This is a genomic window from Rubellimicrobium aerolatum, from assembly GCF_017872975.1.
Taxonomy (GTDB): Bacteria; Pseudomonadota; Alphaproteobacteria; order Rhodobacterales; family Rhodobacteraceae; genus Rubellimicrobium; species Rubellimicrobium aerolatum.
The window spans coordinates 57672-114229 of the sequence record NZ_JAGGJP010000002.1; the positions used below are offsets into that span (position 1 = coordinate 57672).

Sequence of the window (56558 nt, forward strand, 5' to 3'; positions counted from 1 at the left end):
AGGCGTCGTGCGGCGCGCGTCGGACCAGCGACCGCGCCTCGCGCCAGCCCTGAAGCCGCTCCTGCACCGCCCCCCGCAGGAACAGCGCCGCGTCGCGGTTGTCGTGGGTCCAGGACCCCTGCGCGATCTGCTCGGCCGTGAGCCCCACGAGGCTGTCCCCCGCCTTGATGGCGTGGTCAAGGAAGGTGAACTCGTGCTCCGCCGCCAGCGTGGCGAGCCAGAGCGAGAGCTTGGCAAGGTCTGCCGCCATGGGGTTGCGGTCCACGCCATAGAGGCAGCGCTGCGCCACGAGGCGGCGGGCGTGGGTGGCCTCGTCCTCGTCGGGCGGGATCGCGGGCTTGAGGTAGTCGTGCTTGCCCCAGGCCCTTTCGAGCCGCTCCCCGATCTGCCGGCAGGCCTCCACAAGGAAGGCCCCTGACCCGCAGGCCGGATCGCAGACCTTGAGGTCGAGCACATCATCAGGCCGCGCGTCATCGCCCAGCCGCTCGAAGGCGGGTGCGAGGGCATGCGCCACGATGGGCGCGGTGAGGGAGCGGGGCGTGTAGTGGCTCCCCGAACGCCGGCGTTCCGCGGTCGGCTGGAGGATTGGGTGCCCTGGCGGGATGGGTGACCTCTCAGGTGAGCCGCGGGGATCCGCGACAGCGCCGAGGGCGGCCAGGAGGTCCGCCTCGGTCGTGGCCTTGAGTGCGGCCTCCCAGGCCTTGCCCTTGGCATCGACGCCCTGCTCCTTGAGCCATTTCTGGCGCGCGGCAGGCTTGAGTCGAAGAAGCGTGTCGACGCCAATGAAGGTCGGCAGGCGCTTCTCGTCCCGAACGCATATCATGCGCTCGGGCGCGGCCTCGGCGGTGAAGCCCATGACAGTCTCGTAGACCGACCCAATCTGCTCCACGTCGAGCGCGCGATAGGAGACCCGCTCCCGCGCCCCGTCGGCCGTTCGGGCAGGCAGCGTCATCAGCCCGCGCAGGATGCGATGGACGCAGCCGTCGGAGACGCGGAGGACCGCCTCCGACCCGCCGGGCACGCCGCCCTCAAGGAACGGGAATACCTTAGGGTCGAAGAGCTTGCCGCCTCGCCCTTTGATCCAGTGCGGATGCCCCTCGTGGACGAGACGGAACACCGACAGGATCTGCCCCCAGCCGCCATAGCGGTCGTCCATGGTGTCGGGGTTCGTGGCTTGGTCATCCTCAAGCCGCGCGAAGAGTGTGGCGACCGAATAGCCCGACTGCCAGAGATTCCGCGCCCGGGGCTCGCGCGAGGTGGGCAGGAGATCCCGGTCCTCCGCGTAGAGGAGGAAGACAAGGCGCATGAGGGCCGTGAGCAGCCCCTCGTAGAGATGCTGCGGCCGTTTCCGGGCCAGGGCCCCGATGGCGTCGGGGTCGGCGCGGTGAAGCCCGCGAAGGAGCTCGTGCAGCGCGCCCAGGACCTGCTCCGAGAGCTTCTCGGAGACGTCGTTCTGCGACTCGCGGGAGGCCTTCATAAGGGGCTGGAGCCGGTTCTCCGGCGGGCCTGTGAAGAGCCGCTGGTTTCCCAAGGCGACCTTCAGGCCGCTGAGCAGCGCCCGCCCCTCGGTCCGCGCCAGCGCCGCGAGCGGCCAGGTCATCCATCCCGCCGTCTCGCCTCGCGGCGCGTAGATCAGCCGAAGCGCGTTGCGGGCCACGAGCACGCCAGCCTCGACGCCGGTCTCGCGGACCATGCGCTCGAGCCGTTGATGGGGTGATGCCGGCCACCCCTCCTCCTGTCCTCGCTCGTCCGCATCGAGGTCCGGCCGGATCAGGACGAGGAGCTGCGCGGGAGGCAGGCCTTCGGTCGGGCGTGGCCAGAGCACTGCCCAGTCGGGGAACACATGCGTCTCGTACTCGGGGACCGCGACGGCCAGCCCTCCAGGTAACTCCGGCCCCCCCGGCGCGCCGGCCACGAATCCAGCCGGCCATCTCAGGACTCCGCCAAAGAAGGACCAGGGATCGCGAAGCGCGAATTGAGCATCGTCGGATCGCCGATCCTCCCGCGGGTCGAGCCCGAGCGCTTCGGCGGTCTCCTCCGAGTCCGCCGCACGCTGCCGATCGGGCTCGAGGCCCCGTTCCCGAAGCACGTTGGCCCCAAGCACCAGTCCTTGCGGCCTGATCTCGCCCAGCCACAGGTCCGTCGCGTCCGCCGGCCGATCCCCCCTCATGTCTGCCCCTCCGGCCAAAGATAGACGATTCCGACCGGTTCCACCTGCCGCGCGGCGATCCGGTAGCCCTCGCGCACCCGCGCCGGCTCGGCTTCGATATCGCGCTCGAGGCGCGCCACCTTGTCGTCCCAGGACTTCCGGTCGGCCTCCTTCTGGCGCCTCTCGCGGTCGGCCTGCGCGCGCTCCTCGTCGCTCCGCAGATCCAGCACACCCTGCGCCGGCGGAACCCATTCAGCGCGAGCCGCAGCCACGCGGGCGAGCTGCCGGCGGATCAGGTCGGCGATGGCGGAAGCCTCGCGTTCGCCATTCTCCTGAAGCTGGCCGCGCGCCACCTCCTCGGCGGCTCGCGCCCGCTCCTCGGCATGAAGGCGAAGGTCCGTGACGTCCCGGGCCACCCAGGCTGCGACCCGTTCCGCGATCTCCGGGCGGACAGAGCCGCCGGCCCGCAGCGCCTCATGCAGTTGGGCCAGGGTGGCGGCCTCTCCCTGCTCGCCAAACGGGCTCAGCGGACGCACCTCGCGGTCCGCCTCACGCCAGCGTGCGGTTACGGGGATGATCTCTTCGTGGAGCCTCTGGCCGGCTGGCCCAAAGAGCGCCAGACGGGAGATCAGCACCACCCGGGCCTGAGGTCCGCCTGCCGGCACGATCGCCACGCGATCGAGGGCGTCGGCGAAGCCCCTCGCTCGGAATCGCGACACGAGCCGCTTCACGAGGCGATGCTCCAGATGCAGCTGGATCACGTCCTGCGGCTCCGGCTCCCCCGGGCGGAGCGCCGGCGGCGAGAAGACGAGCCCGCGCGGCGGGTTCTTCGCCCGCCAGCGCGCCAACTCGCGCGGACCCGGTGGCCGGCCAGGGCGCAACTCATCGAGGAGCGACTGCCAGCTCGGATCACCGGCAAAGGCCGGATCATCAGGGCTGAGATGGAGGGCTTCCGGAACGCTGAAATCTCCAGGGCGCAGGGCCGTCCCCCGCCCTACAAGCCCGAGCGCCTGGTCCACGACAACCATGAGATCGCGGGGATCTACGCCGATCCGCCTTCGCGCGCGTTCTTGGATCGCGGCGAGCTTGTCGTTTTCTTGCCTGAGGCGATCGAGCCGCGCCGTGCCCTCGTCCCCCATCTCGCGCCGAGCCGCCTCGACTCCCTTCGGCGTGTCAGCCGACAGCACCCGGGCGAGCTCCCGGGCTTCGCCGCGCCCGATCCCCGCCCGCAGCCGACCCTCGATGTCCTCGCGGATCACCTGCCCCGCGGCGCCGAGCTCGCGCCGGATGCGCTCCGTCTTGGCGACCAGCGCGTCCAGAACGCGATCCTCCTCGCGCTGCGCATAGGAGAAGTAGCGGCAGGTCACGACAGCGGAGGGCTGGAGCTTGCGGTCGACCCGCCCGTTGCGCTGCTCCAGGCGCGACGGGTTCCAGGGCAGGTCGAAGTGAAATAGGTCGTGGCAGCGCGCCTGGAGATTGATCCCCTCCCGGGCAGCATCGGTGCAGACGAGGATCCTCACCCGGGTCTTCTCGAAGGGGGCGTTGAACTCGATCTTGATGCGGTCGCGCGTGTCCTGATCCGCCCGGCCGGTGAAGCGCAGGATGCGCCCATCGACATCGACGCCCAAGCCGTCGAGCGCCTCCTCAACTCTCGCCACGAGCCACCGATGGGTGTCCTCCCATTCGGTGAATATGATAAGCCGCCGGTCCCGCCATACCGTGCCGTCGAGCATCTCGGCCCGGATCCACTCCATGATCCGCTCGATCCGCGCGTCGGGCCGGTGCCGATGCGCGTCGGCCAGCGCCAGCATTTCGTCGATCCGGGTCAGGGCCAGCGGTTTGCCCCTGCCCGCCAGTCTCCGGGTCTCGATCGCGATGCGGTCATCATCCTCCGGCTCGTCGCTCTCGGCGAGGGCCCTGCGCTCGAGAGTGCGGCGGTGGGTGGAAAGGCTGCGGTGGAAGGCGGCGAGGGACGAGAACAGGCGTTGCTGGAACAGCGCCAGGAGAAAGCGCGTAGACTGCGACCCCGCCGCGCCGGCCACCATGTCGGCCAGCATCTCGGCGAGGCGCAGCTCCGGGGCGTCCTCGGGCAGGCCGCTGATGACGACGGGTTCCACGCGGCGCTCGGGGAAGGGCTCGCCGAGTTGGCGCAGGTCCTCCTTGAGCCGCCGCACCATAACAGGCTCGAGATCCTGGGGTTCGACCGGGATGCCGCGGGTGAAGCGCTGCGGGTCGAGGATCTCGAGCAGCGTCGAGAAGGCATTGGAATGCCCGTTGTGTGGTGTGGCCGACAGGAACAGGCGGTGCTCGAAGCGCCCGGCAAGATCCCGGACCGCTCGCGTCATCTGACTTTCCGTGGCGTAAGCGCCGCTGCTGGACGGAGCAGCATGGTGCGCCTCGTCGAGAATCAGAAGGGAGCCCGGCCGGAAGGCGCCAAGGCTGTCGCGGAGCGGACCGGCATAGGCGTCCTCGGACAGGACGGCGTGGGACAAGGCGAAGAAGGATCCGAGCGCCCAGGGGTTCGCTCCGAACCCGCGCATCCGACGCGTCCATGCCAGATGCTCCGCGTCCACGACCGTCAGGTCGAGACCGAACTTCTGCGCCATCTCGTCCTGCCATTGCAGGATCATCGACGCGGGCGCGGCGACCACGACGAAGTCGATGCGCCGTCGCAGAAGAAGTTCGCGAACGATGAGGCCGGCCTCGACGGTCTTGCCCAGGCCCACATCATCCGCGATCAGGAGATTCGCTCGCGGAAGCTCCAACGCTTTGTGAAGCGGCAGGAGCTGGTAGGGGTCAAGGCGGATGCCTGACCGGAACGGCGCCTGGAACAGCGACCGATCGGCCGCTGAGGCAGTCCCCCATTCGGTGACCTTCAGGTGTGCGCCGAGATCCTTGGCTTCCGCCGGCTGTGCCGAGGCGAGGCTGGACCATTCATCCGAGAGCCCCCGCCATGTCCGCTCCGCGGCGAGGCAGAGGTCGAGCGTCTCGCCCTGGGCGTCATCGTCGATGCAGACCAGTCTGTGAGCAGCAGGCCGTCCCTCACCGATTGACTGGACCAGCCATCGCCGGCCTCTAGCCTCCACAAGTTCACCAATTACAACCTCGGTCACCACTCATCCTCCCCCACCCGCGAGAGGTAATGAGCCGAGGATTTCTGCCGAAGGCAAGTTCTCCCAGTGGAGGCGGCATCCAGAGCTGCCGATCGAATCGGTAGAGCAAGGATTTAATATGACACCCACCGCGACGTCTCAGTCCAAAGCGGCGGCCCGCCTGCGTGTTGGCCGTTCCTCAGCCGTTTGCCGGACCGTTGCGGAGCATGTGCTCCCGCAGCTTGTCACAGGCGGGTCCCATGAGCCGATCGTTCTCCCCGCCCTTTTCGAAGCGATAGGGAATCGTGGTGATCCCTAGTAGGTCGCTCGGCAGCTTCAGATCGACACCCCGAGGCTCCATCAGCAGCGCCCTGGATCGGCCGAGGCGCCCCATGGCCAGACCCAACTCGAGCACGACGTTGTCGCGCGGTGCTGGCCATCTCTCATCCCGGCTCTCGGTCACATCGTCGGCATGCGCCACGGCCACAGCGAAGTCCGCGCGGTCGAGGGCTTCCTCGAGGTCTTGGAGGGTGTAGTTCATGGCTCTAAAGCACCCCTGGGTCCAGAGCTCAACGTCAATGGGATCGTGTTCGAACTGGTTCTGGATCATCCGGGCTACTGCCAGGGCCTCCCTCGAACTGATTACGAACAGCCTGATGCGCTCGCGATAGGCACCGATGGTCTTGTTGCGTTCCAGCAGGCGTTTGGAGAGTTCCTGAGCGATTGCGCGATAGATGGACGGGTGGCGGCTGGCCAGGTCCGAGAAGGCCTCCTCCGACAGCCGCAGCACCACCGCCTTTTCTCCGGCCCGGACGGTCGCGGACCGGGGCTGGGTCGGCTGCACGGCGGCCATCTCGCCGACATGCTCTCCGGGGCCACGCTTCGCGATGGTCCTTCCGTTCACCATCACATCGCAGACGCCAGCGATGATCAGGAAGACGTCGTTGGTATCGGCCCCCTGCTCGATTAGGATCTCGTTCGCCTGCATCTCCCGTAGGTCACCCCGCTCGGCCACCGCCTCCGGCAGACCGGCCGCCCCTTGCAGCATCTTCTGGTTGCCGAGCACTTCGACGAGAAGGCGTCGCCCCTTGTCACCTTGGAACCGTTCGATCATTCCGATCTCCCATTCGAGCCTGAGGACAGCGGGCAGCCATCCATCGTTCCACAACAGGTCGTGCCCTTGAGCTGCGCCCAGAAGTCCTGCTCGGCGATGTCGCGATCACGGAGCGCGAAGGCGAGCTCGACGGCGGCATCCGCATGATCGCCGCAGCCTCGAAGAACTGCCGGGGAACTTCCCGTACCCAACGCACACAGGCAGCGCTGCCGAAGATTCACGGCCCGTCGCGCACCTTCCCAGACAGAGTAGAGCCTTCGGCCGTCGCGTTGGACGCGGAGTCCGTGGCCTCCAGCGCCCCGCCCTTTGCGGATGACCTCCAGCCGCTCCTGGGCCAGATCTTCGGTAAACGGGGAGCCGAGCCTGTGCGCCGCCATCTCGGCGCGAAGCTGGTGGCGCGCGGCATCCCCGTGAGGCCACGCCCGCCGATCCGGCCACCGACGACGCCTTGCGGCTCGCTCTTGGAGGGACAGGAACTTGAAGAGACGCCTCCACCAGGCTCGTGCCGTCTCTTCGTCGCGAACCGCCAGATCGTCGGCTCCGTCCCACCCGAGGCAGAATGAGCCGTCCCGATTGATGTGGCGCTCGGGGCAGAAGGCGGGCAGACGGACCGGCTCGGCCTCCCGCGCGGCGACCACGTCGCCTCGGATCTCCGCGATGATGTTATACACGGGCGCGGTGCCACCTGGGCGAGGAACGGGAAGGATGAACTCCAGGCTGGTCGACCGCACGGCCGTCATCGTGGCCCCGAACTCGGCAGCCCACCGCAACAGAAGGTCGATCGGAGTCTGGGTCACCGCCAGCGAGTATAGGGTCGCAGCAGCGTGCCGGAGGCGCCCTTGACCTCGGGGGCCGCAACAGCCAGCGCGACATCCCGCGCGGCCTTGGCCGTGGTGTCGCCCTGGTCCGCCAGCGCGTCCACCGCCTCGTCGTAGTCGATTTTCGCGGCCTTGCGCTTCTGCCCGAACAGGTTCTTCACACCTTGGCTTCCGGCCTTGTAAGCCGCTTCGCCAATGGCCGTCTCCGTGCCATCGCAGCGCCGCTGCTCATCTTCCGAGGCCAGAACGCCGCGGCTGACCGAGCAGCGAACCCGTTGCTCGCCCTTGAGGCCCAGACGCGTGATCGTCATGGGCCCGAGCTCGAACCCGATCGCGAGGCCCAACCCCTCGACATCCACACCGGCGTCGTCGAGCTTCTCAAGCGCGAGCTCGAAGCTGGACCGGAGCGCCCCGGCGCAGAGCGTGGCTGTGCTCACCGTGGCCTCCTCGTCGGTGGTCCGCGCGGTGCCTTCGCAGACCAGACCGTGCAGGCAGTCCCCGATGAAGCGGATCCGGCGGCCGGCGAAGTCTCGTGACAGCACCCGCTCCATCTCCGACCGCAGCACGTGAAGCGCCCTGACGACGTCCTCGGGGCTGTCCTCGATGTTCCGGCCTACGTAGGCGGTGAAGTTGTCGATGTCCGCGTAGATCGAGACCGCTTCCTGGCGCTTCGAATTCTTGGGCGTCAGGACCGAGATGTCGAGGTGGCACAACGGTGGCGTCTGGCGGCTGAAGTCGATGCTGCCGATCGGGTTCTTCTCAAGGTCGTCCCGCCACTCCTTCACGATCTCTTCGACGGTGACCCCGAGGTCCGCAGCCGTCTGGCAGGCCTCGATCTCGCTCGCGGAGAGGGGCGCGTTGGCGGACTTGTCGACCTTCTTGAGGCCGATCGCCTCGCGGGCCCTGTTCGTCAGGAAAATGCCTTCGGCGCGGCCGGCGCCCGAGAGCTTGGCTGCATGGTTGGCGGGTTCTCCCAGGAAGAGCGGCTCGCGGTTGCCCCGGCGGCCGTTGTTCACCGCCAAGGCTTGACCGGTGTCGATGCCGACCCGCATCCGCGCATTCGGGATCTTGTCGTCATCGTCCCCGGTCTCGCGCAGGACGTCGATGACCAGCTGCGCGATCGCGACCGCCCGCTCGACCCGACGACGCTCCGCCCCCGTCTCGGAGTTGTAGGGCTTGTAGACCACCGCGTGGAGGCGCTGGTTGTGGAAGTCCACCCTTCGGGCGTCCACGCGGGAGAGGATGCGGTCCACCGCCCGGTAGTGGAGATTGAGGAAGCGAAGGGTCCGGCGATGGCAGGTCACGCCCTCCTCGCCCGTCACGCCCAGCATCTCCGAGATGTTAAGAATGTCAGCGTAGAGGTGGACCGCGTCCATCCTGTAGGCCTTGGTGACCGGAATGCTCTCGAGCGACATGTCCCGGGCGAAGTCGACGACCGTGACGGTCTCGACCTCCTTGAGCCGCTTGTCGATCTGCTCCGCGGCGCGCGAGCGCTTCCACGTCTTCGCCATCGTCCTGCTCTCTTTTACCTCTTCGCCGACCGTTCGTGTGGTCAGCGTTTGCCTGGGTCGGGGAGTTGACCCATCTCGAAAGTAGATGGATATAGTTTTAACGCCCGTCAAGGCACTTGAAAGGGGACATTATGGAGGAGCAGGATCGGCGCCGTTGGGGTCAGAGCCGGCGCTTCGAGTTCATGGAGTGGAAGCTCTTCTGGGAGGGCACCCTGAACCGGGGCGATCTCGAGGACACCTTCGGCATCTCAACGCCTCAGGCATCGCTCGACCTGCGCATGTACCGGGAGGTGACGGGAGAGAACACCGTCTATGACTCGTCCGAGAAGGCCTATGTCCCGAGCCCGCAGATCGCGCCACGATTCCTTCGGGTTTCGGCGGACCGTCTCCTCCTTCAGCTGAGGGCCTGGCTCACGGGGGCCCTCCGACGCGAGGATCTTTGGTTCAGATCGATGCCGCCCGTCGATATCACCCCGGACATCACGCGCAACGTGGACGCCAGTTGTCTACGGCGAATTCTCGAGGCCATGCGGTCCCGTAAAGGGCTCGAAGTCCAGTATCAGTCGCTCACCAACACACGCTGGCGGATCATTGCCCCGCACGCGCTGGCTTTCGACGGGTTCCGATGGCACGTCCGGGCCTGGGCCTGCGACCGCGGGGAGTTCCGGGATTTCGTGATCAGCCGGATCGACCAGATCGGCGAAGCGCGCGAAGTCGATTACGATGCGCGGGATGATCTCGAGTGGAGCACCAAGGTAACCCTGAAGCTCCGTCCTCACCCGCGCCTCGGCGACGCCCAGAGACACGCGATAGAGCGGGATTACGCGATGATCGATGGGTATCGCGAGATAGAAGCCCGACTGTCCATGGCCTACTACTTCATCCGTAGAATGAACCTCGATCTCGTGGATCTCCCGCCGGAGCGCCTTCAATTGTCGCTGGAGAACCTTTCGGAAGTTCAGAATGCCATGCAGTCTGCCAAGAGTGAAAGCAAAGCGCGGATTGGAGGCCGTCAACGGCGGTCATCCTTGCCTCAAGCTTCCGATTAGTTACAGCCGTCGAGACTGCCGGACCGGGTTCCCGGCCTAGGGTTGTTATGGGGAAGTCGAAGTCACCGGCATAGGATCGAGGTTTCGACACGATGGTGGCGCCGACAACCCAAGTTCTCAGGAAGCCCCGCGACCCTGAGGTTTAGCTCTTGGCGATTATATACATTGCAAACACGGCGGACTTGCCCTAACTCAAGGGCAAGGAGATACCGCCATGTCCATGCTGTCCCGCCCCTACTTCCACGACGAAGCCGCAGCGTTTGCGCACGTCGAGGCGGTGCTGTGGCCTGCGGGAGCGGTTTGCCCCCATTGCGGCTGCACGGGCCGCATTACGAAGGTGAAGCCGAACCTTGAGAAGCGCGTCCGCATGGGCCTGCACCGCTGCGGCGATTGCAAGAAGCAGTTCACCGTCACGGTCGGCACCGTGTTTGAGGCGTCCAAGGTGCCGCTGCACAAGTGGCTGCAAGCGGTCTACCTGATGACGTCCAGCAAGAAGGGCGTCAGCTCCCATCAACTGCACCGCGCCTTGGAGGTCACCTACAAGACCGCTTGGTTCATGTCCCATCGCATCCGCGAAGCCATGCGCGACGGCAACCTTGCCCCGTTCGGCGGCAACGGTGGCGCCGTGGAGGCGGACGAGACGTTCATCGGCCGCGAGCCCGGCAAGCCGGTCCAGCGCGCCTACCATCACAAGATAAAGGTTCTGAGCCTCGTTGACCGTGAGACGGGCCGCGCCCGTTCCATGGTCGTGGACAACCTGCACCCTAAGACTATCGCCCCGATCCTGCGCGAGAACATCGCCAAGGAAGCCCGCTTGATGACGGACGAGGCCGGTCACTACCTCCACGTCGGCAAGGAGCTCTCCGAGCATGGCGTCGTGAAGCACGGCCAAGGCGAATACGGTCGCGGCGACACCTACACCAACACGGTCGAGAGCTACTTCTCCATCTTCAAGCGCGGGATGAAGGGCATTTATCAGCACTGCGGCAAGCAGCATCTGCACCGTTATTTGGCAGAGTTCGATTTCCGCTGTAATAATCGGCAGGCCAATGGCTTTGACGATTTCGCTCGCATGACGCAAGAAATGAGTGGTATTGTGGGCAAGCGTCCGACCTACCGGCAGTCATCTTACCACGGGGCACAAGCGTCAAATGGATGAGAACCGAGTTCGGCTAACAATTATCCCCTCCGGGGAGGATCGTGATGCCTTGTCTGCTGGTGACTTCATTAAGCAGGTGGATGCCCTGCGCAAACTCGTTGCCCTTGCTCCTGGAGGTCGTGAGGCGGAAACGCGTGTTGTCCGCCTATCTATGAATAGCCCCGCTACGATTGAACTGGAGGCACTGCCGTCCAAGGCGGGAAGTCGTGCCGAACTTACGCCATTTTTCCGGGATGTGTCCGATGTGGCTCAAAAGGCCGTCGCTCCTAATCGGTTGAGCCGGGAAGTATTCGATGCACTCCGTGAAATGGCGAGTGTGGTCGGAAAGGGCGTTGCCAAGGCCATCATTCAAACAAGGGAAGGTGATATCGTCATCGATGTCCCTGCGAGGCTTCGGATAGAGGCTGCATTCGGGCAGGACTACACGCGCGAAGGGACGATCGACGGTATGCTTGAAGCCGTTAACATCCACGGCAAAGCCAACAACTGCGCGCTTTACCCAGCCGTAGGACCTAGCCGTATCACCTGTCAGTTCGACGATGCGCTGTTCAAGGAGGTCAAGCCTGCTCTCGGCAAGTATGTTCTAGTGGAAGGCATCCTGAAATATAGATGGCGCGAGCGCCATCCGTTTGAAGCCCATATAACGAGGTTAGAGATCCTACCAGGCCTGGAAGAACAGCCAAAGTTCGCAGACATTTTTGGTTTTGCTCCAGATGCAACTGGCGGCACGCCCTCGGAGGAATTCGTGGGGGCCCTGCGGCATGGCTGGTAAGCCCCCGGTCATCTATCTGGACGCCTGCATCTTTATCTCGATGGCCACTAGGGAAGAGAGGCCCGGCGATGAGTCCGCCCAAGTCGCCGGGCTTGTGGGCGCCCTAGATCGGCAGCAGATCATTCCTGTTACTTCAGCTCTGACAAGGACGGAAGTTCTGCAGTGCACACTTGACGAACAGCAGAAACACTTACTGAAGAAGTTGCTAAGTCCTCCGAAGGTGCAAGTGAAGGAAATAAGCTCTCCAATCTTAGACTTGGCGGGCGAGATCAGGGAATATTATCAAGAACAAAAGATTGTAGGCAGGTCTAATCTGCCAACACTGGAAACTCCTGACGCCATTCACGTAGCGACTGCAATTCAGTTCGACTGTGAGATGATGTTCACGTTCGACGAGAAGGATCGCGCAACAGGCAAGCTCCCGAAGCGCGGCCTGATACCTCTTAGCGGCATGATCGCGGGTCGATATCCGCTCGTCATACGCAAGCCTTTCGTCGCCCAACTAGGATTCCCGGTATGAGCAAGAAGGTGAATGGAAGCAGACCAATCGACTCCACAGCGGCTGGCTCCCAAGCCGAGAAGTTCGCCGCTCTCGCCCGGGAGGTCGAAGCGGAAGAGGACGAGCAGAAGTTCGATGAGGCGTTGAGGCGCATGACAGAGAAGCCGACCGCCAAGGTTTGCCCCGAATGTGGTCACGTGTTCCGTGGCAACGGTTGGGATGGGATAGATGCGCACTGGAAGTCGAAGCACGAGGCGGTCATGCCTTACGAGGAGGCATGGCCCCTGCTCAAAGCGGGGACCTACAAGTGAGCAAGTATGATCCGCTGTCCGCGTATCTAAGCGGCCCAGGTCCGTCTAGTCGGCGACTGAGCTTCACCGAGATCGAGGAGATACTCGGCTTCGCCCTGCCACCTAGCGCGCGGGAGCATGGCCCTTGGTGGGCAAACGACCGGACGCATACGCAAGCCAAGGCTTGGCTGTCAATTGGCTGGGAAACCGCCGAATGGGACATCACGAGCGAGAGAGTCACGTTCCGACGCGCGGACTAAGGTCCAGCCTCAGTCTTGGGTCCGAGCCGCGTTTCGGGCTCGGTTTGCAAAGTATATAATTGCCTAGCTCTTGGCCTCAAGAAGCCGCTTTGAGCTTCTTGCTGAGCATTTCGGCAAGAAGAGGCGCCTGATGATTTGAGATGCTCTGCACTTCAGCCTCCCAGACCGCTTCCACAAGCTTCCCGATCCGTTTGGTCGCGAGTTCCCCAGCGCCGAATTGGTGTGCAACGTGACCGGCGGTCCTGGCGTGGGTCATCTGAGAAAAGGGGTACTCGCGAGATGGCTCACGGACCGGAATGTGGAAAGGCTCCGAGGAATAGAACCGCCGAGCTTTGTCAAACCGGCCTGGCGGATGGGTCCGGCGCGTCTTGCGCGAGGCGTACTCGACTCCGGCGGCGATGTCCGCCTCGCTATAACCCTTTGCCAAAGCGACCAGACGAATAATACAAAGGATGCTGTTGAGACCCATGGTCTTCTCCTCACAATCGAAGCGAACACCGTGTTCGCCACGCGAGGAAGATTGGTCCGTGCGGATCCCCACCAAAGCTGATTGCCGCACTTCAGTCGTTTTTCCCGCGCTCTGGCAGCTTGGGCCGGCCAACGGACGGATCCGATCTCGGCCGGCCACGCCACCGTCTAACCTGATCTTGGTGATCTTCGGTCAGTCAGTTTAGTCGGTAAGTCACAGAATCAGCAGCCCATGTCAGTAAGTCGAGCGCCGAACCACCTGACCCGATCGTGCATACTTGCCCGGCAAGACCTCTCGCGATCGGCCTTGTCGAGCCGCTCGAAGCTCGCCTCGGAGAGAAGGTCGCGGATCCGGCCCAGCAGATCGAGGACATGATCGGAGTTGGGCCAAGGCGTCGAAAGCACGCCCACAAGGTCCTCCAGGAGATTGGTGCCGGTCTCACCTGCTGCCGCATCGAGGGTGTCGTAGAGAGCGACGGCGTGGCGGTCGATGAAGGACCGGATTCCATGAATTTGGATTTCAGACCGCTCATTGGGGGCAGCCGCAAGGTGATCAGCGGATGCGGACAGGATCGAATTTGTTGAGGTGGTGCTCATCTGAGCCTCCCGACCTTTCCAGCCTTGGCGTGGGCCAAGGAGCGCACTGGCGGTCAAGCACCGTCCCGATGCGGGACGATGTAAGGGTCTAAGCCCCTGGTCGATCAGGCGGCACGGGGCGGCGCGTTCCGAAGCTTCGACCAGAGGTAATCACCCGCCCCGGCAACGGCATCGCGCAGACCGTCGGCGAGTAGACAGAGGTCTGCGACGTCCGGGTGATCGGGCGGGATAAGCGCGAAGCAGCCCGCCTCAGGGCTGTTCAGGTCGGAGACCAGCTCGAGCGAGAGCAGCTGCAGGAGCCGGTCCACGCGCCGGCAGGCCTGACGGCTCAGGCCGGGCTGCCGGATCAGTAGATCGACAAGCTCGTCGACGGACCGCGCGTGGTCCTCTCCGCCCAGGAGTTCGGCGGCATGGCGAAGGCCGTCGGCGTGGTCTTCGATGAAGCGGCGCAGCGCATCGACGCCGTTGAGGCGCTGAGGTGTTGTGACAGTATGGATGACTGATGAGAGTTGGTTCATGGGGCTCCTTGACCGGTGTTGGCCGCAGGGGATCCCGCGGCAGTCAAGAGTTCGTCCTCGGTCGCGTGAGCCTGCCCGTCCGCCTGCGGCCCGGGTCTCGCCCCGAGGACCCGGCCGCAGGCGGCACGGCGGGCGTTGTCTGCTCCATCCTATGGTGATGGCGTCCCCTCAGGACGCTCATGCGACGGCCTCGGGGCTGAACCGGTTGCACATGAACGACTTGGGAGAGGTCGAGGAGAGGGCCGCCGCCTCTCCTCGCCGCCGGAGGCGCCGGGGGTCCAGGGGGAGCGGCGAGCGGATCCCTGGCCCGGCAGGAGGCCGCCCTCCGGCGAGGAGCGGGTCCAGGGCGGAGCCTTGGCGAATGGGCAGGTGCAGCAATCCGCGCAGCGGTTGCAGCACCTGCTTAATGAGTACGTCTATGCCGCAAAGCGGCGTCGACCCTGTCCGACCGCGCGGTTCGTCTGCCCCCGAACTCTGATCAGCTTCGCCCCCGACCTGCCCCGAATGCACGCCGATACTGCTTTCGCGAGCGATCCTGAACCTTGGGCCCGACCTCCCTTCCATCGGCACCGATGGAGGCCTTCATGTCCGACGATCCGTACAAGGTGGTTCTTCGCTTCGCGGCGTTCTTTCCCGGAGTCCTGTCCCGGATCGAGATGCACGCCCTCCGCTCGGGCGGAGACCTGGACCATGTGGATCTGGGGCTCACGTCTCGCAACCGCGCCCATGTCGGCGCGACCTTCGCCGCCCCGATCAGGACCGAGATCAAGGGTATGATGAGGCAGAACCGGGCGGAAGAAGTCACGGCACTCAGGAAAGCCCGGCAGAAGACCCTGGCGGACCAGCGGGAGGAGGACGGCTTCCTTCGGCCGTACAAGGAGAGCGCCAATGGGCCGCTTCGGGAGATCGTTCTCACGGCCAACAAGGCGTACTTCGCCGCGCCGCCCGACGCACCCGAAGAGGATGTCCTGATCACCTATAGTCGCGACAAGGATGGCCATCCCATCGAGAACCGGCTTTGTAAGGCCAAGATCGCGGCTTTCGAGCAGCGGGGCCTCGAGTTCTTCAAGACCTACTTCCCTGACTCGGTTCGGCATCTGAGGCTCGATCTCGACGAGGAAGCGCCCCATTTCCACGCGATCATCATGCCGGTGGTGGAAAAGACCTCGAAGCGGCGCGGCCGCCAGCTCATGATCGAGCCCGGGTCCAATCCCCTGATCCGTGACTATGAGCATGCCCAGGACGTCGCGGGTGAGTTCTTCGGATGCTTGGGGCTTGTTCGAGGCGAGCGCAGGGCCGAGCAGCGCCGCGAGGCGCTTGAAGCGGACCTGCCGCTGCCTGACGTCCTGAAGAGCAAGGCCCCACGGGACTGGCGGGCGGAACGGGCCAAGAAGCTCTTGGATCGCGAGACGCAGGCAGATCAGAGAACAGCCGAAGCCGATCAGAAGATCGCCCATGCCGACCTCGCGGCCGCCCTCGCTCGCGACGAGCGGGAGGAGGCAAGACGCCGGCAACAGCTGGCCGAGGAGCGGCAGAAGGAGGCGGAGCAGGCCATAGGTGCCGCGCAGACACATGCGGCCACTGCACGAGCCAGCAAAGAGGCGGTCATGGTAGGGCTCGATGCCATCCTGAAGCAGGAATTGACGTACCTGCCGGCCACTGATCAGCGACGCGATGGACTGACCTTTGGACCTGCAGCGCCCGAGAGCCGGACGACGCGCGATCGGCTGATCGACCGCATCCGCCCGGCATCGAGATGGCTGACCGACATCGCTGCCTGGGTCGCTCGCCTCTTGCAACGCGAGAAGGACCTCCACCGCCAGGAGGCGGAGATTACCCGGCGGGCGGCGATCCTGGCCAAGGCCGAAGCGGCTCAAGGCCGGTCGGTGCCCGGAGACATCGCCGAGATCGCAGCCAGCCGGATGCCGGTCACCTATACGGCAAGCTCCTTTCCCGACGCCTGGCATATTGGACCGAACGCGGACAAAGTTCACGTCCAGCGACAGCTCGATGCCATGGAGAACAAGGCTCTCAGCGCCTGCCATCGCGCGACACGGGATGCCTTGCTCCTTTGCGAGGAGCCGAGCGAGCTTCGGACCGGCTTCAGCCGCGGGTTGGGCGCGCTGGAGGTCGGTGCAAACCAGAGGGGATACGATCTCGCGACCGGCAAGCACGATCCGCATCGCGCGGCGGACCCCGGTCGGGCCCTCCTGCACACAGACCAGGAAGCCTTGCCGATCCGGGTCTGGCGGCAAGGAGCGGAGGAGTTGGGGGCTCGCTGAGACCTTGACCTACAAGATGCAGGTCAGCGAGAGCGCTTCGAGCTTCTTGGCGGTTGCCAGGGACGGCCTGGGCTTGGCCCAGGGTCGAGTTTGAGCAAAGTCGATATCAGATCTTACGGCGTTTGATTACGGACGCGCGGTGACGTCGCCCCATGGCTCATAACCCGTCATCATGGCGTCGAACCCATGATAGCCTGAACGCCGCGATTGTCTTCAGCCTCGTTCAAGAGGCTCGAACTGATGCCACCAAGCTGGGCGGCACTGCGTCACTTGAGTGCTCCTTCTTTCATCCGTCTTTGCATCGGTTCCGTCTTCGGTCGCCCTCCCAGCGATCGCATCCCATTTTTGGGCTCGGCGGCCGCGGGCGCCGGGGGTGGCCAAAGAAGGGGTGTGGCCTATCGGCCTTCGCCTTCGGCTGGGCTACGCCCCCCTGTTGCGGACACGCACCTGTCTCAAGGGTGCATGTCCCTGTGCCAGGGCCGCTTGGCCGTGATCCAGGGCACGATCATAGGACCCCTTCATGAACGCCTTGAGGAGGCGGCCGCACAGGATTAGGGCCGGGAGCCCCGCGGCAGCGTCTCGATCCGCTGATGGGCTTCCCTGCAAGCGTGTGCCGATGGCGGGGGTACCAACTGAAGCATCGACTGGGACACCAACCCTTAACCCATTGATACTTTCAGGCAGATTCCGACAGTTCAAGGGACACCCGACCTGATACAATACAGTAACTTAGCCGACTTCTGCCAGCCCCCTACGGGCTGCCAGGGCTCCCCCTGCCTTTCCGCATCGACGCCCCCTGGGGGACCGCTCGCGCGACGACGCGCGGGGCGCACGCGCCCCCTTGCCCCCGGCGCGCGCCTTGTCTAGGAAGCGCCCACCTGCCGCGGCCCGTTCGTCTATCGGTTAGGACACCAGGTTTTCAACCTGGGAAGAGGGGTTCGACTCCCCTACGGGCTGCCAGGGCTCCCTCGATCCCCGATCAGGCCAACGGATGGCAATAGGCCAGCCGCCCGCCATGGACGCTGGTCAGCGACCGCGCCGCCGCCGCGCATTCGGGGCCGGTCTCGGCCCGCAGGACGAAGGTCGGCACCTGCGTCGTCGCCGACAGCACCACGAGGACGTGCGGCCCCGGCCGCATCTCGGCCTCGGCGAAGTTCGACAGGCCCCCCTGCGCGTCCAGCACCCAGATGCGCGCCGCCACGAGGTCCTGGGGCGCGATGCCGCGCCCGGGCGTGTCGCCGAGCAGGCGGTCCAGCACCCCCTGCGCCGGAAGCGGCCCCGCCGCCAGGGCCAGGCCGAGCGAGAGGACGAGGCGGGTCGGACGGCGAAGGCGGGTCATGCGGCTCCTCGGGGCGGGGGATCGGTCACGGCATCCCGGGGGAATCCGGGCTCCCGGGACAAGCCCCGGCCTGCCCGCCGGGTTCCCCGGCCCCGCCGCCCGACCCGCCGCTCGCTCGAATTGTCGGGGCTTCGCGCTTGGATCGGCGGCCGGCCCCGTGCTTCCTTCCCGCCGTCGGACGCGCGAACGGAAGGGGCGGACAATGACCAAGGTGACCATCGGCGACGCCCTGGGGACGGGCTTCGACATCGACGGCGGCTCGCTCGGGCCCTGGGACGGGGACGCGGAGCTGGCGGTCGCGGGCACGGCCCGGCTGGGGGACGGCATGACCCGCGTCACCTACGGCATCGAGGGGACGGGCTATGCCCTCCTCGCCGACATGGACCTCGCCGCCGCGCCGGCCGTGGCGCTGCGGTTCCGCGTCGTCGATTCCGCCGCGCGCGAGATCCTGTCCGTCACCGGCCTCCGCGCCAGCGCCGACGCGCTGTCGGGCGGCCTCGACGACCTGCTCGGCGGCCGCGACACGCTGACGGGGAACCGCTTCGACGACGTGCTGCGCGGCTATGGGGACGACGACACGCTCCTGGGCGGGGCCGGGCGGGACACGCTCGTCGGTGGCGGGGGCGCCGACCGGCTGGAGGGCGGGGCCGGCGCCGACCGCCTGCTGGGCGACGCCGGGGCCGACCGGCTCTGGGGGGGGCTGGCGGCCGACCGGCTCGACCCCGGGCGGGACGCGGCCGCCGACGTGCTGGTGTTCCGCGCCGCCGCCGAGAGCGGGCCCCGCGCCCGCGACACCGTGGTCCGGTTCGACCGGGGCGAGGACCGGATCGACCTGCGCGCGCTGGACGCGCACCCGGACCGGGGCGACGACGCCTTCGGCTGGGGCGGCCGGACCCGGGGCGACGGCGATGTCTGGTGGGCGCGCGGCGACGGCGGCGTGATCCTGCGCGCCGACCTCGCGGGGGACGGCGACACCGCCCCGGACCTGGAGATCCTGCTGACGGGCCTCACCTCGCTGGGCCGCGGCGACCTGTGGCTCTGAGGCCGGGGCGTCCCGCGCGATTAACCACCATTCATCCACAATTAACCCTTCGTTCAGGATTCTGTTGCCACAATGGAGGATCGGGGCGATGAGGAACCCGTCGTAACGAGGGTAATCGCATGAAATTCCTGTCCATCCTGGCCCTGGTGCTCGCCGCGGGCACCGCGCAGGCCGCCACCATCACCGCCTCCTCCACCGCCCCGGCCCCCGGCACCCGGATCGAGCTTCGGGCCCAGGACTTCGCCGCCTCGGGCCGCTGCGGCAGCGGCGGCTCGGTCGTGGCGGGCGGCTGCTCGGTGGCGCTGGTCTCGGGCGGGCGGCCCGCCGCCTACGACCGCTTCGCCCCCCTGGGCGGCGACTGGATCGACAGCCAGGACCTCGCCGACGTGACCTGGACCCTGTCCCAGCCCCGCGCCTTCACGCAGCTCACCTTCGCGCTGACCGACGCCTTCGACCAGCTTCCCGACCGCAAGCTCGGCGCCAGCCGCTTCGCCCTGACCGTCGAGGGCGCGGTCTGGACGATCCCCCGGCGCCAGGCCAGCGGCACGCTCCACTGGCTCACGGTCACCTTCGACCGGCCGACGACCACCGCCTCGCTGCACTTCGCGACACGGCGGAACGACGGCTGGGGCCTGTCCAGCGCCAGCGTACTGCCCGCCACCCTGCCCGCCATCCCGCTGCCCGCCGGGGGCTGGCTCCTGCCGGCGGCGCTGGGGATGCTGGGCCTCGTCGCGCGCCGCCGCCGCCGCGCCTAGGTCCGCGCCGGCGGTTCGGGGGGGCCCTCGCCCGTTCCCTCCCCGGGGAGGAGCGGGCGGCGCGCGTAAAGCTCGTCCAGCAGCCCCTCGAAGACCCGGGCCCGCCGCGCGAGGGCCCGCTGCCGCTGCCAGAGCGCGGCCAGCAGGGCCAGCAGCGCGGGAAGGACGATCAGGGACAGGCCGTGGCGCAGCGTCATGATCCCTCCCATGGACCGGCCCGGGACGGGCCCCGCCGCCACCAGAGCGCGCAATTCGGTCAGCATTGGCGCGGCATTAAGGAATCCTCGGAGCCGCCCCGCCTGCCGTGGCGTCACTGACGCCGCCCCTTCGGGGGCCTGGGTCGGGCCCCTGGATCGGAACCCGGGGAGTCCTCGGCGCGGACCCGCCACCCCCGGCTGGACCCCGCGCCCCTGCCCGTCTCCCTCCCCTCCGGCAAGGCCCGGGACCGACCGCGCGTCGAGCCTCGGTGCAAGCCGGGCCCGGATCGGAGGCCGCCCAAGTCCCCGCGCCCGCGCGGTGCCGGCGTCGCCCCGTCCCGGCGCGGTCCCAGCTAGATCCGGGAACGTCGGGCCGACGACCCGGGCCGCATCCGGCCCGGCGATCCCTCCGCTCGCGGGTCGGCCTCGCCCGCCCCGCGCTCCAGCCCCTCTGGTCTTCCGCGCCGGCCGGTGTATCCTTCCCCGCAGGAGGGTCCGCCATGCCGAAGCTCGTCCGCCTCTACATCTCCAGCGTCCTGTGCGGCTTCGCGCTCGCCGCCGTCTTCGTGGCGCTGCTCCTCGCCCTCGACGTGGCCGGCCTGCGCCATCTGGTGCTCGACACCCGCTCGGGGTGGCTCGGGGGCCTGCTGCTCGTCGTCTTCAACGGCATCGTGTTCGCGGGGGTGCAGTTCGGCATCCGCATCATGCGGATGGCCGAGCCGGAGGACGAGCCGCCCAGCGGCCGCCGCCTCCGCGCCGCGCCGCTCCTCCAGCCGGTGCCGGTCCCCGTCCGCCAGCCCCGGCGCTGACCCGGCCCGACGCCGAGGGGCGGCCTTGCAGGACCGCCCCACCGTGCCTCCGCCTCACATCGCGGCGGCGAACAGCGCCTCGGTGTTCTCCTGGGTCATCTCCACCGGGTTCCCCCCCGCGCTCGGGTCCTCGACGGCCTGCGCGGCGAGGTCCGGAATCCGCGCCTCCTTCACGCCCATCGCCCGCAGCCCCTCGGGGAAGCCGAACATCGCGTTCAGCTCCTCGACGCGGCCCAGGAACCCGTCGAAGCCGCCCGCGATCCCGAGGTAGGCCGCCGCCCGCCCCAGCCGCTCCTCTACCGCCGGGCGGTTGAAGCGCAGCACGGCGGGCATCACCACCGCGTTCGTCGTCCCGTGGTGGGTGCCATAGGTCGCCCCCACCGGATGCGACAGCGCGTGGATCGCCCCCAGCCCCTTCTGGAAGGCCACCGCCCCCATCGACCCCGCCGCCAGCATCTGCGCCCGCGCCTCCAGGTCCGCGCCGTCCTTGAATGCCCTTGGCAGATAGTCGTTCACCAGCCGCATCCCCTCCAGCGCGATGCCCGCGCTCATGGGGTGGAAGAACGGCGAGCAATAGGCCTCCAGGCAATGCGCGAAGGCGTCCATCCCCGTCCCCGCCGTGATCGCGGGCGGCAGGCCCAGCGTCAGCTCGGGGTCGCTGACGACGACACGCGGCAGCACCTTGGGGTGAAAGATGATCTTCTTCACGTGGCTCTGCGAGTTGGTGATGACGGAGGCCCGCCCCACCTCGGACCCCGTCCCCGCCGTGGTCGGCACCGCGACGATGGGCGCGATGGCGTCGGCGTCGGCGCGAGTCCACCAGTCGCCCACGTCCTCGAAGTCCCAGACGGGCCGCGTCTGCCCGGCCATGAAGGCGACCATCTTGCCCAGGTCGATCCCCGAGCCGCCGCCGAAGGCCACCACCCCATCATGCCCGCCCTCGCGATAGGCCCGCAGCCCGTCGCTCAGGTTCCGGTCCGTCGGGTTCGGGTCCACGTCCGCGAACACCGCGCGCCCGAGCCCCGCCTGCTCCAGCAGGTCCAGCGCCGCCGCCGTGATGCCTAGGTCGCGCAAGCCCCGGTCGGTGACGAGGAGGGGCCGCGTGATGCCCGCCTCCGCGCAGGCGGCGGGCAGCTCCGCGATGCGGCCCGCGCCAAAGAGGACGCGCGTCGGATAGGACCAGTTCGCCGTGGGGGTCATGCCTTCACCTTGCGGAAGTGATACGAACGCGGGCGCGTCACCGAATGATACCCCAGCACCGACAGCGCCGCCCCGCGCCCGGTGTCCTTGGTCCCCGTCCAGCAGAGCGCCGGGTCGAGGTAGTCGGCACGGTTCATGTAGACCGACCCGGTGTCGAGCACCCGGCCGAGCCGTGCGGCGCGTTCGGGATCGGAGGTCCAGAGCGAGGCCGTCAGCCCATAGGGCGAATCGTCCATCAGCCGCAGCGCCTCGTCGTCGCCCGAGACGGGCATGATGCCCACCACGGGGCCAAAGCTCTCCTCGCGCATCACCCGCATGGAGTGGTCCACGTCCACGAGGATCTGCGGCCCGAGATAGGTCCCCCCGTCGTCCTCGGGGAAGACCTCCCGGCCGATCAGCGGCCGCGCGCCCGCCGCCACCGCCTCGGCCGTCTGCGCCCGCACCGTGTCGGCGAAGCGCCGGTTCGCCATCGGCCCGAGGGAGGTGGACAGGTCCAGCGGGTTCCCCAGCTTCAACTGCTTGGTCCAGGCGACCGCCCGATCCACGAAGCCGTCATACAGGCTTTCGTGCACGTAGATCCGCTCGATCCCGCAGCAGCATTGCCCGGCGTTGAACATCGCCCCGTCCATGAGCACGTCCACCGCCCAGTCGAGGTCGGCGTCCTCCATGACGTAGCCGGGGTCCTTCCCCCCCAGCTCCAGCCCCAGCGGCGTGAAGGTCCCCGCCGCCGCCCGCTCGATGGCCTGCCCGCCCGCGACGGACCCGGTGAAGTTCACGAAGCCGAAGCTCCGCTCGCGGATCAGCCGCTCCGTCCCCTCGTGGTCGAGCACGACGTTCTGGAACACCCCCTCGGGCAGCAGGCCGTCGAAGGCCTCGACCCACCGCTCCCCCACCAGCAGCGTCTGGGACGCCGACTTGTGGATCACGCTGTTCCCCGCGATCAGCGCGGGGATGATGGTGTTGCAGGACGTCAAATACGGATAGTTCCACGGTGCGACGACGAAGACGACGCCCACCGGCGCCCGCTCGATCCGCCGCTCGAACCGCGCGCTGTCCTCGGCCACCATCGGCGCCAGCGCCTCGGCCGCGATCCCGCCCATGTAGGCCGCCCGCTCGTTCAGGCCCCCGAACTCGCCGCCATAGCGGACCGGCCGGCCCATCTGCCAGGCCAGCTCCTCCACCACGCGGTCCCCCAGCCCGTTCAGCCGCCGCACCCCGTCCTGCACCAGGGCGACCCGCTCCTCCAGCGGCCGCGCCGCCCAGGGCGGCTGCGCCACCTTGGCCCGCGCCACCGCCGCGCGCGCCTGCTCGGGCGTCAGCGCCTCGCGTTCCGCGTAGACCTCGCCGTTCACCGGCGAGACGCATCGGATCATCGTCATGTCCGTCCCTCGATCGCTCGGGGCCCTCTGGCCCCTGTCATCCCTTGCAGGCCGTCACGCCCGCTCGAATCCCCGCCGCAGGTCCCAGTCCGTCACCATGCGGTCGCATTCCTCGATCTCCCAGGTGGCGGCGCGGGTGTAGTGCTCCACCACGTCGTCGCCCATCGCCGCGCGCAGCATCGCCGACCCCCGCAGCGCCTCGGCCGCCTCGCGCAGGTTCCTCGGGATCGCCCGCGCGGCTTCGGCCGAATACACGTCCCCCGCCATCTCGGGCTCCAGCTCCAGCCCCGCCTCGACCCCCGCGAGTCCCGCCGCGAGCTGCGCCGCCAGCGCCAGATAGGGGTTCAGGTCCGCTCCGCCGACCCGGCACTCCACCCGCACCCCCTTGGTCCCCTCGCCGCAGACGCGATAGCCCGCCGTCCGGTTGTCCCGGCTCCAGACCGCCTTGGTCGGCGCGAACATCCCCACGGTGAAGCGCTTGTAGCTGTTCACATAGGGCGCGAGGAAATACGTGCACTCCCCCGCATGGGCCAGCAGCCCCGCGAGGTAGCTCCGCATCAGCCCGCTCATCCCGTGCGCGGCTCCCTCGTCGAGGAAGACGTTCCGCCCGTCCCGCCAGAGCGACTGGTGGATGTGCGACGACGACCCCGCCCGCGCGGTGTCGTACTTCGCCATGAAGGTGACGCTCCGCCCCGCGGCTTGGGCCACCTCCTTCGTGACCATCTTCACGATGGAATGGCTGTCGGCGGTATCGAGAGCGTCCGAATACCGGATGTTCACCTCCTCCTGCCCCGCCTCGGCCTCGCCCTTGGTGTTCTCGACGGCGATCCCCGCCCCGAACAGCGCGTTCCGCAAGGGCCGCATCACCGCCTCCTCCTTGGAGGAGCCGAGGATGCCGTAATCGTTGTTGTAGCGCACGACCGGCGTGGGCCGGGCATGGCCCCGGTCCCAGAGCTGCTCGAACGACTCCTCGAACAGGAAGAACTCCAGCTCCGTCGCCATCATCGGCTCCAGCCCCAGCGCCCGCGCCCGCTCCACCTGCCGCTTCAGCACGTTCCTCGGCGCGTGGGCGACCGGCTCGCCGTGGTGGTCGAGGAAGTCCGCCATCACCATCGCCGTCCCCGACAGCCAGGGCGCGCGGCGCAGCGTGCCCAGGTCCGGCTTGTGGATGTAGTCCCCATAGCCCCCCGCCCACGACGCCGCCTTGTAGCCCGGCACCGTGGTCATCTCCATGTCCACGGCCAGCAGGTAGTTGCAGCCATGCGTCTCCTTGTGCCCCGACTCGAGGAAGTGCTGCGCGTGGAAGCGCTTCCCCACGAGCCGCCCCTGCATGTCGCAGGCGCAGCAGAGCACGGTGTCGATCTCCCCCGCCGCGACGGCGCCGCGCAGGGTCTCCAGGGTCAGGTTGCCGGGCATTCGGGGCCTAGGGATGTTCGGACCGGCGGTCGGGCGACCGCCGTCCTCGGGTTTCAGTGCGCGATCATAACGTGACGGACGGCGGTGTAATCCTCAAGCGCATACAGGCTCATGTCCTTGCCATAGCCCGACTGCTTGAGGCCCCCATGCGGCATCTCGTTGACCAGCATGAAGTGGGTGTTCACCCAGGTGCAGCCGTATTGCAGCCGCGACGCCACCTCCATCGCCCGCCCCACGTCCCGCGTCCACACCGACGACGCCAGCCCGTAGGGCGAGTCGTTCGCCCAATCCACCGCCTGCTCGGCCTCGTCGAACCGCGTGACGCTGACCACGGGGCCAAAGACCTCGCGCTGCACGATCTCGTCCTCCTGCCGGGCCCCGGCGATCACGGTCGGCTGGTAGTAGAACCCCGACCCCTCGGGCGCCGCGCCGCCGGTGACGACCTCCATATGCCCCTGCCCGCCCGCGCGCTCCACGAAGCCCGCCACCCGGTCCCGCTGGCGCAAGGAGATCAGCGGCGGCATCTCGTTCACCGTGTCGTCCTCGGCTCCGAAGGTGATCGAGGCCGCCGCCGCCGCCAGCTCGGCCACCAGCCGGTCGTGGATGCCGCGCGCGGCATAGACCCGGCAGGCCGCCGTGCAGTCCTGCCCGGCGTTGTAGAAGCTGAACGCCCGAAGGCCGGACACCACCTTCTCTAGGTCGGCGTCGTCGAAGACGATCACCGGCGCCTTGCCGCCCAGCTCCAGATGCGTTCGCTTCACGGTCTGCGCCGCCGCCTGGAGCACCTTCCTTCCCGTCCCCACGTCGCCGGTGATCGACACCATGTCCACGCCCGGATGGTGGATCAGCGCGTTGCCCACCGATCCCCCCTGCCCGACGACGACGTTCACCACCCCCTCGGGCAGCACCTCGGCCAGGATTCGCGCCATCTTCAGCGCCGTCAGCGGCGTCTGCTCGCTGGGCTTGAGGACCACCGTGTTCCCCCCCGCCAGCGCCGGGGCGAGCTTCCAGGCCATCATCATCAGCGGATAGTTCCAGGGCGCGATGCTCGCCACGACGCCGACGGGATCGCGCCGGATCATGCTGGTGTGGCCCGGAAGGTATTCCCCCGCCAGCGCCCCCTGCATGTTCCGCGCCGCCCCCGCGAAGAAGCGGTAGCAGTCCACGATCGCCGGGATCTCGTCGTTCAGCGCCGCGTTGATCGGCTTGCCGGTGTTGAGCGCCTCCAGCGCCGCGAACGCCTCCGCCTCCGCCTCGATCCGGTCGGCGATCTTCAGCAGCAGGTTCGACCGCTGCCCCGGGGTCGTCCGCGACCACGTGCGGAACGCCGCCCGCGCCGCCGCCACCGCCCGGTCGATCTGCCCCGGCCCCGCCTCCGGCAGCTTCAGGATCGTCGCGCCGGTGCGGGGGTTGAGAATGGTCTCCTCCCCCTCCGTCCCCGCCTCGAAGACGTTGCCGATCAGCATCCCCGTGTCGAACTGCATGGTCATGGGAGTCTCCTCATTTCCCGCTCCCCGCGACGGTGTCCGTCCCGCGGGTCAGATGATAGGCGGCCAGGATCGGCAGGGCCGTGACCAGCACGACCACCATGGCGACCACGTTGGTCACCGGACGTTCGCGGGGCCGCACCAGCTCCTCCAGCATCCAGATCGGCAGCGTCGCCTGGTTCCCCGCCGTGAAGGTGGTCACGATCACCTCGTCGAAGCTCAGCGCGAAGGCCAGCATCCCCCCCGCGAGCAGCGCCGTCGCGATGTTGGGCAGGATGACGTGCCGCAGCGTCTGGCCGTAGGTGGCGCCCAGGTCCATGCTGGCCTCGATCAGCGACCCCGACATCCGCCGGAACCGCGCCACGGCGTTGTTGTGGACCACCACGACGCAGAAGGTCGCGTGCCCCAGCACGATGGTCCAGAAGCTGAACGGAATGTCCGCGAGGTTGAAGGCCGACCGCAGCGCGATCCCGGTGATGATCCCCGGCAGCGCGATGGGCAGGATCACCAGCAGCGACACCACTTCCCGCCCGAAGAACCGCGTCCGCGCCACGGCCGCCGCGCAGAGCGTCCCCAGCACCAGCGCCACCGCCGTCGAGACCAGGGCCACCCGCAGCGACAGCCCCAGCGCCTCCCAGATGTCCGGCCGCTCCCAGGCCGCGCCGAACCAGCGCAGCGTCAGCCCCGGCGGCGGCCAGGTGAAGGACGAATCCTCGGTGCTGAAGGCGTAGGCGAAGATCAGCAGGATCGGCCCGTGCAGGAACAAAAGCCCCCCGCCCGCGAGCGCCCCCAGCCACCACGGCGCCCGGTCAGCCCGCATGACGCCCCCCCGCCGCCCGCGCGACCTCACATCGCATCGAAGGCCCCCATCCGCTTCGCGCCCCACAGATACAGCCCCATAACGGCGATCGGCACGACCGCGAAGGCCGCCGCCAGCGGCACGTTCCCCGCCGTCCCCTGATACTGGTAGACCGCCAGCCCGATGAACCGCGCGCTCGTCCCGATGATCTGCGGGATGATGTAGTCCCCCAGGGTCAGCGAGAAGGTGAAGATCGACCCCGCCACCACCCCCGGCAGCGCCAGCGGCCAGAGGACGTGCCGGAACGTCCGCCCCGGGCTCGCCCCGAGATCCGCCGACGCCTCCACGAGGCTTCCCGGCACCCGCTCCAGCGCCGCCTGGATCGGCAGGATCATGAACGGCAGCCAGACATGGACGAACACGAGGAACGTCCCCGTCGGGCTCACGGACAGGGAGTTCCCCCCGATCCCCGGCACCGACAGGAACGCCTCCAGCAGCCAGCCCAGGCCCACCGACTCGAACCCCCAGCCCACGATCCCCTCCTTGGCGAGGATCAGCTTCCAGGCATAGACCTTGACGAGGTAGCTCGACCACAGCGGCAGCATGACTCCCAGGTAGAACGCCGCCTTCCACCGCCCCCGCGCATACCGCGCCGCGTAGTAGGCGATGGGGAACGCCACGACGACGCTCGCCCCCGTCACCAGCGCCGCCATCAGCACCGTCCGCGCGATGATGTCGAGGTTCGCGGGCCGCAGCAGCTCCCCCCAGGTCCGCAGCGTCGGCGTCCGGTCGATTACCCCCGAGAACTCGTCGATCGAGAAGAACGACTGCACCAGCAGCGCCCCGAGGCTCCCGAGATACACCAGCCCCAGCCACAGCAGCGGCGGCCCCAGCAGCAGCGCCAGCAGCACCGAAGGCCTGCGCCACAGCAGGTCCGACAGCCGCCCCGCGACCCCGCCCCGCGCGGCGCCCGCCGCCGCCGCCGTCACCTCGCGCCCCCCGGCCCGGGCCGCGCCACGGAACGATCCGACGGGCCCGCCCCTTCAACTTGGCCCAAATACGCGGCCCCGCAGGGCCGGCCCCCCGCGCCGCGACGCCCCAAGTCCGCGCGACGCCCCGTCATGCCGCCTCCATCGGATGCAGCGCCCCCGCCTCCCAGGCCAGCCCCACGCGCGTCCCCGCCTCCGGCACCGCCTGCCCGCCCGGCACCAGCACCGCGACCTCGCCCTGCGGCAGGGCCACCGCCACCCGCGTCGCCGCGCCCAGATACCGCGCCGCCATCACCGTCCCCGCCAGCGCCGCCCCCTCGGGCGCGACCAGCCGCAGCGCCTCCGGCCGCAGCGAGGTCCAGGCCGCCGCGCCGCCAAAGGCCCGCGCCAGCTCCGGCGCCAGCACGTTCCCCGACCCCACGAAGTCCGCCACGAACCGCGTGCGCGGCCGCCCGTAGACCTCGGCCGGCGTCCCCACCTGCTGGAGCCGCCCCCGGTCGAACACCGCCACCCGGTCGGCCATGCTCAGGGCCTCGCCCTGGTCGTGCGTCACCAGCAGGAAGGTGATCCCCACCTTCCGCTGCAACGCCTTCAGCTCGTCCTGCATCTGCTCGCGCAGCTTGAGGTCCAGCGCCCCCAGGGGCTCGTCCAGCAGCAGCACCCTCGGCCGGTTCACCAGGGCGCGGGCCAGCGCCACCCGCTGCCGCTGCCCGCCCGACAGCTCGGACGGCCGGCGCGCGCCATAGCCCGGCAGCGCCATCATCCCCAGCGCCTCCTCGGCCCGCCGCCGCCGCTCGGCCTTGCCGACCCCGGAGATCATCAGCCCATAAGCCACGTTGTCGAGCACGCTCAGGTGCGGGAACAGCGCATAATCCTGGAACACCGTGTTGACCGCGCGCCGGTAGGGCGGCAGACCCGCCACCGGCTCCCCGAACAGCCGGATCTCGCCGTCGTCGGGCGCCTCGAAGCCCGCGACCAGCCGCAGGCAGGTGGTCTTGCCCGACCCGCTCGGCCCCAGCATCGCGAAGAACTCCCCCTCGGCGATGTCGAGGTCCACGCCGTCCACGGCCCGGACCTCCCCGAAGTGGCGCGACACGCCGCGAAAGCTCACAGCAGAGGTCATCTCATCCCCATGGCCCGGGGCCTCGCCCCCCGTCGGGCGGCGGACGGGGGCCACCGCCCGCCAGATCTCGCGAGGCGGGCCTCGGCCCGCCGCAGCAGGGGCGGGGCGAACCCGCCCTGGGCCCGGTCGCCCGACCGCTCGGTGCCGCAGGGTGGGTGGTTCTCCGCGGCACGCGGAGGTTCACACGCCATCCCCGTCCCCAAGGGGCGGCCCACCGGCCGATCACCGCCCGCCGATCACCCCGATGTAGTCGCTCACCCAGCGGTAATACGGCACGCAGGCGTCCTCGCCCTGGCTGCAATCCGCGACCGGCGTCCGCCAGAACCGGATGCGGTCGAAGTCGTCGAAGCCGTTCGCGTGGCACACCTCCGGCGTCAGCATCCCGCGCCCGTCCGTGCAGGCCTCGGGGACGGAAGGGTTGGCCCCGAACCACACCGCCAGGTCCGATTGCAGGTTGCTCGCCAGCTGATGCTCGAAGAACTTGTAGGCGCAGTTCGGATGCTCGCTGTCCACGTGCAGCATGGTCGTGTCGGCCCAGCCCGTCGCCCCCTCCTCGGGGATGGTGCTCGCCACCGGGGCGCCGTCCGCCCTGAGCAGGTTGACCATGAAGGGCCACGACCCCGAGGCCGCCATCCCCTCGTTCTTGAAGTCGTCGATCTGGATGAAGGCGTCGTGCCAGTAGCGGCCCACCAGCTTGCGCTGCCCGCGCAGCAACTCCAGCGCGGCGGCGTATTGCTCCTCGTTCAGCTCGTAGGGGTCGGCGATCCCCAGCTCGGGCTTGTGCGCCATCAGGTATTGCGCCGCATCGGCGATGTGGATGGGCCCGTCGTAGGCCTGCACCCGCCCGGCGTTGGGCTGCCCGTCCGGCAGGTCCATCGCCTCGAAGACGACGTTCCACGAGGTCGGCGCCTCGGGAAAGACCTCCGTGCTGTACATCAGCACGTTCGGCCCCCACATGTAGGGCACGCCGTAATGCACCCCGTCCACCGTGTGCCAGGGCGCGTCCTTCAGCCGGTCGTCCACCTTGGCCCAGGACGGGATCAGGTCCACGTTCACCGGCTGCACCCGTTCCCCCGCGATCAGCCGCAGGCTCGCGTCGCCGCTCGCCGTCACGAGGTCGAAGCCGCCCTCGTTCATCAGCGCCACCATCTCGTCCGAGGTGTTGGCCGTCTTGACCTCCACGAGGCAGCCCGTCGCCGCCTCGAAGCCCGTCACCCAGTCGAAGGCGGGATCGGTCTCGCCCCGCTCCACGTAGCCGGCCCAGGCGACGATCGACAGCGCGCCCTCCCCCTCGCCGACTTCGGTCATCTGCGCGCGCGCGGCCGGGGCCGCGATCAGCGACAGGCCGGCCAGGGCCGAGGCCCCCCGGAAAAAGCGGCGCGCCCGCGTCGGTTGGCTCATGTCGGTCTCCCTGCATCCGGTCCCGGCCGGCGGTCGCCCGCGCGCCGCCGGCCCGGGGACTCGCCCCGTGTCCGGCCCGAGACTGGCGCGGCCCGTTGCGCTTCGCAAACGAAATCCGCCGCATGGGGCCGGGAATGGCCCCCGCCACGCCCATGCTGCGACCGCGAAAGGACTTGAAATCGCCACGGTCCTGGGCCAACCCGGGGACCGAACTGGTTGGCCGGAGGCAAGGGCTCATGAAGATCGCGATGATCGGGACAGGCTACGTGGGCCTGGTGTCGGGGGTCTGCTTCTCCGACTTCGGCCACGAGGTGGTCTGCGTGGACAAGCACGAGGGCAAGATCGCCGGCCTCCGCGACGGCCGCATCCCCATCTACGAGCCCGGCCTCGACGCCCTCCTCGCCCGCAACGTGGCCGAGGGGCGGCTCTCCTTCACCACCGACCTCGCCGAGGCCGTGCACGGCGCGGACGCCGTGTTCATCGCCGTGGGCACCCCCTCGCGCCGGGGCGACGGCCACGCCGACCTCAGCTACGTCTACGCCGCCGCCGAGGAGATCGCACGTTCCGCGACCGCCCCGACCGTGGTCGTGACGAAATCCACCGTCCCGGTCGGCACCAACCGCGAGGTCGCCCGCATCCTGCGCGAGACCCGCCCCGAGTTCGCCTGGGGCGTCGCCTCCAACCCCGAGTTCCTGCGCGAGGGCGCGGCCATCGACGACTTCATGAAGCCCGACCGCGTGGTGGTGGGCCTCGACGCCGACGGCTCCGACCAGGCCCGGCAGGTGATGGGCGACATCTACAAGCCGCTGTTCCTGCGCGACTTCCCCATCGTCTACACCGACCTCGAATCGGCCGAGATGATCAAGTATGCGGCCAACGCCTTCCTCGCCATCAAGATCACCTTCATCAACGAGGTGGCGGCGCTGTGCGAGAAGGTGGGCGCCGACGTCAAGGCCGTGTCCAAGGGCATCGGCCTCGACGGCCGCATCGGGGCCAAGTTCCTCCACGCCGGCCCCGGTTACGGCGGCTCGTGCTTCCCCAAGGACACCAACGCCTTCGCGCAAACGGGGCAGGACTTCGGCCAGCGCCTCCGCCTGGTGGAATCCACCATCGAGGTGAACGAGGCCGTCAAGGCCCGCATGGTGGACAAGATCGCGGCGCTCTCGGGCGGCTCGCTCAAGGGCAAGACCGTCACCGTCCTCGGCGTCACCTTCAAGCCCAACACCGACGACATGCGCGACGCCCCCGCGCTCGCCATCGTCCCCGCGCTCCAGGCCGCCGGCGCGACCGTCCGCGCCGTGGACCCCCAGGGCCGCCGCGAGGGCGAGCACCTGCTCCCCGGCGTCGAATGGCTGGACGACCCCTACGTGGCCGCCGAGGGCGCGCACATGGTCGCCCTCCTGACCGAGTGGAACCAGTTCCGCGCCCTGGACCTGAAGCGCCTCGCCGCCGCCATGGCCGAGCCGCGCCTCGCCGACCTCCGCAACGTCTACGGCCCCGACGAGGCCCGCGCGGCGGGCTTCCTCGCCTACGACGCGGTCGGCCGCCAGGGCTTCGGCGCCGAGCCCGCCCAAGCCCAACGCGCCGTCGCCGAGTGACGCCCTGACGGACCCCCACCCGCGCGCCGGGTGGGGTTCCGCCGCGCCCGCCCCCGGCGCGGCCTCCCCCTTCCGAAGGGCGCACGTCAGCGCCCCACGCCAAGCCCAGCCGCCCCCGCCCCGATGGCCTCCGCAGGACGCGGTTACCCCGCCGCCGCGCCCACCCTCCCCGGCCCCGGAAGGCCGCTCCTCGCATCGGCATGGCCGCAGGAAAATCGCGGATCAGGGATGCCCTGAACCGGACGACATGATGTTCCTCCAAGTCCTGACTTGGCTTCGCTGATGTCGTCACGCGTCTGTCAGGAATACTTGTCCAGCTTCAGCGTGCCGTCCGGACGATACTCCGCGACGACGCCGCGCCCCAGGGATCGCGCAAATGTCTCGCCGTCGAGCGCGATGTCGAACTGGCGGACCCGGAGCTTGCCATCGACCTCCTCGATGATCGGCCCGTCGATCCCGAAGCTCTTCTCCAGCTCCTGCGTGTAGACCGGCAGATACAGCCGGGCCGCCTCCAGGCTGTCACGCGACCGAGCAGCCAACTGCGTCATGAAGGCGTCGAACTCGGCGTCTCCGGTGGCCTGGTGCGCGGCGGTGAAATCTCCCCCGACGGTCGCGTCCCCGCCCCCATAGTTGTTGATGGTCGTCAGAAGACCGCTGATATGGGTGAGCTGGTGGCCCGCGAAGATCTGGGCCTCCTCGACGGAGCCGAAGCTCCGGCCCGGAATCTTCCCAGCCATGGCGGCGGCGTGGAGGCTCTTCGCCTGGGACGTGGCCGCCCGCTGGAAGAGGTTGGCTCGGTTCGGCCCAGAGCTGTTGCGCCGATCACGTTCCGTCCTCGCCGCACAGCTCGGCGCGGGCGGCGGACAGGAAGGCCAGCGCGCCACCCATCGGCCCCGCCCGCCCCGCAGCGCGCGGCCCACCCCATCCCCTCAAGAGCCTTCTGACAGGCCTTCGCCCCTGCCCATCAACTTGGCCCAAATACGCAAGCAACGCCTCCGCCCGCGCCCCGGCCACGGGCTCACGGGCAACTTCATCCCCACCGCGAATCACCCCCGGGGAGTGTTGCGCGAATCGCCCCCTGACCGTTCGTTGCTGTCAGACGGCGTTAACGGTTCGGTGCGATTCTCCCCCCACACGCCCGCAACGGAAAGGAGGACCCGACCCATGGACCCGCTCACCGCCCTCGCCCTGCCGCCCGATTCGTCCTACCGGATCGGCTGCCTCGATTCCGTCCGCCGCCAGCTCGCCAGCTACGTCGCCGCCGACGAGGCCGCCCTCGCGCCCGCCCGCCGCGCCCTCTGGGCGCTGGCCGAGATCGTGGCCGGCCCCGCCCCCGACCACGCCGTGGCGCACGCGGCCGAAGCCCTCATGCGCCGCTTCGTCGAGGACTGGACGGGCCGCCCCTGGTGGGAGCCCGCCCTCCTCTCACGCCGCTTCGGGGAGGAGGCCGCGGCCGCGCAGCAGCGCCTCGACCCCCGGCATCCGGCCCCGGAAGCGGGTGTAGAGGACATCCGCCTCCTCCGATCCCCCGGCGCTCAGGATGTCCTCCTCCAGCCGTCGCGCGAGGTCCGCATCGAAGGGGTCGCCCGCCTCGCCGAAGGCGGCGAAGGCGTCGGCGTCCATGACCTCGCTCCAGAGATAGGAGTAATACCCGGCGCTGTAGCCGTCGCCCGAGAAGACATGAGCGAAGTGCGGCGTGGCGTGCCGCATCCGGATGGCGCGGGGCATCCCGATCCCCTCCAGCACCTCGGCCTGCCGCTGCATGGGGTCGGCGGGCGCGGCTCCGTCATGGAACGCCAGATCCACGAGCGCGCTCGCCAGGTATTCGACGGTGTGGAACCCCATGTCGAACGTGGACGCCGCCAGCAGGCGCTCGCGCAGGTCGCGCGGCATCGGCTCGCCGCCCTCGTCGCGCGCATGGGCCTCCAGCACCTCGGGGACCTCCAGCCAGTGCTCGTAAAGCTGCGACGGCAGCTCCACGAAGTCGCGCGCGACCGACGTGCCGCTGATCGACTCGAAGGTCACGTCCGACAGCATCTGGTGGAGCGCGTGGCCGAACTCGTGGAACAGCGTGCGGGCGTCATCCCAGCTCAGGAGGCTCGGCCCGCTCTCGCTTTTCGCGAAGTTGCAGACGTTCACGACGATGGGCCGCACCTCGCCATCGAGGCGGGATTGCGACCGCATGGCGCTGCACCAGGCCCCCGACCGCTTCCCCTCGCGGGCGAAGTAGTCGCCGACGAACGCCGCCACGTGCGCGCCCCCGCGCGTCACGTCCCAGACCCGCACGTCGGGATGATAGCGCGGCGCGTCCGCCACCTCGCGGAACTCCAGCCCGAAGAGCCGGTGGGCCACGTCGAAGGCCGCCCCGATCATCCCATCGAGCCGCAGGAAGGCCTTCACCTCGGCCTCGTCGAGGTCGTGCTCCGCCGCGCGGCGCTTCTCGGCGTAGTAGCGCCAGTCCCAGGGCTCCAAGGGCCCGGCGTGCCCGTCGGCGTGCAGCATCAGCTCCAGCACCACCGCGTCGCGCTCCGCCGCCTCCCGCGCCGGGGCCCAGACCTCCATCAGCAGCTCGCGCACCCGCGCGGGCTCCCGCGCCATCTCGGTCTCCAGCTTCCAGTCCGCGAAGGACGCATAGCCCAGCAGCCGCGCCCGCTCCTCGCGCAGCCGCAGCATCTCGGCGGCGATGCCCCGGTTGTCGGTCGCCCCCCCGTTCGCCCCCCGCGCGGTCCAGGCCTCGTAGGCCCTGCGCCGCAGGTCGCGGCGCGGCGAGAACTGGAGGAACGGCACGATGAGCGAGCGCGAGAGCGTCACCACCGGCCCGCCGGCCCCGCGCGCCTCCCCGGCGGCGCGCGCGCCGGCGACCACGAACTCCGGCAGCCCCTCCAGGTCCTGCTCTCCCAGGGGCATGGCCCAGTCCCGCTCGTCCGCGAGGACGTTCTGGCTGAACTGCGTCCCCAGCACCGCGAGCCGCGCCTTCACCTCCTTCATCCGCTCGGCCGCCGTCCCCTCCAGCCGCGCGCCGGAGCGGACGAAGCCGCGATGGGTGAGGAACAGCACCCGCTCCTCCTCGGGGTTCAGCCCGAGGGCGTCCTTCCGCGTCCACAACTCGTCGATCCGCCCGAACAGCGCCGTGTTCGACGTGATCTCGGACCCGTAGGCCGACAGCTTGGGCGCGAGTTCCCGCTCCAGCGCGCGGCGGGCGTCGTTGCTGTCCGCGCCGGCGACGGCGTAGAAGGCCCCCAGCACGCGCGAGAGCGTGGCATCCGCCCGCTCCAGCGCGGCGACGGTGTTCCCGAAGGTCGGGGCCGCCCCGTCCTCGGCGATGGCGCGGACGTTGGCGCGCGCCTCCTCCAGCGCGGCGTCCACGGCGGGGCCGAACTCCTCGTCGCGGATGGCGTCGAAGGGCGGCAGGCCGAAGGGCGTGGTCCAGTCGGACAGGAGGGCGTTCATGGCGTGGCGATCCCGCTGCGTTATGAGTCAGGCGTCACCATGGCCGACCGCGCGGCGGGGTTCCACCCCGCCCCGGGTCCGTGCGCGCAATCGTGCGTTGCATCGGAACGCCAGGAGCCGAACGGCCTAGCCCCGCGCCCGCAACCGCTCCTCCAGCCGCCGCAGCAGGAGCGACAGCCCGATGGTCATGGTCAGGTAGATCAGCGCCACGACGTTGTAGGTCTCGAAGTAGCGGAAGTTCCCCGCCGCCGTGACCTTGCCAAGCTGCGTGACGTCCGTGACCCCCAGGACGCTCACCAGCGAGGAGTCCTTGACCATCGCCACGAAGTCGTTGCCCAGCGCCGGGAACACCGTGCGGAAGGCCTGCGGGAACGTGACCAGCCGGAACCGTTGCCAGCCGGTCAGCCCCAGCGCCATGGCCGCCTCGACCTGCCCCCGCTCGACCGAGGCGAGCCCCGCGCGGAACACCTCGGCCAGGAAGGCCGCGTAGGCCAGCGTCAGCGCGATCACCGCCCGCCACAGGAGCGAGACGTCGCGCGGCCGCAGCGGCTCCAGCCCCAGCGCCCCGGCCAGCGCGTTCCAGCCCGCGACCAGCGCCGGGGCCAGCACGAAGGCGACATACAGGAGCAGCACGACGATCGGCACCCCCCGCATGACCTCCACGTAGAGGCGCGCGGCCTGCCGCGCCGCGCGGCTGCGCGACAGCGCCATGAGCGCAAGGCCCAGCCCCAGCAGGCAGGCCGCCCCGTAGGCCACGACCGACACCATCACCGTGATCCCGATCCCCTGCGCGAGCTTGCGCAGGATGTCGGCGTAGATCGGGCTCGCCAGCACCTGCCAGAAGAGCAGGAGGCCCGCCGCGACCACCGCGACGAGCCACCAGGGGAAATCCTTCTCGGGAGGCGGGGACCCCAAGGCGGGGGCTTACCGCCCCATGGCGTAATCGACGAACCACGTCTGGTTCAGCGCGTCGAGCGTGCCGTCCGCGCGCATCGACTCGATGACGGCATTCATCGGCGCCACGAGGTCCGAACCCTTGGGGAAGATGAAGCCGAAATCCTCGGTCCCCAGCGGCTCGCCCACGATCCTGAGCCCGCCCTCGGAGGCCGCGACATAGCCCTCGGCCGCCGTCGAGTCCGACAGCACCAAGTCCACGTCTCCCGAGCGCAGCGCCTCCAGCCCCGCGCCGAAGGTCTCGAACTTGATGATGCGCGGGTTCGCCTCGTCGCCGTCGAGCACCTCGTAGACGGTGGTGTAGAAGGGCGTCGTGCCCGGCTGCGCCGCCGCCAGCAGGTCGGGATCGGCGGCAAAGCCCGCCGCGTCGGCGAAGCGTTCCTCGTCGCCCCGCACGATCATCCGCATCTGGCTGGTCATGTAGGGTTCCGAGAAATCCACGACCTCCCGGCGGTCGTCGCGGATGGTGATGCCGGTCATGCCGATGTCGTACTGCCCCTCCGCCACGGCGGGGATCATCGCGTCCCAGGAGGTGTTCTCGTAAGCGACCGTGGCGTTCAGCCGCTCCGCCGCCTCGGCCATGAAGTCGTATTCCCAGCCGACGGCGTTCCCCTCGGCGTCCACGAACTGGAGAGGCGGATAGGCGTTCTCGGTAACGACCGTGATCTCGCGCCCCCCGAGGTCGGGGAGGTCCTGCGCGAAGGCCGGCAGGGCGCCGAGGATCAGCGCGGCGGAGGCGAGAAGGCGGGTCATCTGGGGGCTCCCTGTGCGGACGTTCGCGCGGCAGGTTGGCCGCGCGCGACGCCGTTGGCAAGCCGCCCCGCTCAGCCCCCCGCGCTGCGCCGGAGGCTCTGGACGAAGAGCCGCGCGACCTCGCGCACGGCCTCGTCGTCCTTGGTGTCGTCCTGCGCGCTGTCGCCCAGATGCGCGATGCTGGTTTCCAGATGGTCGAACAGACCGGGAAACTGCCGCTCGATATATGTGAGCGTCTGGAACAGCAGGTGCTCGGTGGCGAGCTCGCGGTGGCGGGCCTCGGCGCCCGATTGCATCAGGCTGTCGCCGAGGGAGGAGCGGGGGTTCGTGGATGTGTCGGCCATGGCGGGCGAACTAGGCGGCCCGATCCGGCCTTCAAGCCCGCGGCAGGCCCCGCCCGCCGCAGACCGGGCAATCCGCCCGCGCCTCCAGCCCGATCGTGCGGGCCTCGGCATGGAGCCCATCGAACAGCAGCATCCGCCCCCGCAGCGTCTCCCCCGCCTGGGCGAGGTGCTTCACGGCCTCCAGCGCCATCAGCGAGCCCACGACTCCCGGCAGCGGCCCCGCGACCCCCGCCTCGGCGCAGGACGGCACGAGCCCCGGCGCCGGCTCCTCCGGGAAGACGCAGGCATAGCACGGCCCGCCCCGCGCCGGATCGTAGAGGCTCACCTGCCCCTCCCAGGCGGTGAGCGCCCCCGCGATCAGCGGCACCCCCGCCGCGACCGCCGCGCGGTTCACGAGGCCCCGCGTCCCGAAGCTGTCCGACCCGTCGAGCACGAGGTCATAGCCCGCCAGCAGCTCCGACGCGATGTCGGCCGTGAAGCGGCGCGAGTAGGTCCGCACCGTGATGTGCGGGTTCAGCGAGGCCGCCGAGTCCCCCGCCGACCGCGCCTTGAGGCGGCCAAGGTCGGCCTCGCCATGGATCACCTGCCGCTGGAGGTTCGACCGCTCCACCTCGTCGCCGTCGATGATGCCGAGATGCCCGACCCCTGCCGCGCCGAGATAAAGGATCGCCGGGCTCCCCAGACCCCCCGCGCCCACCACCAGCACGCGGGCGTCGCGCAAGGCGCGCTGCCCCATGCCGCCGATCTCGCGCAGGGTGATGTGGCGGGCGTAGCGCGACAGCTCCGCCTCGGACAGCGTGCCGGGCACGCGCGACGGCTCCGGCGGCGGGGCCTGCCGCCGGGTGGCCTCCACTCGCACCCGGCCCAGGACCTGCCCGTATCCCCAGGCCAACGCCACGGCGGCCACGAGCAGGAGCCACAGCCGGGGATCGCTCCCCGTCTGCTCTCGCAGAGGGTGACCCTCGCCCACGATGACATGGAGCGCCACGACCGCCGTCAAGAGAATGCCGAGCATCAGGAGCCGCGCCTGCCGAGGGGTGCCGAGGGCCCAGCCGACGACCCAGATCACCGCCGCCATCGCCCCCACCACGATCACAGGCCGCGCCCTGTCGAGCCGAACCCGCCCGCGCCGCGCGCCGTGTCGTCCAGCGTCTCCGCTACCTCGAACCCCGCCCGCACCACCGGCGCGACCACCATCTGCGCGAGCCTCTCGCCGTGACGGATCGTGATTGTATCGTTCCCTGCGTTCAGGACCAGCACCAGCACCTCGCCCCGATAATCGGCGTCGATGGTGCCGGGCGCATTGGGCAGGATCAGCCCCCGCCTCGCAAGGCTCGACCGGGCGCGGACCTGCCCCTCGAACCCCTCGGGGATCGCCATCCGCAGCCCCGTGGGCACGGCGGCCTGTCCCCCCGGCGGCAGCGTGATCCCGAGGGTCCGCGCCCCCTCCGGCAGGTTCGCCCGCAGGTCCGCCCCCGCTGCGCCCGCCGTTTGGTAGGCGGGCAGCGGCAAGGAGCGGTCCGCGCCCTCCACCCAGGCGACCCGCACCACCGGCCCGCTCACGCCCCCGGTCACGCCAGCGCCTCCGCGATCCGCGCCGCCAGCCGCGCGGCCACCGCGTCCTTGCCCATGCGCGGCCACTCCTCCTCGCCCATTGCGGTGATGAGCGTCACCGCGTTTTCCGACCCGCCCATGATCCCCGTCGCGGGCGACACGTCGTTCGCCACGATCCAGTCGCAGCCCTTCCGCAGCCGCTTGGCCCGCGCGTGCTCCAGCACCCGTTCCGTCTCCGCCGCGAAGCCCACCACGAGCCGCGGCCGCCCTGCCTGCATCCCGGCCACCGTCGCCAGGATGTCCGGGTTCGGCACCAGCACCAGCGAAGGCGGGCCACCCTCGCCCTTCTTCAGCTTCTGCCCCGAGGCTCCGTCCACCCGCCAGTCGGCCACCGCCGCCGCCATCACCGCCGCGTCGGCGGGCAGCGCGGCGCGCACGGCGTCCAGCATCTCCCCGGCCCTCTCCACCCGCACGACCTCCACCCCTTCGGGCGGCGGCACCGCAGCGGGTCCGGTCACGAACGTCACCCGCGCGCCCAGCGCCGCCAGAGCCGCGCCGATCGCCGCCCCTTGCGCGCCCGAGGAGCGGTTGGCGATGTAGCGCACCGGGTCGATGGGCTCGTGCGTCGGCCCCGAGGTCACGACCACATGCCGCCCCGCCAAGGGCCGCGCGGCGGGCCTCAGCGCTCCCTCCGCCGCCGCGACGATCTCCAGCGGCTCGGCCATCCGCCCGTAGCCGAACTCCCCGCAGGCCATCGCCCCCTGGTTCGGCCCGACGAACAGCACCCCGTCGCGCCGCAGCGCCGCGAGGTTCCGCTGCGTCGCCGGATGCTCCCACATCCGCACGTTCATCGCCGGGGCCATCAGCACCCGCTTGTCGGTGGCCAGCAGCAGCGTCGCCGCGAGGTCCGGCGCGAAGCCGTTCGCCGCCCGCGCCATCAGGTCGGCGGTCGCGGGCGCGACCACCACGAGATCGGCGGAACGCGACAGCTCGATATGCCCCATCTTCGCCTCGGCGGTCAGATCGAACAGCGTCCGATGCACCTCCTCGCCCGCCAGCGCCGAGACCGACAGCGGCGTCACGAACTCCGCCCCCGAGGCGGTCAGCACCGGAGTCACCCGCGCGCCCCGCTCCTTCAGCCGCCGGATGAGGTCCAGCGCCTTGTAGGCGGCGATCCCGCCACCGATGACGAGAAGAATGTGGCGACCCGCGAGCATGGCCGGACAATTGGCGGCCCGGCCGCCGGAGTCAACGCAAGGGCCGCACCCTCAAGGCACGGCCCTTTCTTTGACTCGAAGTATTCCGGGGGCGTGGGGGCAGAGCCCCCACCTCCGTCAGTTGAAGAAGTGCAGCACCTCCCGGCTCTGCGTCTCCAGGCACCGCCGCATCTTGCCAAAGGCCGCCGCCTCCAGTTGCCGCACCCGCTCCTTCGACAGCCCCAGCTCGTCGCCCAGCGACTCCAGCGTCCGAGGCTCGTCCCGCAGCTTGCGCTCGCGGACGATGAACCGCTCCCGGTCGTTCAGCGCCGACAGCGCCGTAAGAAGCCACTGCCGCAGCGTGTCGGTGTCGTGGTTGATCTCCACCCGCTCGGCCGCCTGGGTGGTGTCGTCCTCCAGCGCCTCGATCCACTCGCGGCCTTCCTCCTCGGCCGACTGCGTGGCGTTCAGCGAATAGTCCGACCCCGACAGCCGCCCTTCCATCATCTCCACGTCGGCCAAGGGCACGCCGACTTCCTTGGCGATCATGGCGCGCACCTGATGGGGGGCGAGCGTGATCCCCTCGGCCTGCGCCTCGCGCTCGATCCGGGCCTGCACCCGGCGCATGTTGAAGAACAGCGACTTCTGCGACGACGTGGAGCCGGTGCGGACCATCGACCAGTTCCGCATCACGTAGTCCTGGATCGACGCCTTGATCCACCAGACCGCATAGGTCGAGAATCGCACGCCCCGATCCGGGTCGAACTTGTCGGCGGCCTTCATCAGGCCAAGTGAGGCCTCCTGGATGAGGTCGTTCATCGGCGCGCCATAGCGGCGGAACTTGCCCGCCATGGAGATCGCGAGCCGCATGTAGGCGGTGATGAGCCGGTGCAACGCCCTCTCGTCGCGGTGGTCGCGCCAGGCGTAGGCCAGTCGCAGCTCCGTGTCCGCGTCGAGGAGCTCCGCCTTCATCGCCGTGCGGGAAAGGTGCTGATCCGCGTAGCCGTCCAATGCCATCGTGCCTCGGGTCCCCTGTTCCTGGCCTTCGGGGCTGTCCCCCGTCGCCCATTGCCGTTACGAGCCCAAAACGAACCCGGAACGAGGAAGTTCCCGCCTTGCCCTTGCAAAAACTCACGCTGGTCCTAGGAGGCGCGGCCTCCGGGAAGTCCGCCTTCGCCGAGGACCTGCTAGCCGCCGACACGCGCGCAAAGGCCTACATCGCCACCGCCGAGGCGTGGGATGCTGAAATGCAACGGAAAATCTCCCTGCACCGCGAAAGGCGCGGACCCGGCTGGCGAACGATAGAGGCCCCGCGCGACCTGACCAGTGCGCTCGGCGGAATATCGCCTGCGGAAACGGTGTTGCTCGACTGCGCCACATTGTGGCTGACCAACGCCATGCTGGCCGAGGCCGACCTCCCGTCCGAGGAGGCTGCGCTGCTCGCCGCGCTCGCCGCCTGCCCCGCTCCGGTGGTCGTGGTCTCCAACGAACTGGGCCTGGGCCTCGTCCCCGAGACGGCACTGGGTCGCCGCTTCCGCGAGGCGCAGGGCCGCCTCAATCAGCGTCTCGCGGCGCAGGCCGACCTCGTGGTGTTCGTCGCCGCCGGGCTCCCCCTCGTCCTCAAGGGCGCGCTGCCATGAGGCGGCTCTGGCTCCTGCGCCACGGCCCCACCGGCGCCAAGGGGATGTGCGGCTGGACCGACCTCCCCGCCGACCTGTCGGACGCGGCGGCGATCAACCGCCTGTCGCTGGCGCTTCCCTGGGTGCCGGTCGTCTCCTCCGACCTCCGCCGGGCGGCCACCACCGCCGACGCCGTGGCCGAGGACCGCCCCCGCCTCCCCCACGACCCCGCCCTGCGGGAGCTGCACTTCGGCGCCTGGGAGATGCGGACCCACGCCGAGGCCGAGGCCGAGGACCCCATCCTCGCCCGCGCCCTGTGGGAGCAGCCCGGCGAGCACGCCCCGCCCGGCGGCGAGACGTGGAACGCGCTGCGCGCCCGCGTCGAGTCCGCCCTCGACCGCCACCTCGCCCAGCACCCCGAGCTGATCGTCGTCTGCCACTTCGGCCCGATCCTCGCCGCCCTCCAGCGCGCGCGCGGCATCCCGGCCTTGGAAGCCTTCGCCCAGCGCATCGAGCCCCTGTCCCTGACCGTCCTCTCCGAATCGGACGGCGCGTGGCGCGTGGAGGCCGTCGATCATCGTCCGTGATCGCGACCCGCAGCAAACGTCGTTTCCCCCGTTCCGCCCGCCCCGCTAGTCTCCTGCTCGACAAAGGGAGACCACGCCATGACCTACGACCTCGCCATCGGCGACCGCGCCTATTCGAGCTGGTCCCTGCGCGGCTGGCTCCTCCTAGACGCCTTCGGCCTCCCCGTTCGGACCCACAGCGCCCGCCTCTACACCGACGAACTGCCGACGCTGCTCAAGGACTTCGCCCCCGCCCGCACCGTCCCCGCCCTGCGCCTCCCCGACGGCACCGTGGTCCTCGAAAGCCTAGCCATCGCCGAGGAGCTGGCCTCCCGCCACCCCGATGCCGGCCACTGGCCCGCCGATTCCCGCGCCCGCGCCGTGGCCCGCTCCCTCGCCGCCGAGATGCACGCCGGCTTCCACGCCCTGCGGTCGCAATGCCCCATGAACATCCGCGTCTCCTACGAGACGACCCCGGTGGACGACGCCCTGCGCGCCGACCTCGACCGCCTCGAAACCCTCTGGTCCTGGGCTCGCGAGACGACCGGCTCCCCCGGCCCCTGGCTGTGCGGCCCCTACTCCGCCGCCGACGCCTTCTTTGCGCCCGTCGCGACCCGCATCGCGACCTACGCCCTGCCCGTATCGCCGTCGGCGCAGGCCACCGTCGCCGCCCACCTGTCGCACCCGTCCTTCCGCCGCTGGCGAGCCATGGCCCTCGTGGACGGCCCCGACCAGGAGTTCTACCGCCGCGACCACCCTCGCCGCCCCTGGCCCGGCCCCGCTCCCCTGCCTGCCCGCGCCGTCGAGGCCGGCACGCCCGAGAACGCCGCCTGCCCCTACTCCGGCCAGCCCGTCACCCACCTCCTCGAATCCGAGGGCCGGACAATCGGCTTCTGCAACGCCCTCTGCCGCGACAAGACCGTGGCCGACCCGCTGGCCTGGCCCGCCTTCGCGGCGCTATGGGCGGCGCGTTAACCCTTCCCTAACCCTCCTCGGCCATCCTCCCCTCGGGAACAGGGGAACAACAGCATGGTCGCGCTGGCCTACACGGTCGCCTTCGAGGGGGTGGAGGCCCGCCTGGTCGAGGTGCAATGCGCCGTGGCGCCGGGGATACCCGCCTTCGCCATCGTCGGCCTCCCCGACAAGGCGGTGTCCGAGGCGCGCGAACGGGTCCGCGCCGCCCTCACGGAAATGGCCATCGCGCTGCCCGCCAAGCGCATCACCGTCAACCTCTCCCCCGCCGACCTGCCCAAGGAGGGGTCTCACTTCGACCTCCCCATCGCGCTGGCCCTCCTCGCCGCCATCGGCATCCTCCCGCCCGAGGACGTGGCTCGCACGGTCGCCCTGGGGGAGCTCTCGCTCGGCGGCCAGCTCGTCCCCGTCCTCGGCGCGCTTCCCGCCGCCCTCGCCGCGGCCGAGGCCGGGCGCACCCTCCTCTGCCCCCGCGCCTCGGGCGCGGAGGCCGCCTGGGTCGGCGCGACCGAGGTCATCGGCGCGGGGTCCCTGGCCGAGGTCGTGCGCCACTATTCGGGCGATTCCCCCCTCGCCCCCGCCCAGCCCGGCGAGGTGCTGCCCCCGCCCTTCGGCCGCGACCTGCGCGACGTGAAGGGCCAGGAGCGCGCGAAGCGCGCGCTGGAGATCGCCGCCGCCGGCCGCCACCACCTCCTCCTCGTGGGGCCGCCCGGCTCCGGCAAGTCGATGCTCGCCGCCCGCCTCCCCGGCCTCCTGCCGCCGCTGACCCCGCCCGAGGCGCTGGAGACCTCGATGATCCACTCCCTCGCGGGCCTGCTGACCGAGGGCGGGATCAGCCGCGCCCGCCCCTTCCGCGAGCCGCACCACACCGCCTCCATGGCCGCGATCATCGGCGGCGGGCGCGGCGCGAAACCGGGCGAGGTCAGCCTCGCCCACAACGGCGTCCTTTTCCTCGACGAGTTCCCCGAGTTTCCCCGCACCGTCCTCGAAACCCTCCGCCAGCCCGTCGAATCGGGCGAGGTCGTGGTCGCCCGCGCCAACGCCCATGTCTGCTACCCTTGCCGCTTCCTGCTGGTCGCCGCCGCCAACCCCTGCCGCTGCGGGCACCTTGCGGACGCCGCCCGCGCCTGCGCCAAGGCCCCCGCCTGCGGGGACGACTACATGGGCCGCATCTCCGGCCCGCTCCTCGACCGCTTCGACCTTCGGGTGGAGGTGCCCCCCGTCGCCTTCCAGGACCTCGACCTGCCGCCCTCCGGCGACTCCTCGGCCGATGTCGCCGCCCGCATCGCCCAGGCCCGCGCCGCCCAGTCCCGCCGCTACGCCGGCCACGAGACCGCCCGCCTCAACGCCGACGCCGAGGGCCGCCTGCTGGAGGAGATCGCCGAGCCCTGCGCCGAGGGCCGCGACCTCCTGTCCAAGGTCGCCGCCCGCATCGGCCTGTCCGCACGCGGCTACCACCGCGTCCTGCGGGTCGCCCGCACCCTCGCCGACCTCGACGCCTCCGCCCGCGTCCGCCGCCCCCACATGGCCGAGGCCGTCAGCTACCGCCTCGCCCTCTCCAAGGAGGTCTGACGCCCCCGACGCTCCTTGGGGTGCGCTTCAGCGAACCCCATTACGCCCCATCCACTCCGGGTCCCGTCGCAGGCCGGGCCGCCCGCCCGCCCGCGCGCCTCAACCCGCCCGCTTCCGCTCGATCGCCTCCCAGATCAGCCCGGCGGCGTTCGTCCCGTCGAACCGCTCCAACTCCTGGATGCCCGTGGGCGAGGTGACGTTGATCTCCGTCAGCCAGTCCCCGATCACGTCGATGCCCACGAAGACCAGCCCCTTCTCGCGCAGCGTGGGCCCGATCCGCTCGCAGATCTCCCGGTCCCGCGCCGTGATCTCCACCTTCTCCGGCCGCCCCCCCACGTGCATGTTCGACCGCGTCTCGCCCTGCGCCGGCACGCGGTTGATCGCCCCCACGCACTCCCCGTCCACAAGGATCACCCGCTTGTCGCCTTTCGTCACCTCCGGCAGATACTTCTGCACGATCAGGGGCTCGCGCGAGAAGCCGGTGAACAGCTCGAACAGCGACGCGAGGTTGCCGTCGTCCATCCCGAGCTTGAACACCCCCGCGCCGCCGTTGCCATACAGCGGCTTCAGGATGATGTCCCCGTGCCGCGCGCGGAACTCCCGCAGAGTCCGCAGGTCCCGCGCGATGGCCGTCGGCGGCGTCAGGTCCGGGAAGCGCAGCACCAGCAGCTTCTCCGGCGAGTTCCGCACCCAGGCCGGGTCGTTCACCACCAGCGTGCGCGGATGGATCATGTCCAGCAGGTGCGTCAGCGTGATGTAATGCATGTCGAAGGGCGGGTCCTGCCGGAGCCACACCACGTCGAAGTCCGCCAGATCGACCTCCGCCTCCGCGCCCAGGGTGAAGTGGTCCCCCTTCACCCGCCGGACCTCCACCGGCCAGCCCCGCGCCATCACCCGTCCCTCCTGATAGGAGAGACGGTCGGGCGTGTAGTAGAACAGCGAATGCCCCCGCGCCTGCGCCTCCAGCATCAGGCGGAAGGTGGAGTCGGCGTCGATGCTGACCGCCCCGATCGGGTCCATCTGGAAAGCGACCCTCAAGCCCATGCGACCCTCCGTTGGCTTATGGCTCCCGCTTCATGGCGCAGGCGCGCGCGGCAAGGCAAGGTCCGGCGGGACAAGCGCGAGGACGCCGGCCGACATGGCACGGGCCGAGAGCACGCCCCGCGTCCGCGCTCGCCCAGGGGCGCGAGGGCCCGGGCCGCCCCGATCGGGTCCGCCGGGACCACGACCCTCAAGGGGATGCGGGGCTCCCTCGGGTGGCAGTTCCCGATTCCCGGCGCGGTCGTTCCGCGATGACGGGCAGGCGCCGCTCAGAAATCCTCCCCGAAGGCGTTCGGGATCACCACGACCCGCCCCATCCCGTCCACAAGCGCGAGGTCGAAGCGCAGCTCCGTCAGCGCCCCCCGCGGCTCCCCCGCGCAGAAGGCCGCCGCCGCCGCGCAGAGCCGGTCCATCTGCCGCCGCCCGAGCCGCCGCGCGGCCTCGTCCAGCCGCGTGGCCCTCTTGACCTCCACGACCACCACCCGCTCCCCCTCGCGGGCGATCAGGTCCACCTCGCCCCACGGGCTCCGCCAGCGACGCGCCGCGACCACGGCCCCTTGCTCCTCGTAATGCCGCGCCACCGACTCCTCCGCCGCCGCGCCCGCGCGCCAGGCGTCGCCGCCCCGCAGCCGTCGCCCCTCGCGCGGGTCGGCGGTCATTCGTCCTTCATCCCCAGCGCGAGCTGGTAGACCCGCTGCCGGGGCAGCCCCAGCGCGCCCGCCACCGCCGTCGCCGCGTCCTTCATCCGCATCGTCCCCATCGCCTCCGCCAGCCGCGCGCGGATGTCCGCCTCCGTCACCTCGCGCGGGGCCCCCCGGCCCACGACCACCACGACCTCGCCCCGCACCTCGTCGCCCAGGCCCTCCAGAAGCGCCCGCAGGGTGCCCCGCCGCACCTCCTCGAATCGCTTGGTCAGCTCGCGGCACACCGCCGCCTCCCTGTCCCCCAACACTGCCACGAGATCCGTTAAGAGCGCGTGAACGCGCTTGGGCGATTCATACAGCACCAGCGTCGCGGGCACGGCCCCCAGCTCGGCGATGGCCACCCGCCGCGCGGCCTCCGTGGTCGGCAGGAAGCCCGCGAACAGGAACCGGTCCGCCGGCAGCCCCGCCACCGCCAGCGCCGCCAGCACAGCCGAGGCTCCCGGCGCGGCCACCACCGGCAGCCCCCGCGCGATGGCGGCGCGGGCCAGCGTGAAGCCGGGGTCCGACACCAGCGGCGTCCCCGCCTCGGACACGTAGACCACCGAGGCCCCGCCCGCGACCGCCTCCACGAGCCCCGCGACGACCCCCTCGCCGGAATGGTCGTGGCAGGCCACCACCCGCCGCCCGTTCAGCGGCACCCCGTGGATCTCCATGAGCTTGCGCGCCGACCGCGTGTCCTCGGCCGCGATCACGTCGGCGTCGCGCAGCAGGTCCAGCGCCCGCAGCGTGATGTCCCGCGCCGCGCCGATGGGCGTCGCGGCCAGATAGACACCCGGCGAAAGTCGCCCGCGATCCTCGTTCATGTCTGGACCCCCCTGACCCCGCGCCTATGATGCAGCCCGGCGCGGGCCCGCATCGGCCGCCCCGTCCAGGCCAACGACCCAGGGGAGTGTTCCGCATGTTCGCAAGGGTTTCCAGCCGCCGCAAGGTGCTCGGCCAAATCGCGGGGCTCGGCGCGCTCGCGCTGTCGGCCTGCGCCCCCGTCGCCGTGACCACGCCGCTCACCGACGCCCCCGCGCTCGAGACCGGGGCGCCCGTCCCCGTGGCGCTCCTGGTCCCGGCGGGCTCGCCGGTCGAATCGGACAACTTCGTCGCCCGCAACCTCGAGAACGCGGCCCGCCTCGCCATCGGCGACCTCGATGGCGTCGAGGTGGACCTGCGCGTCTACGCCACCGCCGGCGACCCGCAGCAGGCGGCGGCCGTCGCCCGCACCGCCGTCGAGGAGGGCGCGGCCATCATCCTCGGGCCGCTCCGGGCCGAGGAGGCCAACGCCGTCGGCGTCGCCACCGCCGCCAGCGGCGTCAACGTGCTCGCCTTCTCGAACAACCCGACCATCGCGGGCGGCAACGTCTTCGTCCTGGGGCCGACCTTCGGCAACACCGCCGACCGGCTGATCCGCTACGGCCGGGGCATCGGCCTCGACCGCTACCTGATCGCACATGGCAGCGACCTCGGCGGCAACCTGGGGCGCGACGCCATCCAGGCCGCCGCTGCCGCCAGCGGCGCGACGATCACCGGCGTCCAGTCCTATCCCCTGTCCCAGCAGGGCATCCAGGCCGCCGCCCCCGGCATCGCCACCGCCGCCACGACCTCGGGCGCGCAGGCGATCTTCACCACCGCCGATTCCACGCTCGACCTGCCCTTCCTCGCCTCGGCGCTGCGCGACGGCGGGCTGCCCGCCGGCACCGTGCGGCTCGTGGGCCTCACCCGCTGGGACGTCACGCCCGAGATCCTGACCCAGCCCGGCCTCCAGGACGGCATCTTCGCCATCCCCGACGCCTCCATGACCCGCGCCTTCGAGACCCGCTACGAGGCCGCCTACGGCGCGACCCCCCTCCCCGTCGCCGCGCTCGCCTACGACGGCATCGCCGCCATCGGCGCGCTGGCCCAACGGGGCGGCGCGCAGGCGCTCTCGCGCGCCTCGCTCACCCAGGGGCAGGGCTTCCAGGGCACGGCGGGCATCTTCCGCCTGCTCCCCGACGGGACCAACCAGCGCGGGCTCGCGGTGGCGACGGTCCGCAACAACCAGGTGGTGATCCTTGACCCCGCTCCCCGCAGCTTCGCCGGCGCCGGCTCCTGACCTCGCGGCCTTCGCCGCGTCCGCCCCGGACGCCCCGCTCTGCCCGGAGCCGTCGATCTGGGACGGCGCCCGCATCGACCCGGCCCTCGCCGCCGCCCTGGCCCAGCCCGACCCCCGCGCCGCGCGGGCCGACTCCGTCCGCCTCCTGGCCGAGGCCCGCGCGCAAGGCATGGCCGCCATCGCCGAGGGCTTCGCCGCCCGCCCCTTCGCGGGGCGCGAGGCCACGCGCGCCATCGCCTGGCTCACCGACCGGCTGATCCTGTCGGCCACCCGCGTCGCCCGCGCGCTGTTCCCGCTCGCCCCCGGCGACGACCGCCTCGCCCTCCTGGCCGTGGGCGGCTACGGGCGCGGCGAGATGGCCCCCCAGTCCGACGTGGACCTGATGGTCCTGCTGCCCGGCGCGCTTTCGCCGGCGCAGAAGGCCCAGGTCGAGGGGCTGCTCTACCTCCTCTGGGACCTCAAGCTGAAAGTCGGCCACGCCACCCGCTCCATCAAGGAGGCGCTGACGCTCGCCCGGGGCGACATGACCATCCGCACCAGCCTGCTGGAGGTCAGCCACCTCGCGGGCGACGAGAGCCTCGCCGCGACGCTCCGCGAGCGCTTCTGGCGCGAGCTGGTGCGCGGCTCCGCCACCGAGTTCCTGGAGGCCAAGCTCGCCGAGCGCGCGGCCCGCCACCAGAAGCAGGGCGGCCAGCGCTACGTGGTCGAGCCCAACGTCAAGGAGGGGAAGGGCGGCCTGCGCGACCTCCATTCGCTCTTCTGGATCGGCAAATACGTCAACGGCGTGGAGACCACCGACGAGCTGGTCGCCATGGGCGTCTTCACCCCGGAGGAGTTCGCCACCTTCCGCCGCGCCGAGTCCTTCCTCTGGGCCGTGCGCTGCCACCTGCACCTCATCACCGGGCGGCCCGTGGACCAGCTCACCTTCGACCTCCAGGTCGAGGTCGCCCGCCGCATGGGCTACGAGGGCGGCGACGGCCGCCGCGCGGTGGAACGCTTCATGCAGGACTACTTCCGCCACGCCAACCGCGTGGGCGAGCTCACGCGCATCTTCCTCACCGCGCTGGAGGCGATCCACGTCAAGCCCGAGCCGCGCCTCATGCGGCTCTTCTCGCGCACGCCCCGCGCCCGCCCGCCCTACGCCTTCAAGCAGAACCGCCTTGCCGTCGCCGACGACGCCAACTTCCTCGCCGATCCGCTGAACCTCCTGCGGATCTTCGAGGAGGCGCTGCGGACGGGCACGCTCCTCCATCCCGACGCCATGCGGCTGGTGGCGTCGAACCTGCACCTGATCGACGACCGCCTGCGGCACGACCCGCGCGCCAACGCCATCTTCCTCGACCTGCTGCTCAAGCACGGCAACCCGGAACGCGCCCTGCGCCGCATGAACGAGCTGGGCGCGCTGGCCGCCTTCCTGCCCGAGTTCGAGCCCATCGTAGCGATGATGCAGTTCAACATGTATCACCACTTCACGGTGGACGAGCACATCATCCAGTGCATCAGCCACCTCGCCCGCATCGAGAAGGGCGAGCTGGTCGAGGAGCTTCCCGTCGCCTCCGGCATCCTCAAGGCCGGGGTGAACCGCCGGGTGCTCTACGTGGCGCTGCTGCTGCACGACATCGGCAAGGGCCGGGCGGGCGACCATTCCGTCATCGGCGCCGAGATCGCCTCGCGCGTGGCCCCCCGCCTCGGGCTGACCCCGCGCGAGACCGAGACCGTGGTCTGGCTGGTCCGCAACCACCTGCTGATGTCCGACGTGGCGCAGAAGCGCGACATCAGCGAGCCGCGCACCGTGCGCGACTTCGCGGCCAAGCTCGGCGGCAAGGAGCGTCTGGACCTCCTCACCGTGCTCACCGTCTGCGACATCCGGGGCGTGGGCCCCGGGACGTGGAACAACTGGAAGGCCATGCTGCTCCGCGCGCTCTACAACGCCGCGGCCGAGGCCCTCCTCGCCCAGGCCGCCGAGAGCCCGGCCGAGCTCGCCCGCTCCCCGCGCGAGGAGGAGGCCCGCCGCGCCCTCGCCCAGGCCCTCCCCGGCTGGAGCCCCGCCGAGATCGAGGCCGAGTCGCAGCGCCATTACGGCCCCTACTGGCTGGGCCTCCCGACCGACCTTCATGTGGTCTTCGCCCATCTCCTGCGCGGCATCCAGGACGACGAGCTCCGCATCGACATCAAGCCCGACGAAGGCCGCGCCGCGACCCGCGTGGCGATGGCGATGGTGGACCACCCCGGCCTGTTCTCGCGCATGACGGGGGCGCTGGCGCTGGTCGGCGCCAACATCCGCGACGCGCGGACCTACACCTCCAAGGACGGCTACGCGACCGCGATCTTCTGGATCCAGGACGCCGAGGAGAAGCCCTTCGAGGAAAGCCGCCTCCCCCGCCTGCGCCAGATGATCGCCCGCACCCTCCGGGGCGAGGTCGTCGCGCGCGAGGCGCTGCGCGACCGCGACCGCCTCAAGAAGCGCGAGGCCGCCTTCGAGCGCCCGACCCGCATCGCCTTCGACAACCTGGGCTCCGACATCTACACGCTGATCGAGGTGGACACCCGCGACCGCCCCGGCCTGCTCTACGACCTGACGCGGACGCTGGCGGCGAACAACGTCTACATTGCCTCCGCCGTCGTCGCGACCTATGGGGAGCAGGCCGTGGATACCTTCTACGTGAAGGACATGTTCGGCCTGAAGTTCCATTCCGAGAGCCGCCAGCGCGCCCTGGAACGCAAGCTGCGCGAGGCGATCGAGCAGGGGGCCGCGCGCGCCCGCGAATAAGGGGGTCCGACCCGCATGGCCGCACCGATCCGCCTCGTCCGGGGCGTCCTCACCGTGGGGTCGTGGACGCTCCTGTCCCGCGTGGCGGGCTTCGCGCGCGACGTGATGATGGCCGCCTATCTCGGCGCGGGCCCGGTGGCCGAGGCCTTCCTGGTGGCCTTCTCCCTCCCCAACATGTTCCGCCGCTTCTTCGCCGAAGGGGCCTTCAACATGGCCTTCGTCCCCCTTTACGCCAAGAAGCTGGAAGGCGGCGAGGACGCGGCAGGCTTCGCCCGCGACGCCTTCAACGGGCTCCTGTCGGTCCTGATCCTGTTCTCCGTCCTCGGCACGCTCCTCATGCCCTGGCTCGTCTGGGCCATGGCGGCGGGCTTCGCGGGCGACGAACGGTTCCCCCTCGCCGTCCTCTACGGCCGGATCGGCTTCTGCTACATCCTGTTCATCTCCCTCGTGGCGCTCCTGTCCGGCATCCTCAACGCCTTCGGCAGCTTCACCGAGGCGAGCATGGTGCCCGTCCTGATGAACCTCCTGTTCATCGCCGCCATGCTGCTGGGCGACGCGCTGGGCTGGGACATGGGCCTGACGCTCGCCTGGACCGTCCCCGTCACCGGCATCGCGCAACTGGCCTTCACCTGGGCCGCCGCGCGCCGGATGGGCCTCGCCCCCCGGCTCGCCCGACCGTGCCTGACGCCCGACCTGCGCCGCCTCGCCCGCATCGCCGGCCCTGCCATGCTCGCGGGCGGCGTCGTGCAGGTGAACCTCCTCGTCGGCCGGCAGGTTGCCAGCTTCTTCGACGGCGCGGTGGCCTGGCTGTCCTACGCCGACCGCCTCTACCAGCTCCCGCTCGGAGTCGTCGGCATCGCCATCGGCACCGTGCTCCTGCCCGACCTGTCCCGCCGCCTGCGCGCGGGCGACGACCAGGGCGGCCGCCACGCCTTCAACCGCGCCGCCGAGATCAGCCTCACCCTCACCATCCCCGCCGCCGTGGCGCTGGTGGTGATCGCCCACCCCCTCATCTCCGTCCTCTTCGAGCGCGGCGCCTTCGACCGCGCCGACACGGTCGCCACCGCCTTGACCCTCGCCGTCTACGGCGCGGGCCTGCCGGCCTTCGTCCTCCACAAGGTCCTGCAACCGCTGTTCTACGCCCGCGAGGACACCCGCCGTCCGTTCCAGTATGCCGTCTGGGCCATGGTGGTGAACGCCGCCGTCGCCGTGGGCCTCGCCCCCTTCATCGGATTCCTCGCCGCCGCGCTCGGCACCACCGTCGCCGGCTGGACGATGGTGTGGCAGCTCTGGCGCGGCGCCCGCTCCATGGGCGACGCGAGCCGCCTCGACGACCGCCTCCGCGCGCGCCTGCCCCGCATCGTCGTCGCCTCGGCGCTCATGGGGGTCATCCTTTGGGGGGCGGCCCGGCTCCTCGACGGCGCGCTCCATGCGCCCTCGTGGCGCTACCTCGCCCTCGCGGGCCTTTGCGCCCTCGGGATCGCCACCTACTTCGCCGCCGCCGCCGCGCTCGGCGCGCTCCGCCCCTCGGACCTGCGCGCCGCGCTCCGCCGCTAGCGCCCGCGCCTCAGCGCACCTTACCGGGCGCGGAGCCGCGCCCGCAGCGCCGCGAGGCCTCCCGGCGCGGCCACCGTCGCCGCCGCCCCGCCCGCGACGAAGCCCGCCACGTCCGCCACCCATTGCGGGTTCGCCCCGAACAGCGCCCCGAACACGAGCTGCACCGCCAGCAGCCCCCCGATCAGCCGGAACGCCCGCAGCCGCCGCTCTCCCGCCCGGCCCAGCTTCAGCCACGTGAGATAGGTGAAGGCCCCGATCAGCCCATAGACCCCCGGATAGCAGCCGAACAGCGGCTGCCCCCCGTCCAGCACGAGCCCAAAACCCGCCGCGCCTCCCACCGTCGCCGCGACGAAGACCACCAGCGTCGCCACCTGCCCCATCCCCTCGGCCACGAACTTGCCGAGCGCGAGCAGCAGCGCCCCCGCGAACAGCGCGTGCGTCACGCTCCCGTGCACGAAGGCGTAGCTCAGGAACCGCAGCAGCAGCCCCGGGTCGCGCCGCCCGCCCCAGGCGATGTAGTCGAGCACCGCCGGCGCGAAGGCGAAGCGGTCGAGCATCGCGATCCGCCACCCCACCGCGCCGGGACCGCCCACCAGCCCCGTCCCCCCGAGCGACAGCGCCACCTCCACCCCCATGACGACGAGGAACAGCGCCAGCACGGCAGGCGGCAGCGGGTTGACGGGCTGCTCGCCCGGCACCGGCTCCGGCAGGGGCTTCTGGAAGGATCGGGCCACGGGCGGTCTCCTTGACGCTGACCAGCCCCCCCGATAAGCCAACCCGACCCCCAAGGCCAGCGGACCCTTCCCCCATGCGTGACGCCCGTTTCACCCCCCGCGTCTTCTCGGGCATCAAGCCCTCGGGCGGGCTCACGCTCGGCAACTACCTGGGCGCCATCAAGCGCTTCGTGCAGACCCAGGACGCAGCCACCCACGAGACGATCTACTGCGTGGCCGACCTGCACGCGATCACCGTCTGGCAGGACCCCAAGGAGCTGCACGCCGCCACCCGCGAGGTTGCGGCCGCCTTCCTCGCCTCGGGCATCGACCCCGAACGCTCGGTCCTCTTCAACCAGTCCCAGGTCTCCCAGCACGCCGAGCTGGCGTGGATCTTCAACTGCGTCACCCGGCTCGGCTGGATGAACCGCATGACGCAGTTCAAGGAGAAGGCGGGCAAGAACGCCGAGGCGCAGTCGCTCGGCCTCTACGCCTATCCCTCGCTGATGGCCGCCGACATCCTGCTCTACCACGCGACCCACGTCCCGGTGGGCGAGGACCAGAAGCAGCACGTGGAGCTCACGCGCGACATCGCCGCGAAGTTCAACCACGATTACAAGGTGGACCTCTTCCCCCTGCCCGAGCCGGTGATCGAAGGCCCCGCCATGCGGGTGATGAACCTGCGCGACGGCACGAGGAAGATGTCCAAGTCCGGCGAATCGGACATGGAGCGGATCAACCTCACGGACGACGCCGACACCATCCTCCGCAAGTTCCAGAAGGCCCGCACCGACCCCGCGCCGCTCCCCGAGACGGTGGAGGGCCTCCAGGGCCGCCCCGAGGCCAGGAACCTCGTGGAGATCTACGCGGCCCTCGCCGGGATCGCGCCCGCCGAGGTGCTGGCCCGCCACCCCGGCGCCGGCTGGGGCACCTTCAAGCCCGCCTTGGCCGAACTCGCGGTCGAGACCCTCTCCCCCGTCTCGCGCGAGATGGCCCGCCTGATGGCCGACCCCGCCGAGATCGACCGCCTCCTCGCCCGCGGCGCCGAGCGCGCCCGCGCCATCGCCGCCCCGGTCCTGTCCCGCACCTACGAGGTCGTGGGCCTGCTCCGGGGCTGACGCGGCGTCCCGGCGTCCGCCGTCGCCGGGGGGCTTTGCCCCCCGCGCGTTCCGCGCTCCCCCCAGGATACTTGGAGCCAAAGAAGGGCCATAGCCCGCGCGCGCCACCCAGCCCTCCGCAGGATGGGGTTCCGCCCCACCCTGCGACCGCGAGGCCGGGCTGTCGTCGGGTGCGCTTCAGCGCACCATGTGCCGCGCCCACCGGTTCGCGCTCGCGCCCAAGGGTGTTGCGCGAAGTGCCCGCCGAGCGCTCGTTGCTGACACTCCGGGTTAACACTCTCCTGCGATTCTCCTCCTCGCACGACCACACGCAGCGGCCCCCCGCCGCACGGCCCGGCGCCTCTCGCAGGGGCGACGCGCCGGCACCGACGGCGGGGGACGGAAAGGAGAGACGAGACACGAGGAGCGAGCCGCCCCTGACACGCGCGGCGCAGAGACACGCGATGGGCCAGCAGCGGCCATATACCCGGCCAGGGAGGCCGAGGCGCCCCAGGGGCGCCCTCCCTCGATGCCCTTGGACCCAGCCCGCTGGATGCAGCGGACCGGCCCCCCGTCCGCGCGCCCCGTCCGCGCGGCCCAGGGCAACCGGAGGCCTCGCGGGGATTTCCTCTTTCCGCGCTCCCCGGTCGCGCGTCCCCTTTGCAACCGCCGCCGCCGCCCCGTAGAAGCGGCCAAAACGACGGCAGAGCAGGAGGGGCCCCCGATGCCCGACGACGGCAAGGACGGCCTGAGGCAGGCCGCGCTCGACTACCACCGCCTCCCCCGTCCGGGCAAGCTGGAGGTGCGCGCCACCAAGCCGCTCGCCAACGGCCAGGACCTCGCCCGCGCCTACTCCCCCGGCGTGGCCGAGGCCTGCCTGGAGATCAAGGCCGACCCCGCCACCGCCCGCGACTACACCTCGCGCGGCAACCTCGTGGCCGTAGTGTCGAACGGCACCGCCGTCCTGGGCCTCGGCAACATCGGCGCGCTGGCCTCCAAGCCGGTGATGGAGGGCAAGGCCGTCCTCTTCAAGAAGTTCGCCAACATCGACTGCTTCGACATCGAGCTGAACGAGAGCGACCCCGAGAAGCTGGCGGAGATCGTCTGCGCGCTCGAACCCACCTTCGGCGCGATCAACCTGGAGGACATCAAGGCCCCCGACTGCTTCACGGTGGAACGGCTCTGCCGCGAGCGGATGAACATCCCCGTCTTCCACGACGACCAGCACGGCACGGCCATCGTCGTCGGCGCGGCCACCACCAACGCGCTGCGCGTGACGGGCAAGCGGTGGGAGGAGATCAAGGTCGTCTCCACCGGCGGCGGCGCGGCGGGGATCGCCTGCCTCGACATGCTGGTGACGCTGGGCGTCCGGCGCGAGAACATCTGGCTCTGCGACCTTCAAGGTTTGGTCCACCACGGGCGCGAGGCCGACATGACCCCGCAGAAGGCGGCCTATGCCCAAGGCGCGACGCCCGCGACGCTGGCGGACGTGATCGGCGGCGCG

General features: G+C 70.3%; 51 protein-coding genes and 1 tRNA gene (2 of these 52 cut by a window edge). 21 read left to right on the plus strand and 31 right to left on the minus strand.

Going from position 1 to position 56558, the window contains the following annotated elements; translation table 11 throughout:
* The 5 genes from J2Z33_RS02530 to J2Z33_RS02550 form a co-directional block, all read right to left on the minus strand.
* Positions 1–1693 carry the 5' portion of an Eco57I restriction-modification methylase domain-containing protein gene (locus tag J2Z33_RS02530; RefSeq protein ID WP_209837588.1) on the minus strand. It extends 1892 nt beyond the left edge of the window, so only the first 1693 of its 3585 coding nucleotides appear in the window; the start codon lies at positions 1691–1693; the stop codon falls past the left edge of the window.
* 473 nt (positions 1694–2166) lie between these two features.
* On the minus strand, positions 2167–5262 hold the full coding sequence (gene drmD, locus J2Z33_RS02535) for a DISARM system SNF2-like helicase DrmD (RefSeq protein ID WP_209837590.1): 3096 nt from the start codon (positions 5260–5262) through the stop codon (positions 2167–2169).
* A gap of 178 nt (positions 5263–5440) precedes the next feature.
* Entirely contained in the window at positions 5441–6355 is a 915-nt protein-coding gene (locus tag J2Z33_RS02540; protein ID WP_209837592.1) for a TIR domain-containing protein, read from the minus strand.
* Positions 6352–7095, minus strand: coding sequence for an E2 domain-associated cysteine-rich protein (locus J2Z33_RS02545; protein ID WP_342454111.1), 744 nt, complete (start codon positions 7093–7095; stop codon positions 6352–6354). Before J2Z33_RS02545 ends, J2Z33_RS02540 begins: the two co-directional genes overlap by 4 nt.
* A gap of 53 nt (positions 7096–7148) precedes the next feature.
* Complete coding sequence (locus tag J2Z33_RS02550) at positions 7149–8684, minus strand: adenylate/guanylate cyclase domain-containing protein (protein ID WP_209837595.1); 1536 nt, start codon at positions 8682–8684, stop codon at positions 7149–7151.
* A 131-nt stretch (positions 8685–8815) separates the two neighbouring features.
* On the opposite strand from J2Z33_RS02550, the gene J2Z33_RS02555 reads away from it, so the two are divergent.
* From J2Z33_RS02555 to J2Z33_RS18915, 6 genes are all read left to right on the plus strand, one after another.
* Positions 8816–9733: a helix-turn-helix transcriptional regulator gene (locus J2Z33_RS02555; protein ID WP_245218503.1), complete on the plus strand. Its 918-nt coding sequence runs from the start codon at positions 8816–8818 to the stop codon at positions 9731–9733.
* A gap of 214 nt (positions 9734–9947) precedes the next feature.
* Entirely contained in the window at positions 9948–10892 is a 945-nt protein-coding gene (locus tag J2Z33_RS02560) for an IS1595 family transposase (RefSeq protein WP_209837597.1), read from the plus strand.
* A complete protein-coding gene (locus tag J2Z33_RS02565) occupies positions 10885–11664 on the plus strand; it encodes a hypothetical protein (protein WP_209837600.1) in 780 nt (259 codons plus the stop codon). Before J2Z33_RS02560 ends, J2Z33_RS02565 begins: the two co-directional genes overlap by 8 nt.
* Complete coding sequence (locus J2Z33_RS02570) at positions 11654–12184, plus strand: type II toxin-antitoxin system VapC family toxin (protein WP_209837602.1); 531 nt, start codon at positions 11654–11656, stop codon at positions 12182–12184. Before J2Z33_RS02565 ends, J2Z33_RS02570 begins: the two co-directional genes overlap by 11 nt.
* The gene (locus J2Z33_RS02575; protein ID WP_209837604.1) at positions 12181–12474 is read left to right on the plus strand and encodes an FmdB family zinc ribbon protein; all 294 of its coding nucleotides are present in this window, start codon (positions 12181–12183) and stop codon (positions 12472–12474) included. Before J2Z33_RS02570 ends, J2Z33_RS02575 begins: the two co-directional genes overlap by 4 nt.
* Positions 12441–12713, plus strand: coding sequence for a DUF7662 domain-containing protein (locus tag J2Z33_RS18915; RefSeq protein ID WP_425342573.1), 273 nt, complete (start codon positions 12441–12443; stop codon positions 12711–12713). Before J2Z33_RS02575 ends, J2Z33_RS18915 begins: the two co-directional genes overlap by 34 nt.
* A 76-nt stretch (positions 12714–12789) precedes the next feature.
* On the opposite strand, the gene J2Z33_RS02580 is transcribed toward J2Z33_RS18915, so the two are convergent.
* From J2Z33_RS02580 to J2Z33_RS02590, 3 genes are all read right to left on the minus strand, one after another.
* Positions 12790–13182 (minus strand): hypothetical protein, encoded by a 393-nt coding sequence (locus J2Z33_RS02580; protein ID WP_209837606.1) that lies wholly within the window; start codon positions 13180–13182, stop codon positions 12790–12792.
* Between the two features lie 221 nt (positions 13183–13403).
* Complete coding sequence (locus tag J2Z33_RS02585) at positions 13404–13778, minus strand: hypothetical protein (protein WP_209837608.1); 375 nt, start codon at positions 13776–13778, stop codon at positions 13404–13406.
* A 104-nt stretch (positions 13779–13882) separates the two neighbouring features.
* Positions 13883–14296, minus strand: a complete 414-nt coding sequence (locus J2Z33_RS02590; RefSeq protein WP_209837610.1) for a hypothetical protein — start codon at positions 14294–14296, stop codon at positions 13883–13885.
* Positions 14297–14880: 584 nt separating this feature from the next.
* Here J2Z33_RS02590 and J2Z33_RS02595 point away from each other — a divergent pair.
* Positions 14881–16578: a plasmid recombination protein gene (locus tag J2Z33_RS02595; protein ID WP_209837612.1), complete on the plus strand. Its 1698-nt coding sequence runs from the start codon at positions 14881–14883 to the stop codon at positions 16576–16578.
* An 885-nt stretch (positions 16579–17463) separates the two neighbouring features.
* Positions 17464–17538 (plus strand) — tRNA-Glu (locus J2Z33_RS02600).
* Positions 17539–17557: 19 nt separating this feature from the next.
* Here J2Z33_RS02600 and J2Z33_RS18150 read toward each other — a convergent pair.
* Positions 17558–17917, minus strand: a complete 360-nt coding sequence (locus J2Z33_RS18150; protein ID WP_245218504.1) for a hypothetical protein — start codon at positions 17915–17917, stop codon at positions 17558–17560.
* A 202-nt stretch (positions 17918–18119) separates the two neighbouring features.
* Between J2Z33_RS18150 and J2Z33_RS02610 the strand changes: the two genes are divergently transcribed.
* Both J2Z33_RS02610 and J2Z33_RS02615 read left to right on the plus strand, forming a co-directional pair.
* Positions 18120–18959, plus strand: coding sequence for a calcium-binding protein (locus tag J2Z33_RS02610; protein WP_245218505.1), 840 nt, complete (start codon positions 18120–18122; stop codon positions 18957–18959).
* A 119-nt stretch (positions 18960–19078) separates the two neighbouring features.
* A complete protein-coding gene (locus J2Z33_RS02615) occupies positions 19079–19714 on the plus strand; it encodes a VPLPA-CTERM sorting domain-containing protein (RefSeq protein WP_209837618.1) in 636 nt (211 codons plus the stop codon).
* Here J2Z33_RS02615 and J2Z33_RS02620 read toward each other — a convergent pair.
* The gene (locus tag J2Z33_RS02620) at positions 19711–19911 is read right to left on the minus strand and encodes a hypothetical protein (protein ID WP_209837620.1); all 201 of its coding nucleotides are present in this window, start codon (positions 19909–19911) and stop codon (positions 19711–19713) included. The two genes, J2Z33_RS02615 and J2Z33_RS02620, sit on opposite strands and share 4 nt — an antisense overlap.
* 500 nt (positions 19912–20411) lie before the next feature.
* Between J2Z33_RS02620 and J2Z33_RS02625 the strand changes: the two genes are divergently transcribed.
* A complete protein-coding gene (locus J2Z33_RS02625) occupies positions 20412–20720 on the plus strand; it encodes a hypothetical protein (protein ID WP_209837622.1) in 309 nt (102 codons plus the stop codon).
* A gap of 54 nt (positions 20721–20774) precedes the next feature.
* Here J2Z33_RS02625 and J2Z33_RS02630 read toward each other — a convergent pair whose 3' ends face one another.
* From J2Z33_RS02630 to J2Z33_RS02665, 8 genes are all read right to left on the minus strand, one after another.
* Positions 20775–21920, minus strand: a complete 1146-nt coding sequence (locus J2Z33_RS02630) for an iron-containing alcohol dehydrogenase (RefSeq protein ID WP_209837624.1) — start codon at positions 21918–21920, stop codon at positions 20775–20777.
* On the minus strand, positions 21917–23299 hold the full coding sequence (locus J2Z33_RS02635) for an aldehyde dehydrogenase family protein (protein WP_209837626.1): 1383 nt from the start codon (positions 23297–23299) through the stop codon (positions 21917–21919). The genes J2Z33_RS02630 and J2Z33_RS02635 overlap by 4 nt, the downstream gene beginning before the upstream one ends.
* A 54-nt stretch (positions 23300–23353) precedes the next feature.
* Positions 23354–24715, minus strand: coding sequence for a glutamine synthetase family protein (locus tag J2Z33_RS02640; protein ID WP_209837628.1), 1362 nt, complete (start codon positions 24713–24715; stop codon positions 23354–23356).
* A gap of 53 nt (positions 24716–24768) precedes the next feature.
* Positions 24769–26205, minus strand: a complete 1437-nt coding sequence (locus J2Z33_RS02645; protein WP_245218506.1) for a gamma-aminobutyraldehyde dehydrogenase — start codon at positions 26203–26205, stop codon at positions 24769–24771.
* A 10-nt stretch (positions 26206–26215) separates the two neighbouring features.
* On the minus strand, positions 26216–27022 hold the full coding sequence (locus J2Z33_RS02650; protein ID WP_209837630.1) for an ABC transporter permease: 807 nt from the start codon (positions 27020–27022) through the stop codon (positions 26216–26218).
* A gap of 26 nt (positions 27023–27048) precedes the next feature.
* Positions 27049–27990: an ABC transporter permease gene (locus J2Z33_RS02655; RefSeq protein ID WP_209837632.1), complete on the minus strand. Its 942-nt coding sequence runs from the start codon at positions 27988–27990 to the stop codon at positions 27049–27051.
* A 130-nt stretch (positions 27991–28120) separates the two neighbouring features.
* Positions 28121–29113 (minus strand): ABC transporter ATP-binding protein, encoded by a 993-nt coding sequence (locus J2Z33_RS02660; RefSeq protein ID WP_209837634.1) that lies wholly within the window; start codon positions 29111–29113, stop codon positions 28121–28123.
* Between the two features lie 222 nt (positions 29114–29335).
* Positions 29336–30514, minus strand: coding sequence for an ABC transporter substrate-binding protein (locus tag J2Z33_RS02665; protein ID WP_209837635.1), 1179 nt, complete (start codon positions 30512–30514; stop codon positions 29336–29338).
* A 236-nt stretch (positions 30515–30750) separates the two neighbouring features.
* Between J2Z33_RS02665 and J2Z33_RS02670 the strand changes: the two genes are divergently transcribed.
* Positions 30751–32112, plus strand: a complete 1362-nt coding sequence (locus J2Z33_RS02670; protein ID WP_209837637.1) for a UDP-glucose dehydrogenase family protein — start codon at positions 30751–30753, stop codon at positions 32110–32112.
* A gap of 299 nt (positions 32113–32411) precedes the next feature.
* On the opposite strand, the gene J2Z33_RS02675 is transcribed toward J2Z33_RS02670, so the two are convergent.
* The 9 genes from J2Z33_RS02675 to J2Z33_RS02715 form a co-directional block, all read right to left on the minus strand.
* Positions 32412–32849, minus strand: coding sequence for a hypothetical protein (locus tag J2Z33_RS02675; RefSeq protein ID WP_209837639.1), 438 nt, complete (start codon positions 32847–32849; stop codon positions 32412–32414).
* Positions 32850–33537: 688 nt separating this feature from the next.
* Complete coding sequence (locus tag J2Z33_RS02680; RefSeq protein ID WP_209837641.1) at positions 33538–35562, minus strand: M3 family metallopeptidase; 2025 nt, start codon at positions 35560–35562, stop codon at positions 33538–33540.
* A gap of 126 nt (positions 35563–35688) precedes the next feature.
* Positions 35689–36477: an amino acid ABC transporter permease gene (locus tag J2Z33_RS02685; protein WP_209837643.1), complete on the minus strand. Its 789-nt coding sequence runs from the start codon at positions 36475–36477 to the stop codon at positions 35689–35691.
* Between the two features lie 9 nt (positions 36478–36486).
* Entirely contained in the window at positions 36487–37269 is a 783-nt protein-coding gene (locus J2Z33_RS02690) for a transporter substrate-binding domain-containing protein (protein ID WP_209837645.1), read from the minus strand.
* A gap of 71 nt (positions 37270–37340) precedes the next feature.
* A complete protein-coding gene (locus J2Z33_RS02695) occupies positions 37341–37613 on the minus strand; it encodes a hypothetical protein (protein WP_209837647.1) in 273 nt (90 codons plus the stop codon).
* Between the two features lie 31 nt (positions 37614–37644).
* Entirely contained in the window at positions 37645–38709 is a 1065-nt protein-coding gene (locus J2Z33_RS02700; protein WP_209837649.1) for a HesA/MoeB/ThiF family protein, read from the minus strand.
* Entirely contained in the window at positions 38706–39188 is a 483-nt protein-coding gene (gene dut, locus J2Z33_RS02705; protein ID WP_342454112.1) for a dUTP diphosphatase, read from the minus strand. The genes J2Z33_RS02700 and dut overlap by 4 nt, the downstream gene beginning before the upstream one ends.
* Positions 39185–40384: a bifunctional phosphopantothenoylcysteine decarboxylase/phosphopantothenate--cysteine ligase CoaBC gene (gene coaBC, locus J2Z33_RS02710; protein ID WP_209837651.1), complete on the minus strand. Its 1200-nt coding sequence runs from the start codon at positions 40382–40384 to the stop codon at positions 39185–39187. Before coaBC ends, dut begins: the two co-directional genes overlap by 4 nt.
* Before the next feature lie 117 nt (positions 40385–40501).
* Positions 40502–41380 (minus strand): RNA polymerase factor sigma-32, encoded by an 879-nt coding sequence (locus J2Z33_RS02715; RefSeq protein ID WP_209837653.1) that lies wholly within the window; start codon positions 41378–41380, stop codon positions 40502–40504.
* A gap of 98 nt (positions 41381–41478) precedes the next feature.
* Here J2Z33_RS02715 and cobU point away from each other — a divergent pair, with 98 nt between their 5' ends.
* The 4 genes from cobU (at position 41479) to J2Z33_RS02735 (ending at position 45092) form a co-directional block, all read left to right on the plus strand.
* Positions 41479–42003 (plus strand): bifunctional adenosylcobinamide kinase/adenosylcobinamide-phosphate guanylyltransferase, encoded by a 525-nt coding sequence (gene cobU / locus J2Z33_RS02720; RefSeq protein ID WP_245218507.1) that lies wholly within the window; start codon positions 41479–41481, stop codon positions 42001–42003.
* The gene (locus J2Z33_RS02725) at positions 42000–42569 is read left to right on the plus strand and encodes a histidine phosphatase family protein (RefSeq protein ID WP_209837657.1); all 570 of its coding nucleotides are present in this window, start codon (positions 42000–42002) and stop codon (positions 42567–42569) included. The genes cobU and J2Z33_RS02725 overlap by 4 nt, the downstream gene beginning before the upstream one ends.
* A gap of 78 nt (positions 42570–42647) precedes the next feature.
* Positions 42648–43523, plus strand: coding sequence for a glutathione S-transferase (locus tag J2Z33_RS02730; RefSeq protein WP_209837659.1), 876 nt, complete (start codon positions 42648–42650; stop codon positions 43521–43523).
* Between the two features lie 54 nt (positions 43524–43577).
* On the plus strand, positions 43578–45092 hold the full coding sequence (locus J2Z33_RS02735) for a YifB family Mg chelatase-like AAA ATPase (RefSeq protein WP_209837662.1): 1515 nt from the start codon (positions 43578–43580) through the stop codon (positions 45090–45092).
* A gap of 99 nt (positions 45093–45191) precedes the next feature.
* On the opposite strand, the gene gshB is transcribed toward J2Z33_RS02735, so the two are convergent.
* The 3 genes from gshB to rsmI form a co-directional block, all read right to left on the minus strand.
* On the minus strand, positions 45192–46136 hold the full coding sequence (gshB, locus tag J2Z33_RS02740; protein WP_209837664.1) for a glutathione synthase: 945 nt from the start codon (positions 46134–46136) through the stop codon (positions 45192–45194).
* A 266-nt stretch (positions 46137–46402) separates the two neighbouring features.
* Positions 46403–46762: a YraN family protein gene (locus J2Z33_RS02745; RefSeq protein WP_209838221.1), complete on the minus strand. Its 360-nt coding sequence runs from the start codon at positions 46760–46762 to the stop codon at positions 46403–46405.
* Between the two features lie 26 nt (positions 46763–46788).
* Entirely contained in the window at positions 46789–47640 is an 852-nt protein-coding gene (rsmI, locus tag J2Z33_RS02750; RefSeq protein WP_209837666.1) for a 16S rRNA (cytidine(1402)-2'-O)-methyltransferase, read from the minus strand.
* Positions 47641–47735: 95 nt separating this feature from the next.
* On the opposite strand from rsmI, the gene J2Z33_RS02755 reads away from it, so the two are divergent.
* From J2Z33_RS02755 to murJ, 3 genes are read left to right on the plus strand one after another with little or no spacing between them, the layout of a single operon-like run.
* Entirely contained in the window at positions 47736–48917 is a 1182-nt protein-coding gene (locus tag J2Z33_RS02755; RefSeq protein ID WP_209837669.1) for a penicillin-binding protein activator, read from the plus strand.
* The gene (locus J2Z33_RS02760) at positions 48877–51687 is read left to right on the plus strand and encodes a [protein-PII] uridylyltransferase (RefSeq protein ID WP_209837671.1); all 2811 of its coding nucleotides are present in this window, start codon (positions 48877–48879) and stop codon (positions 51685–51687) included. Before J2Z33_RS02755 ends, J2Z33_RS02760 begins: the two co-directional genes overlap by 41 nt.
* Positions 51688–51702: 15 nt before the next feature.
* Positions 51703–53244, plus strand: a complete 1542-nt coding sequence (gene murJ, locus J2Z33_RS02765; protein ID WP_209837673.1) for a murein biosynthesis integral membrane protein MurJ — start codon at positions 51703–51705, stop codon at positions 53242–53244.
* A gap of 20 nt (positions 53245–53264) precedes the next feature.
* On the opposite strand, the gene J2Z33_RS02770 is transcribed toward murJ, so the two are convergent.
* A complete protein-coding gene (locus J2Z33_RS02770) occupies positions 53265–53978 on the minus strand; it encodes a rhomboid family intramembrane serine protease (protein WP_342454113.1) in 714 nt (237 codons plus the stop codon).
* 74 nt (positions 53979–54052) lie between these two features.
* Here J2Z33_RS02770 and trpS point away from each other — a divergent pair, with 74 nt between their 5' ends.
* Together trpS and J2Z33_RS02780 are read left to right on the plus strand one after the other, a co-directional pair.
* Complete coding sequence (gene trpS, locus J2Z33_RS02775; protein WP_209837675.1) at positions 54053–55075, plus strand: tryptophan--tRNA ligase; 1023 nt, start codon at positions 54053–54055, stop codon at positions 55073–55075.
* 703 nt (positions 55076–55778) lie between these two features.
* Positions 55779–56558, plus strand: partial view of an NADP-dependent malic enzyme gene (locus tag J2Z33_RS02780; RefSeq protein WP_209837677.1) — the beginning only. The gene runs 1500 nt beyond the window's last position; the window shows 780 of its 2280 coding nt (coding positions 1–780); the start codon lies at positions 55779–55781; the stop codon falls past the right edge of the window.

Excerpts from the sequence above, each read along its gene's own strand:
- J2Z33_RS02540 (WP_209837592.1), bottom strand. The coding sequence starts at position 6,355 with ATGATCGAACGGTTCCAAGGTGACAAGGGGCGACGCCTTCTCGTCGAA.
- J2Z33_RS02545 (WP_342454111.1), bottom strand. The coding sequence starts at position 7,095 with ATGACGGCCGTGCGGTCGACCAGCCTGGAGTTCATCCTTCCCGTTCCT.
- J2Z33_RS02550 (WP_209837595.1), bottom strand. The coding sequence starts at position 8,684 with ATGGCGAAGACGTGGAAGCGCTCGCGCGCCGCGGAGCAGATCGACAAG.
- J2Z33_RS02555 (WP_245218503.1), top strand. The coding sequence starts at position 8,816 with ATGGAGGAGCAGGATCGGCGCCGTTGGGGTCAGAGCCGGCGCTTCGAG.
- J2Z33_RS02560 (WP_209837597.1), top strand. The coding sequence starts at position 9,948 with ATGTCCATGCTGTCCCGCCCCTACTTCCACGACGAAGCCGCAGCGTTT.
- J2Z33_RS02565 (WP_209837600.1), top strand. The coding sequence starts at position 10,885 with ATGGATGAGAACCGAGTTCGGCTAACAATTATCCCCTCCGGGGAGGAT.
- J2Z33_RS02570 (WP_209837602.1), top strand. The coding sequence starts at position 11,654 with ATGGCTGGTAAGCCCCCGGTCATCTATCTGGACGCCTGCATCTTTATC.
- J2Z33_RS02575 (WP_209837604.1), top strand. The coding sequence starts at position 12,181 with ATGAGCAAGAAGGTGAATGGAAGCAGACCAATCGACTCCACAGCGGCT.
- J2Z33_RS18915 (WP_425342573.1), top strand. The coding sequence starts at position 12,441 with ATGGCCCCTGCTCAAAGCGGGGACCTACAAGTGAGCAAGTATGATCCG.
- J2Z33_RS02580 (WP_209837606.1), bottom strand. The coding sequence starts at position 13,182 with ATGGGTCTCAACAGCATCCTTTGTATTATTCGTCTGGTCGCTTTGGCA.
- J2Z33_RS02585 (WP_209837608.1), bottom strand. The coding sequence starts at position 13,778 with ATGAGCACCACCTCAACAAATTCGATCCTGTCCGCATCCGCTGATCAC.
- J2Z33_RS02590 (WP_209837610.1), bottom strand. The coding sequence starts at position 14,296 with ATGAACCAACTCTCATCAGTCATCCATACTGTCACAACACCTCAGCGC.
- J2Z33_RS02595 (WP_209837612.1), top strand. The coding sequence starts at position 14,881 with ATGTCCGACGATCCGTACAAGGTGGTTCTTCGCTTCGCGGCGTTCTTT.
- J2Z33_RS18150 (WP_245218504.1), bottom strand. The coding sequence starts at position 17,917 with ATGACCCGCCTTCGCCGTCCGACCCGCCTCGTCCTCTCGCTCGGCCTG.
- J2Z33_RS02610 (WP_245218505.1), top strand. The coding sequence starts at position 18,120 with ATGACCAAGGTGACCATCGGCGACGCCCTGGGGACGGGCTTCGACATC.
- J2Z33_RS02615 (WP_209837618.1), top strand. The coding sequence starts at position 19,079 with ATGAAATTCCTGTCCATCCTGGCCCTGGTGCTCGCCGCGGGCACCGCG.
- J2Z33_RS02620 (WP_209837620.1), bottom strand. The coding sequence starts at position 19,911 with ATGACGCTGCGCCACGGCCTGTCCCTGATCGTCCTTCCCGCGCTGCTG.
- J2Z33_RS02625 (WP_209837622.1), top strand. The coding sequence starts at position 20,412 with ATGCCGAAGCTCGTCCGCCTCTACATCTCCAGCGTCCTGTGCGGCTTC.
- J2Z33_RS02630 (WP_209837624.1), bottom strand. The coding sequence starts at position 21,920 with ATGACCCCCACGGCGAACTGGTCCTATCCGACGCGCGTCCTCTTTGGC.
- J2Z33_RS02635 (WP_209837626.1), bottom strand. The coding sequence starts at position 23,299 with ATGACGATGATCCGATGCGTCTCGCCGGTGAACGGCGAGGTCTACGCG.
- J2Z33_RS02640 (WP_209837628.1), bottom strand. The coding sequence starts at position 24,715 with ATGCCCGGCAACCTGACCCTGGAGACCCTGCGCGGCGCCGTCGCGGCG.
- J2Z33_RS02645 (WP_245218506.1), bottom strand. The coding sequence starts at position 26,205 with ATGACCATGCAGTTCGACACGGGGATGCTGATCGGCAACGTCTTCGAG.
- J2Z33_RS02650 (WP_209837630.1), bottom strand. The coding sequence starts at position 27,022 with ATGCGGGCTGACCGGGCGCCGTGGTGGCTGGGGGCGCTCGCGGGCGGG.
- J2Z33_RS02660 (WP_209837634.1), bottom strand. The coding sequence starts at position 29,113 with ATGACCTCTGCTGTGAGCTTTCGCGGCGTGTCGCGCCACTTCGGGGAG.
- J2Z33_RS02665 (WP_209837635.1), bottom strand. The coding sequence starts at position 30,514 with ATGAGCCAACCGACGCGGGCGCGCCGCTTTTTCCGGGGGGCCTCGGCC.
- J2Z33_RS02670 (WP_209837637.1), top strand. The coding sequence starts at position 30,751 with ATGAAGATCGCGATGATCGGGACAGGCTACGTGGGCCTGGTGTCGGGG.
- J2Z33_RS02675 (WP_209837639.1), bottom strand. The coding sequence starts at position 32,849 with ATGGCTGGGAAGATTCCGGGCCGGAGCTTCGGCTCCGTCGAGGAGGCC.
- J2Z33_RS02680 (WP_209837641.1), bottom strand. The coding sequence starts at position 35,562 with ATGAACGCCCTCCTGTCCGACTGGACCACGCCCTTCGGCCTGCCGCCC.
- J2Z33_RS02690 (WP_209837645.1), bottom strand. The coding sequence starts at position 37,269 with ATGACCCGCCTTCTCGCCTCCGCCGCGCTGATCCTCGGCGCCCTGCCG.
- J2Z33_RS02695 (WP_209837647.1), bottom strand. The coding sequence starts at position 37,613 with ATGGCCGACACATCCACGAACCCCCGCTCCTCCCTCGGCGACAGCCTG.
- coaBC (WP_209837651.1), bottom strand. The coding sequence starts at position 40,384 with ATGCTCGCGGGTCGCCACATTCTTCTCGTCATCGGTGGCGGGATCGCC.
- J2Z33_RS02715 (WP_209837653.1), bottom strand. The coding sequence starts at position 41,380 with ATGGCATTGGACGGCTACGCGGATCAGCACCTTTCCCGCACGGCGATG.
- J2Z33_RS02725 (WP_209837657.1), top strand. The coding sequence starts at position 42,000 with ATGAGGCGGCTCTGGCTCCTGCGCCACGGCCCCACCGGCGCCAAGGGG.
- J2Z33_RS02730 (WP_209837659.1), top strand. The coding sequence starts at position 42,648 with ATGACCTACGACCTCGCCATCGGCGACCGCGCCTATTCGAGCTGGTCC.
- J2Z33_RS02735 (WP_209837662.1), top strand. The coding sequence starts at position 43,578 with ATGGTCGCGCTGGCCTACACGGTCGCCTTCGAGGGGGTGGAGGCCCGC.
- gshB (WP_209837664.1), bottom strand. The coding sequence starts at position 46,136 with ATGGGCTTGAGGGTCGCTTTCCAGATGGACCCGATCGGGGCGGTCAGC.
- rsmI (WP_209837666.1), bottom strand. The coding sequence starts at position 47,640 with ATGAACGAGGATCGCGGGCGACTTTCGCCGGGTGTCTATCTGGCCGCG.
- J2Z33_RS02755 (WP_209837669.1), top strand. The coding sequence starts at position 47,736 with ATGTTCGCAAGGGTTTCCAGCCGCCGCAAGGTGCTCGGCCAAATCGCG.
- murJ (WP_209837673.1), top strand. The coding sequence starts at position 51,703 with ATGGCCGCACCGATCCGCCTCGTCCGGGGCGTCCTCACCGTGGGGTCG.
- trpS (WP_209837675.1), top strand. The coding sequence starts at position 54,053 with ATGCGTGACGCCCGTTTCACCCCCCGCGTCTTCTCGGGCATCAAGCCC.